The sequence below is a fragment of the Flavobacterium sp. Root901 genome (assembly GCF_001429765.1).
In the GTDB taxonomy this organism is placed as follows: domain Bacteria; phylum Bacteroidota; class Bacteroidia; order Flavobacteriales; family Flavobacteriaceae; genus Flavobacterium.
Window position 1 is genome coordinate 57,672 of sequence record NZ_LMJB01000008.1, and the last position, 57,671, is coordinate 115,342.

Annotated in this window: 56 protein-coding genes and 2 tRNA genes (2 of these 58 cut by a window edge); 28 read left to right on the forward strand and 30 right to left on the reverse strand. The window is 33.9% G+C overall.

Translation table 11 applies throughout. The annotated features are described in order from the left end of the window. Both ASE21_RS15745 and ASE21_RS15750 read right to left on the reverse strand, forming a co-directional pair. Positions 1–77, reverse strand: the 5' end (the start) of a protein-coding gene (locus ASE21_RS15745) for an NAD kinase (RefSeq protein ID WP_057123653.1). Its footprint begins 808 nt before the window's first position; 77 of the gene's 885 nt are visible here — the first part of the coding sequence; it begins with the start codon at positions 75–77; the stop codon falls past the left edge of the window. Positions 78–174: 97 nt separating this feature from the next. After that, a complete protein-coding gene (locus ASE21_RS15750; protein WP_057123654.1) occupies positions 175–834 on the reverse strand; it encodes a CBS domain-containing protein in 660 nt (219 codons plus the stop codon). Positions 835–950: 116 nt separating this feature from the next. Between ASE21_RS15750 and ASE21_RS15755 the strand changes: the two genes are divergently transcribed. The 6 genes from ASE21_RS15755 to clpX all read left to right on the forward strand — a co-directional run bounded on the left by ASE21_RS15755 (position 951) and on the right by clpX (position 6,588). Next, entirely contained in the window at positions 951–1,664 is a 714-nt protein-coding gene (locus ASE21_RS15755) for a pyridoxine 5'-phosphate synthase (RefSeq protein ID WP_057123655.1), read from the forward strand. Between the two features lie 24 nt (positions 1,665–1,688). Beyond that, positions 1,689–2,453 (forward strand): alpha/beta fold hydrolase, encoded by a 765-nt coding sequence (locus ASE21_RS15760; RefSeq protein ID WP_057123656.1) that lies wholly within the window; start codon positions 1,689–1,691, stop codon positions 2,451–2,453. Positions 2,454–2,506: 53 nt separating this feature from the next. Next, a complete protein-coding gene (locus tag ASE21_RS15765; protein WP_057123657.1) occupies positions 2,507–2,851 on the forward strand; it encodes a phage holin family protein in 345 nt (114 codons plus the stop codon). A gap of 114 nt (positions 2,852–2,965) precedes the next feature. Further along, positions 2,966–4,288: a trigger factor gene (locus ASE21_RS15770; RefSeq protein WP_057123658.1), complete on the forward strand. Its 1,323-nt coding sequence runs from the start codon at positions 2,966–2,968 to the stop codon at positions 4,286–4,288. A 217-nt stretch (positions 4,289–4,505) separates the two neighbouring features. Beyond that, positions 4,506–5,180 carry an ATP-dependent Clp endopeptidase proteolytic subunit ClpP gene (gene clpP / locus ASE21_RS15775; RefSeq protein WP_057123659.1) on the forward strand — a complete coding sequence of 225 codons (675 nt, stop codon included), beginning with the start codon at positions 4,506–4,508 and terminating at the stop codon, positions 5,178–5,180. A 175-nt stretch (positions 5,181–5,355) separates the two neighbouring features. Further along, positions 5,356–6,588 carry an ATP-dependent Clp protease ATP-binding subunit ClpX gene (gene clpX / locus ASE21_RS15780; RefSeq protein WP_057123660.1) on the forward strand — a complete coding sequence of 411 codons (1,233 nt, stop codon included), beginning with the start codon at positions 5,356–5,358 and terminating at the stop codon, positions 6,586–6,588. 202 nt (positions 6,589–6,790) lie between these two features. On the opposite strand, the gene ASE21_RS15785 is transcribed toward clpX, so the two are convergent. Next, the gene (locus ASE21_RS15785) at positions 6,791–7,756 is read right to left on the reverse strand and encodes a GlxA family transcriptional regulator (RefSeq protein WP_057123661.1); all 966 of its coding nucleotides are present in this window, start codon (positions 7,754–7,756) and stop codon (positions 6,791–6,793) included. Positions 7,757–7,897: 141 nt separating this feature from the next. Between ASE21_RS15785 and ASE21_RS15790 the strand changes: the two genes are divergently transcribed. From ASE21_RS15790 to serB, 7 genes are all read left to right on the forward strand, one after another. Further along, positions 7,898–8,308 (forward strand): VOC family protein, encoded by a 411-nt coding sequence (locus ASE21_RS15790; protein WP_057123663.1) that lies wholly within the window; start codon positions 7,898–7,900, stop codon positions 8,306–8,308. A gap of 20 nt (positions 8,309–8,328) precedes the next feature. Beyond that, positions 8,329–8,736, forward strand: coding sequence for an SRPBCC domain-containing protein (locus ASE21_RS15795; protein WP_057123976.1), 408 nt, complete (start codon positions 8,329–8,331; stop codon positions 8,734–8,736). A gap of 25 nt (positions 8,737–8,761) precedes the next feature. Further along, entirely contained in the window at positions 8,762–9,166 is a 405-nt protein-coding gene (locus tag ASE21_RS15800; protein WP_057123664.1) for an SRPBCC family protein, read from the forward strand. 91 nt (positions 9,167–9,257) lie between these two features. Continuing rightward, on the forward strand, positions 9,258–9,665 hold the full coding sequence (locus tag ASE21_RS15805) for a VOC family protein (protein WP_057123665.1): 408 nt from the start codon (positions 9,258–9,260) through the stop codon (positions 9,663–9,665). 2 nt (positions 9,666–9,667) lie between these two features. Then, on the forward strand, positions 9,668–10,108 hold the full coding sequence (locus ASE21_RS15810) for an ATPase (RefSeq protein WP_057123666.1): 441 nt from the start codon (positions 9,668–9,670) through the stop codon (positions 10,106–10,108). A 35-nt stretch (positions 10,109–10,143) separates the two neighbouring features. Next, positions 10,144–10,578: a VOC family protein gene (locus ASE21_RS15815; protein WP_057123668.1), complete on the forward strand. Its 435-nt coding sequence runs from the start codon at positions 10,144–10,146 to the stop codon at positions 10,576–10,578. A 157-nt stretch (positions 10,579–10,735) separates the two neighbouring features. Then, entirely contained in the window at positions 10,736–11,968 is a 1,233-nt protein-coding gene (gene serB, locus ASE21_RS15820) for a phosphoserine phosphatase SerB (protein ID WP_057123670.1), read from the forward strand. Between the two features lie 464 nt (positions 11,969–12,432). Here the strand turns inward: serB and ASE21_RS15825 are convergent, their stop codons facing one another. Continuing rightward, positions 12,433–13,956, reverse strand: a complete 1,524-nt coding sequence (locus ASE21_RS15825; protein WP_057123671.1) for a GH3 auxin-responsive promoter family protein — start codon at positions 13,954–13,956, stop codon at positions 12,433–12,435. 225 nt (positions 13,957–14,181) lie between these two features. On the opposite strand from ASE21_RS15825, the gene ASE21_RS15830 reads away from it, so the two are divergent. Continuing rightward, positions 14,182–14,976 carry a DUF2797 domain-containing protein gene (locus ASE21_RS15830; protein WP_057123672.1) on the forward strand — a complete coding sequence of 265 codons (795 nt, stop codon included), beginning with the start codon at positions 14,182–14,184 and terminating at the stop codon, positions 14,974–14,976. Between the two features lie 267 nt (positions 14,977–15,243). Continuing rightward, a complete protein-coding gene (locus ASE21_RS15835) occupies positions 15,244–16,296 on the forward strand; it encodes a glycosyltransferase family 9 protein (protein WP_057123673.1) in 1,053 nt (350 codons plus the stop codon). A 70-nt stretch (positions 16,297–16,366) separates the two neighbouring features. Here the strand turns inward: ASE21_RS15835 and ASE21_RS15840 are convergent, their stop codons facing one another. The 3 genes from ASE21_RS15840 to sppA all read right to left on the reverse strand — a co-directional run bounded on the left by ASE21_RS15840 (position 16,367) and on the right by sppA (position 21,857). Next, positions 16,367–18,970: an AsmA-like C-terminal region-containing protein gene (locus ASE21_RS15840; protein ID WP_057123977.1), complete on the reverse strand. Its 2,604-nt coding sequence runs from the start codon at positions 18,968–18,970 to the stop codon at positions 16,367–16,369. Between the two features lie 169 nt (positions 18,971–19,139). Next, positions 19,140–20,087, reverse strand: a complete 948-nt coding sequence (locus ASE21_RS15845; protein WP_057123674.1) for an alpha/beta hydrolase — start codon at positions 20,085–20,087, stop codon at positions 19,140–19,142. Positions 20,088–20,099: 12 nt separating this feature from the next. Then, positions 20,100–21,857 carry a signal peptide peptidase SppA gene (gene sppA / locus ASE21_RS15850; RefSeq protein ID WP_057123675.1) on the reverse strand — a complete coding sequence of 586 codons (1,758 nt, stop codon included), beginning with the start codon at positions 21,855–21,857 and terminating at the stop codon, positions 20,100–20,102. 135 nt (positions 21,858–21,992) lie between these two features. On the opposite strand from sppA, the gene folK reads away from it, so the two are divergent. After that, complete coding sequence (gene folK, locus ASE21_RS15855; RefSeq protein ID WP_057123676.1) at positions 21,993–23,126, forward strand: 2-amino-4-hydroxy-6-hydroxymethyldihydropteridine diphosphokinase; 1,134 nt, start codon at positions 21,993–21,995, stop codon at positions 23,124–23,126. Positions 23,127–23,216: 90 nt separating this feature from the next. Here folK and ASE21_RS15860 read toward each other — a convergent pair whose 3' ends face one another. The 3 genes from ASE21_RS15860 to ASE21_RS15870 all read right to left on the reverse strand — a co-directional run bounded on the left by ASE21_RS15860 (position 23,217) and on the right by ASE21_RS15870 (position 26,540). Beyond that, positions 23,217–25,379, reverse strand: a complete 2,163-nt coding sequence (locus tag ASE21_RS15860) for a T9SS type B sorting domain-containing protein (protein ID WP_057123677.1) — start codon at positions 25,377–25,379, stop codon at positions 23,217–23,219. 106 nt (positions 25,380–25,485) lie between these two features. Continuing rightward, positions 25,486–26,028 (reverse strand): RNA methyltransferase, encoded by a 543-nt coding sequence (locus tag ASE21_RS15865; RefSeq protein WP_057123678.1) that lies wholly within the window; start codon positions 26,026–26,028, stop codon positions 25,486–25,488. A 74-nt stretch (positions 26,029–26,102) separates the two neighbouring features. Beyond that, on the reverse strand, positions 26,103–26,540 hold the full coding sequence (locus ASE21_RS15870) for a DUF1573 domain-containing protein (protein WP_057123679.1): 438 nt from the start codon (positions 26,538–26,540) through the stop codon (positions 26,103–26,105). Between the two features lie 156 nt (positions 26,541–26,696). Here ASE21_RS15870 and mutS point away from each other — a divergent pair, with 156 nt between their 5' ends. The 4 genes from mutS to ASE21_RS15890 all read left to right on the forward strand — a co-directional run bounded on the left by mutS (position 26,697) and on the right by ASE21_RS15890 (position 30,226). Beyond that, positions 26,697–29,303: a DNA mismatch repair protein MutS gene (mutS, locus tag ASE21_RS15875; RefSeq protein ID WP_057123680.1), complete on the forward strand. Its 2,607-nt coding sequence runs from the start codon at positions 26,697–26,699 to the stop codon at positions 29,301–29,303. 163 nt (positions 29,304–29,466) lie between these two features. After that, positions 29,467–29,539 (forward strand) — tRNA-Gly (locus ASE21_RS15880). 80 nt (positions 29,540–29,619) lie between these two features. Beyond that, a tRNA-Leu gene (locus ASE21_RS15885) sits at positions 29,620–29,705 on the forward strand. 143 nt (positions 29,706–29,848) lie between these two features. Beyond that, positions 29,849–30,226 carry a hypothetical protein gene (locus ASE21_RS15890; protein WP_057123681.1) on the forward strand — a complete coding sequence of 126 codons (378 nt, stop codon included), beginning with the start codon at positions 29,849–29,851 and terminating at the stop codon, positions 30,224–30,226. A 121-nt stretch (positions 30,227–30,347) separates the two neighbouring features. Here ASE21_RS15890 and ASE21_RS15895 read toward each other — a convergent pair whose 3' ends face one another. Next, entirely contained in the window at positions 30,348–30,572 is a 225-nt protein-coding gene (locus tag ASE21_RS15895; RefSeq protein WP_057123682.1) for a hypothetical protein, read from the reverse strand. A gap of 343 nt (positions 30,573–30,915) precedes the next feature. Further along, on the reverse strand, positions 30,916–32,145 hold the full coding sequence (locus tag ASE21_RS15900) for a 3-deoxy-D-manno-octulosonic acid transferase (RefSeq protein WP_057123683.1): 1,230 nt from the start codon (positions 32,143–32,145) through the stop codon (positions 30,916–30,918). Positions 32,146–32,276: 131 nt separating this feature from the next. On the opposite strand from ASE21_RS15900, the gene ASE21_RS15905 reads away from it, so the two are divergent. The 3 genes from ASE21_RS15905 to ASE21_RS15915 all read left to right on the forward strand — a co-directional run bounded on the left by ASE21_RS15905 (position 32,277) and on the right by ASE21_RS15915 (position 35,450). Continuing rightward, positions 32,277–33,410 carry a DegT/DnrJ/EryC1/StrS family aminotransferase gene (locus tag ASE21_RS15905; RefSeq protein WP_057123684.1) on the forward strand — a complete coding sequence of 378 codons (1,134 nt, stop codon included), beginning with the start codon at positions 32,277–32,279 and terminating at the stop codon, positions 33,408–33,410. A 36-nt stretch (positions 33,411–33,446) separates the two neighbouring features. After that, positions 33,447–34,463 (forward strand): UDP-glucose 4-epimerase GalE, encoded by a 1,017-nt coding sequence (gene galE, locus ASE21_RS15910; RefSeq protein ID WP_057123685.1) that lies wholly within the window; start codon positions 33,447–33,449, stop codon positions 34,461–34,463. 81 nt (positions 34,464–34,544) lie between these two features. Next, entirely contained in the window at positions 34,545–35,450 is a 906-nt protein-coding gene (locus ASE21_RS15915; RefSeq protein ID WP_057123686.1) for a DMT family transporter, read from the forward strand. Between the two features lie 347 nt (positions 35,451–35,797). Here ASE21_RS15915 and fabD read toward each other — a convergent pair whose 3' ends face one another. Continuing rightward, positions 35,798–36,670 (reverse strand): ACP S-malonyltransferase, encoded by an 873-nt coding sequence (fabD, locus tag ASE21_RS15920; RefSeq protein ID WP_057123687.1) that lies wholly within the window; start codon positions 36,668–36,670, stop codon positions 35,798–35,800. 73 nt (positions 36,671–36,743) lie between these two features. After that, positions 36,744–37,106 (reverse strand): DUF983 domain-containing protein, encoded by a 363-nt coding sequence (locus ASE21_RS15925; RefSeq protein WP_057123688.1) that lies wholly within the window; start codon positions 37,104–37,106, stop codon positions 36,744–36,746. A 96-nt stretch (positions 37,107–37,202) separates the two neighbouring features. Here ASE21_RS15925 and ASE21_RS15930 point away from each other — a divergent pair, with 96 nt between their 5' ends. Beyond that, the gene (locus tag ASE21_RS15930) at positions 37,203–38,066 is read left to right on the forward strand and encodes a helix-turn-helix domain-containing protein (protein WP_057123689.1); all 864 of its coding nucleotides are present in this window, start codon (positions 37,203–37,205) and stop codon (positions 38,064–38,066) included. A gap of 230 nt (positions 38,067–38,296) precedes the next feature. Here ASE21_RS15930 and ASE21_RS15935 read toward each other — a convergent pair whose 3' ends face one another. The 5 genes from ASE21_RS15935 to ASE21_RS15955 all read right to left on the reverse strand — a co-directional run bounded on the left by ASE21_RS15935 (position 38,297) and on the right by ASE21_RS15955 (position 42,178). Beyond that, positions 38,297–38,830, reverse strand: a complete 534-nt coding sequence (locus ASE21_RS15935) for a YceI family protein (RefSeq protein ID WP_057123690.1) — start codon at positions 38,828–38,830, stop codon at positions 38,297–38,299. A gap of 168 nt (positions 38,831–38,998) precedes the next feature. After that, positions 38,999–39,229, reverse strand: a complete 231-nt coding sequence (locus tag ASE21_RS15940) for a (4Fe-4S)-binding protein (RefSeq protein ID WP_057123691.1) — start codon at positions 39,227–39,229, stop codon at positions 38,999–39,001. Positions 39,230–39,396: 167 nt separating this feature from the next. Further along, complete coding sequence (locus ASE21_RS15945; protein WP_057123692.1) at positions 39,397–40,113, reverse strand: pirin family protein; 717 nt, start codon at positions 40,111–40,113, stop codon at positions 39,397–39,399. A 211-nt stretch (positions 40,114–40,324) separates the two neighbouring features. Further along, the gene (locus ASE21_RS15950; protein WP_057123693.1) at positions 40,325–40,690 is read right to left on the reverse strand and encodes a hypothetical protein; all 366 of its coding nucleotides are present in this window, start codon (positions 40,688–40,690) and stop codon (positions 40,325–40,327) included. A gap of 6 nt (positions 40,691–40,696) precedes the next feature. Further along, positions 40,697–42,178: a helix-turn-helix domain-containing protein gene (locus ASE21_RS15955; RefSeq protein ID WP_057123694.1), complete on the reverse strand. Its 1,482-nt coding sequence runs from the start codon at positions 42,176–42,178 to the stop codon at positions 40,697–40,699. Positions 42,179–42,296: 118 nt separating this feature from the next. Here ASE21_RS15955 and aceB point away from each other — a divergent pair, with 118 nt between their 5' ends. Beyond that, on the forward strand, positions 42,297–43,898 hold the full coding sequence (gene aceB, locus ASE21_RS15960) for a malate synthase A (RefSeq protein ID WP_057123695.1): 1,602 nt from the start codon (positions 42,297–42,299) through the stop codon (positions 43,896–43,898). Positions 43,899–44,031: 133 nt separating this feature from the next. Continuing rightward, the gene (aceA, locus tag ASE21_RS15965; protein WP_057123696.1) at positions 44,032–45,312 is read left to right on the forward strand and encodes an isocitrate lyase; all 1,281 of its coding nucleotides are present in this window, start codon (positions 44,032–44,034) and stop codon (positions 45,310–45,312) included. A gap of 211 nt (positions 45,313–45,523) precedes the next feature. Here the strand turns inward: aceA and ASE21_RS15970 are convergent, their stop codons facing one another. The 9 genes from ASE21_RS15970 to ASE21_RS16010 form a co-directional block, all read right to left on the reverse strand. Then, the gene (locus ASE21_RS15970; RefSeq protein WP_057123697.1) at positions 45,524–46,099 is read right to left on the reverse strand and encodes a Crp/Fnr family transcriptional regulator; all 576 of its coding nucleotides are present in this window, start codon (positions 46,097–46,099) and stop codon (positions 45,524–45,526) included. A 1-nt stretch (position 46,100) separates the two neighbouring features. Next, a complete protein-coding gene (locus tag ASE21_RS15975) occupies positions 46,101–46,421 on the reverse strand; it encodes a DUF6370 family protein (protein ID WP_057123698.1) in 321 nt (106 codons plus the stop codon). A 2-nt stretch (positions 46,422–46,423) separates the two neighbouring features. Next, positions 46,424–47,584: a formate-dependent phosphoribosylglycinamide formyltransferase gene (gene purT, locus ASE21_RS15980; protein ID WP_057123699.1), complete on the reverse strand. Its 1,161-nt coding sequence runs from the start codon at positions 47,582–47,584 to the stop codon at positions 46,424–46,426. A gap of 529 nt (positions 47,585–48,113) precedes the next feature. Beyond that, positions 48,114–49,982, reverse strand: a complete 1,869-nt coding sequence (locus tag ASE21_RS15985) for a peptidase U32 family protein (protein WP_057123700.1) — start codon at positions 49,980–49,982, stop codon at positions 48,114–48,116. 138 nt (positions 49,983–50,120) lie between these two features. Then, positions 50,121–50,579, reverse strand: coding sequence for a hypothetical protein (locus tag ASE21_RS15990; RefSeq protein WP_057123701.1), 459 nt, complete (start codon positions 50,577–50,579; stop codon positions 50,121–50,123). A gap of 29 nt (positions 50,580–50,608) precedes the next feature. Then, positions 50,609–51,199 (reverse strand): hypothetical protein, encoded by a 591-nt coding sequence (locus tag ASE21_RS15995; RefSeq protein WP_057123702.1) that lies wholly within the window; start codon positions 51,197–51,199, stop codon positions 50,609–50,611. Positions 51,200–51,326: 127 nt separating this feature from the next. Continuing rightward, positions 51,327–51,782, reverse strand: coding sequence for a ferritin-like domain-containing protein (locus tag ASE21_RS16000; RefSeq protein ID WP_057123703.1), 456 nt, complete (start codon positions 51,780–51,782; stop codon positions 51,327–51,329). A 566-nt stretch (positions 51,783–52,348) separates the two neighbouring features. Then, positions 52,349–53,539, reverse strand: a complete 1,191-nt coding sequence (locus ASE21_RS16005) for a pyridoxal phosphate-dependent aminotransferase (RefSeq protein ID WP_057123704.1) — start codon at positions 53,537–53,539, stop codon at positions 52,349–52,351. Positions 53,540–53,610: 71 nt separating this feature from the next. Next, the gene (locus ASE21_RS16010) at positions 53,611–54,708 is read right to left on the reverse strand and encodes a fatty acid desaturase family protein (RefSeq protein ID WP_057123705.1); all 1,098 of its coding nucleotides are present in this window, start codon (positions 54,706–54,708) and stop codon (positions 53,611–53,613) included. A gap of 107 nt (positions 54,709–54,815) precedes the next feature. Here ASE21_RS16010 and rsmG point away from each other — a divergent pair, with 107 nt between their 5' ends. Next, positions 54,816–55,445: a 16S rRNA (guanine(527)-N(7))-methyltransferase RsmG gene (rsmG, locus tag ASE21_RS16015; protein ID WP_057123706.1), complete on the forward strand. Its 630-nt coding sequence runs from the start codon at positions 54,816–54,818 to the stop codon at positions 55,443–55,445. Between the two features lie 88 nt (positions 55,446–55,533). Here rsmG and ASE21_RS16020 read toward each other — a convergent pair whose 3' ends face one another. Together ASE21_RS16020 and ASE21_RS16025 are read right to left on the reverse strand one after the other, a co-directional pair. Next, positions 55,534–55,842 carry a hypothetical protein gene (locus tag ASE21_RS16020; protein ID WP_057123707.1) on the reverse strand — a complete coding sequence of 103 codons (309 nt, stop codon included), beginning with the start codon at positions 55,840–55,842 and terminating at the stop codon, positions 55,534–55,536. A gap of 90 nt (positions 55,843–55,932) precedes the next feature. Continuing rightward, entirely contained in the window at positions 55,933–56,664 is a 732-nt protein-coding gene (locus ASE21_RS16025) for a hypothetical protein (RefSeq protein ID WP_057123708.1), read from the reverse strand. A 278-nt stretch (positions 56,665–56,942) separates the two neighbouring features. Here ASE21_RS16025 and ASE21_RS16030 point away from each other — a divergent pair, with 278 nt between their 5' ends. After that, positions 56,943–57,671: the 5' portion of a carbonic anhydrase family protein gene (locus tag ASE21_RS16030; protein ID WP_057123709.1), read on the forward strand. It continues 36 nt past the right edge of the window; the window shows 729 of its 765 coding nt (coding positions 1–729); its start codon is at positions 56,943–56,945; the stop codon falls past the right edge of the window.

Below are 57,671 nucleotides of genomic sequence, written 5' to 3' on the forward strand. Positions count from 1 at the left end.
TTGAAAAATGAGAAAATGTCTTTTATAATAGGTTCGGTACTGTTTTGATAATACTGTCCGTAAATGGCTATTTTCATTCTTTTTAAATTAAATAATTTGTCAATGTGTCAATTAGATAATTGGGAAATGCGAAAATATCTAATTAACTAATTTCCTCACTGGCACATTCATAATTTATATATTAAGGTATTTATCTAAATAATCCGATCGTTCTTTCAGGCTGTTAATATAGGTGTCTTCCTGATGTTCCGAAATAATTTCATAACCATATCTTCTATAAGTCTGAATAATTTCATTCATTGCTCCTAAACCTATTTTTATAGTGATCTGAACATTCTCTACATCGGCTTCAGAAATAAAACAACCTAAAACTTTGCCATTGTTGCTTTCAACAATCTGCGTTACCTCGCTCATCGAATAATCCAAAAGACCTTTTTGAACAATAATAATTCCGCCTTGCTCTTTTAAAAATGGAGTTTCCTGAAAAAACTTCATAATGTCTTCTATTTCATAATATCCTATATAGATATTATTTTCATCAAGCACCGGAATAATATTGGTGTGGTTTTTAGCAAATACTTCAAGAACATCCAGCCAAATCATAGATTTTCGGGCAAAAAAACGTTCTAAAGTATATTTGTAGTCAATTGCTTTTTTATCTGTGTCAAACGTTTCAACATCATCAGAAGAAATACTTCCGATGAAAATCCCGTCTTCTAAAATTGGGAAATGAGAAAAATTTACATCAATAAAAAAGTCCTGAATTGATGCTATCGTTTCCTGACTATCAATGGCTCTGAAATCATTTGTGATATAGTTTGTAATTTCTGTCATAAATCAATAGAAGATATTTGATGCAAAATAATCAAAAAATACCAAAAACAGCTGCGTTTTACTTTGTATTTTTGTCGTAACAAATATAGTGTTACTTGAATTAATTATCTATTTATATGACAAAGTTAAGTGTTAATATCAATAAAATCGCAACGCTGAGAAATGCACGAGGCGGAAATGTTCCTGATTTATTAAAAGTTGCTGTAGATATTCAGCGTTTTGGAGGGCAGGGAATCACGATTCATCCACGTCCGGATGAGCGTCATATTCGTTATCAGGATGCGCGCGACTTAAAAACAATTGTTACTACAGAATATAATATTGAAGGAAATCCACAGCATAATTTTATTGATTTGGTTTTAGAATGCAAACCAGATCAGGTTACTTTGGTGCCGGATGCCATTGGGGCAATTACATCTTCTGCCGGATGGGACACGATTAATAATCAGGCTTATTTAACGGAAGTTATTCAGGAATTTCAAAGAAACGGAATCAGGACTTCAATTTTTGTTGATCCGGTTTTGGAAATTATTGAAGGAGCAAAAAAAACAGGAACAGACAGAATTGAATTGTATACAGAAGCTTTTGCACACCAATATGATTTAGGAAATAAAAACGGAATCGATCCGTATGTTAAAGCTGCCGAATTAGCAAACGAATTAGGATTGGGAATTAATGCGGGACACGATTTAAGTTTGGATAATATCCAGTTCTTTAAGCAAAATATTCCGGGACTATTGGAAGTTTCCATTGGTCACGCTTTAATTTCAGAAGCACTTTATCTTGGTTTAGATAATGTGGTAAATATGTATTTGAATAAATTGAAGTAATTCTTCAGAATAAAAATAAAAATTATGCTTTACTCAAAAATAGAAGGAGAAGGAAAGCCCTTTATCATAATGCACGGATTTCTTGGAATGTCTGATAATTGGAAAACATTAGCCGGACAATATGTAGAGGCGGGATTTCAGGTTCACATTTTAGATTTGCGTAATCATGGAAGAAGTTTCCATTCTGACGAGTGGAGCTACGAAGCCATGGTTCAGGATGTTTACGAATACTGTCAGGGTAATGGTTTAACAAAGATTGATATTCTTGGGCATTCAATGGGAGGAAAGGTAGCAATGCTTTTTGCCACAACACATCCCGAAATAGTTGATAAACTGATTGTGGCAGATATTGGGCCGAAATTTTACAAACAACACCATCAGGATATTCTGGCGGGATTAAATGCGGTTGACTTTTCTGTAAAACCTAGTCGGAATGATGTGGAAGAAATTGTAGCGCAATACGTTTCAGATTTTGGAACAAGACAATTTTTACTCAAAAATCTATATTGGAAAGAGCCGGGACAACTGGCATTCCGATTCAATTTGCAAGTTTTTAATAATAATCTCGATGCTATTGGAAAACCTTTGGCAGAAAACTTAACTTTTGATAAGCCAACATTATTTATCAGAGGCGGAAATTCGGGTTATATTCAGGATGCTGATCTGGATGAAATACGTAAACATTTCCCTAATTTTAAATTAGAAACTATTCCAAATGCAGGACACTGGCTGCATGCAGAAAACCCAAAAATGTTTTTTGAACTGACAACAGAGTTTTTAAAAGAGTAGTGAGTTTCATAAAAATTTTAGTATTTTTAAATAAATTTTAAATCATAAAAACGATGAAATTATTACTTAGACTTCTTGTAACTGCTGCCCTGGTTTTGTTGTTATCTAACCTTTTGTCAGGTGTTCATGTCGCCAGTTTTGGCACAGCTGTAATTGTTGCGGTAGTTTTAGGATTGCTGAATATTTTTATAAAACCAATTTTAGTGCTTTTAACACTGCCGGTAACGGTTGTAACACTTGGCTTATTTTTATTGGTTATTAACGCTGTAATTATTTTATTATGTACAAATATAGTAGGAGGTTTTGCAGTCGATTCGTTTTGGACAGCATTAATTTTCAGTATTATTTTGTCTGTTCTGCAGTCTGTCACCTATAAAATACTGGGCGACGATAAATAAAACTAATTGGAGCAGATTAAAACTGCTTCAAATACAATAGATTAAAAACTTGGCTGGGTTGCAAAAATTTTATAATTTTGCAACCCAATTTTATTATGTAAATTAAAGAAGAAGATGGATATTAAAAGAGTAGCAATAGACGCTGTTAACGAGACAATTGTAATGAACGTTGTTCATATGGATTATAAAGGTCAAGTGGCAAAAAGAATCAACGAAAAAATGCCTTTGGCGCAAGTAAAAGGATTTAGAAAAGGACAAGTTCCTAAAGATCTTGTTGAAAAACAATACGGAAAAAGTGTCAAACAAGAAGAAGTTAAAAAAGTAGTTGATTTGGCTTTGGAGCGTTATATTCAGTCTGAAAGATTAAATCTTTTAGGTACTCCGCTTCCAAAAGAAAATCCAAACTTCAATTGGGATGCTGAAGAATTAACTTTTGAATTCGAAATTGGTTTAGTACCAAACTTCGAAATTGATTTAGAAGCTAAAAACAATATCGTAAAATACATCGTTACTGCTGACGATAAATTAATCGACGGACAAGTAGAGCGTATCCAGAAACAGTTTGGAAAACCAATTCCTCAGGATAAAGTTGAAGCTGATTCAGATTTAACCGGAACTTTCACAAACGAAGAAAAAGGTATCAGCAATACAACGACAATTTCTGTTTCTACTTTCAACAAAAAAGCCGGAGATAAATTCATCGGCAAAAAAGTTGGAGATGTTGTTACAGTAAGCACAAAAGGTTTATTTGAAGACGATCACCAATTAATGGATTACTTAAAAGTATCTCATGATGATGTTCACGGTTTAGATATCGAAGTAAACTTTACAATCGAAGCTATCAACGGTGCTGAATTAGCAGAATTGAACCAGGAATTATTTGACAGACTTTTTGGTGAAGGAAAAGTAGCTTCTTTAGACGAATTAAAAGCTAAAATTAAAGAAGATGCTGAAGCTCAGTTCGCGCAGCAGGCAGACCAAAAATTATTATTAGATGTTCAGGATTTCCTGATCGAAAATACAAAATTCGATTTACCGGCTGAATTCCTTAAAAAATGGCTTCAGACTGTTGGAGAGAAAAAACTTTCTGCAGAAGAAGCTGAAGTAGAATACGCAAGATCTGAAAAAGGATTGCGTTTCCAGTTAATCGAAGGAAAAGCAATGGCTCAAAGCAATATCCAGATTACATTTGAAGATTTGAAAGAGTTTACATCAAACGCAATCAGACAACAAATGGCTCAATTTGGACAGACAAACCCAACTGAAGAAGAAGTTCAGGGAATTGTAGCAAGAGTTTTATCTAACCAGGAAGAAGTAAAAAGACTTTCTGAGCAGGTTGTAGCAGCTAAATTGTTAGATTTATTCAAAGAGAAAGCAAATCCAACAACTAAAGAAGTAACATACGAAGAATTTATTGCAGCTTCTTACGGAGAATAATTTCTGAAAAATAATTATATTTGAGCGTCAGCAGAAAATCTGCTGGCGCTTTTTTTATTTCACGTTTTGAGTGGTAAGCTAAAAATAGATATTTAATATCTCAAAACTGCAGAAACTTAAAAAGAAGACATATTGACATTCTTTATAAAAAGGTATGACCTTTGCAGAGAATAAAAAAGTATACACCATATAAACGTAAAACTTAGAACAAATACATATGAACTACGGTAAAGAATTCAAAAATTTTGCTACAAAGCACCACGGAGTAAATGCCATGTATTATGACAAAATCATCAGCGCAATGACGCCGACGAATTTAACTCCAAATATTATTGAAGAGCGTCAATTAAATGTTTCTATACTAGACGTATTTTCAAGATTAATGATGGACAGAATCATCTTTTTAGGAACAGGGATCGACGACCAGATTGCAAATGTGGTACAAGCGCAGTTGTTATTTTTAGAAAGTGCTGATGCATCAAAAGATATCCAGATTTATTTAAATTCTCCGGGAGGAAGCGTTTACGCAGGATTGGGAATTTACGATACAATGCAGTTTATCAAACCAGACGTTGCCACAATTTGTACAGGAATGGCAGCTTCTATGGGAGCAGTTTTATTGTGTGCAGGAGCAGCAGGAAAACGTTCGGCTCTTCCGCATTCAAGAGTAATGATTCACCAGCCGTCTGGAGGAGCACAAGGTGTTGCAACAGATATGGAAATCAACTTACGTGAAATGTTGAAATTAAAAGATGAATTGTATCACATCATTTCACAACATTCAGGTCAGTCTTTCGAGAGAGTTCACAAAGACAGTGAGCGTGACTACTGGATGATTGCTGACGAAGCAAAAGAATACGGAATGATTGATGAAGTATTAAGAAGAGGATAATTTTAAAAAGATTATAAGTTACTAAGGAGCTGAGGTTTTAAGCATCTTACTAATTTAAAATCAATAAAAAATAAAAAATAAAAAATATTAAGCTGTAAGGGGTTAAGTTTTAAAGTTTTAGTTTAAAAAAGCTTAGAAACTTAGTATCTTTGCAGCTTAGTAACTTAAATAAAGAATGGCAAAAGTAGTATTAGAATGTTCGTTTTGTGGAAGAAAAAAGCCAGAAACTAATTTATTAATTGCCGGTATCAACGCGCATATCTGTGATAAGTGTATTGAGCAGGCGCACGGAATTGTTTTAGAAGAACTAAAGTCAAGCGGAAGCGCAAAACTTGTTGGGGACTTAATTTTAAAGAAACCAAAAGAAATCAGGGCTTTCCTTGATCAATATGTTATTGGTCAGGACCAGACAAAAAAAGTAATGTCGGTTGCAGTTTACAATCACTATAAACGTTTAATGCAGCAGCAATTAGACGATGAAGTAGAAATTGAAAAAAGCAACATCATTATGGTAGGACAAACCGGAACAGGAAAAACATTGGTTGCTAAAACAATCGCAAAAATGTTAGACGTTCCTTTGGCTATTGTAGATGCAACTGTATTAACAGAAGCCGGTTATGTTGGAGAAGATGTTGAAAGTATTTTAACCCGTCTTCTGCAGGCTGCCGATTATGATGTAACTAAAGCAGAAAGAGGAATTGTATTTATTGATGAAATTGATAAAATTGCCCGCAAGAGCGATAATCCATCGATAACTCGCGACGTTTCTGGTGAAGGTGTACAACAGGCTTTATTGAAATTATTAGAAGGAACAGTTGTAAACGTACCGCCAAAAGGAGGTCGTAAACATCCGGATCAAAAATTTGTTGAAGTAAATACCCAAAATATCCTGTTTATTGCAGGAGGTGCTTTTGATGGAGTTGAACGTATTATTTCTAAACGTTTAAACCGTCAGGCAGTTGGATATTCAACTTCCAAAAATGTAGATAATATCGATAAAAACAATTTACTTCAATATATTATTCCAAAAGACATTAAAGATTTTGGACTGATTCCTGAAATAATTGGTCGTTTACCAGTTTTAACGCACATGGATCCTTTAGATAAAGAAACACTTCGTGCAATTTTAACGCAGCCTAAAAATGCTTTGGTAAAACAATATCAGAAGTTATTTTTAATGGATGAAGTTGAATTTAGCATTACCGATGAAGCTTTGGATTTTATTGTAGATAAAGCTTTAGAATATAAATTAGGAGCTCGCGGACTTCGTTCGCTTTGTGAAGCAATCCTGACAGATGCGATGTACGAACTGCCAAGTTCTGATGATAAAATCCTGTCAATTGATAAAGATTATGCAGAACATACTTTGAGTAAAAATTTACTTAAAAGAATGGAGATTGCATCTTAAATCTTAAAACAACTTTGACAAAGTTAACTTGTAAACCTGCTCATTTATTGGGCAGGTTTTTTTGTTTTATGTAAATTTTGAAAACAAAAAGTACTCGTCAGCCCTGATCGAAGCGGCATCCTTTTGCTCTGTGGTTCAGAGCAAAAGATATAGCGTAGAGCAGGACTAAAGTTTTTTTGAAAATAATTTTTCTGCTGCCATATTATTGAACCCTAAACTTTTCCCGATATTCAATAGGTTTCATTCCTACCATTTTATAAAAAACTTTTCTAAAAGCTTTTGGGTCATTATAACCTGTTTTTTCAATAATTTCTGAAATCGAAAGCTGCGTTTGTTCTAAATATTTTTTTGAGCTTTCAACCCTGATATTCTGAAGATATTCAATTGGCGGAATTCCGGTAACCTGTTTAAAACGGCGTGTCATGTTTCGGGCACTTGTTGGAATATCTTTGGTTATTTCTTCCAGTTTTTCGATGCTGTGATACTGACTTTCAATTTTTTGCTGCAGCATTGCTACCAAAGTGTCGTTATGAAGATGATTTGGCCTGAAAGTGCTGAAATAGCTTTGTTTGTAACGATTTAAATCTATCGAGAAGATCTTCGCAATCTGAACAGCAATTTCATTTCCGCAATATTTTTGAACTAAAAGAATTAACAAATGAAATGTTGAGGTCGATCCGCCGCTGGTATACAAACTGCCATCTGCGGTTAAGGTTTCTTCCGGTTTTAATTTCACCATTGGAAAAGCTTTTGTAAAAGCACTGCAGGCATCTACATGGGTTGTAGCCAATTTTTCGTTTAATAATCCTGAAGCAGCAAATAAAAATGCACCGGTACAAAAACTTGCCAATTCAGATCCGGATTGATGCTGCTTTTGTAACCACGGAATAAATTTTTTATTCTTGGCAATCATTTCACTCATATTATCAGTGGTAAAAGCCGGAATCAAAATCAAATCTAAAATCGCATCAGAGTCTTCAACAGAATTAATTTCATATCCAAACAATCGTTGCTGATTGATTTGTTCTGACAGTTGAAAAATTTTAATTTCAAATGGTTTTTCAGCAGCATTACTCAATTTATTTGCTGTTTCAAACACTTCTAAAATAGCAGCTATGCTCAATAATTTATAGTCGTGAGGAACGATCAAACCTACTTTCTTACTCATGATTTGTGGTTTTTAGAAAAATTAACTGACAGACAAATGTAAGTATTTTGTCTTAAATGCCCCTAAAGTTGACTTTTATTGTATCCTAAAGGCTGTTTTAAAATTCTAAATTTGTTTTAAATAATTGTAACTTTATATATTATGGAGACAAAAATTTTTTTAAATCTGGCGGTAAAAGACTTAAATAGAGCAGTTAAATTTTTTAATGCTTTAGGATTTTCAACCAATCTGCAATTTACAAATGACAAAGGAGCTTGCATTGTTATTAGCAAGACTATCAATATTATGCTTTTGGTAGAAGAGTTTTATCAAACATTTACTGATAAGCAGATTTGTGATTCTGCTAAAGTGAGCGAAACCCTTATTTCAATTTCTTTAGGAACACGTACAGAAGTTGATGAGATGATTGAAAAAGCAGTTAAAGCAGGCGGAACTGATTATAGAAAAGCACAAGATTACGGCTGGATGTATCAAAGAACTTTTCTGGATCCTGATGGACATCATTGGGAAGTTTTTTATATGGATGAAAACCAGATTCCGAGTCAAGTGTAATGAATTCAAAATTGAAAAAAATGATTACAGTTCAAACTACCATTAATGCTTCCATAGATAAAATTTGGGATTTATGGACTTTTCCGGAACATATACAAAACTGGAATTATGCTTTTGAGGAATGGTACACGCCGCATGCCGAAAATGATTTAAAGGTAAATGGTAAATTTAAATATGAAATGGCCGCCAAAGATAAAAGCGCGGGTTTTAATTTTGAAGGAAAATACACTAAAATAGAAAAACATCAGTTAATAGAATATAAACTTTTGGATAACAGAACCGGAAGTATTCATTTTGAAGATCAGGGCGATAAGGTAAAGATCATAGAAGTTTTTGAGCCTGCAAAACAGGATTCTGAGAGTATGCAGAAAGAATGGTGTCAGAACGTAATTGACAATTTTAAAAAATATGTAGAAAATTTTAAATAAGTGTAATTTTTAAATATATAGCTAAATGATAACAGTACAGAATACAATTAACGCGTCGATAAACAAAGTTTGGGAATTTTGGACTTTACCTGAACATATTACAAAATGGAGCTTTGCCTCTCCGGACTGGCACACACCGTATGCCGAAAATGATATTAAACAAGGCGGAAAATTCAAATCGACTATGGCAGCTAAGGACGGCAGTATGAGTTTTGATTTTGAAGGAGAATATACTTTCGTGGAACCCAATAAAACAATAAAATATGTTATGGCCGACGGAAGAAAGGTTGAAATTATTTTTAAAGAAACTTTAGAAGGAGTAGAAATAACAGAAAGTTTTGAGCCCGAAACTCAAAATCCCGAAGAAATGCAGCGTGGAGGCTGGCAGGCAATTCTGGATAACTTTAAAAGTTACGTTGAGTCAAATTAAGTTTTTAAGGTTTAAGCTGTAAAGATTGGAAGTGGAATTTAAAATGGAAAATCTTTGCAGTGAAAAAAATGTTTAACGAAAATTTCAAAAAATGACAAAGCAAATATGGTTAAATCTGCCTGTGAAAAATGTGGCAAAAGCAAAAGATTTTTTCTGGAAAATAGGTTTCTCTTTTAATGAACAGCATGATACACCAAGTTCAACCTGCATGGTTGTGGGTGAAGGGCATTTTGTAATAATGTTATTTGAAGAATCACTTTTTGAAGGTTTTTCGCAAAACAAAATTACCGATACTCAATCAAGCTCTGAAATTCTGATTTCAATTGATGCCGAAAGCAAAGAAGAAGTTGACGAACTGGCTCAGAAAGTAAAAGATGCCGGAGGAGTTGTTTTTGCTGATCCCGCAGAAAGCCAGGGCTGGATGTACGGCTGTGGTTTTGCAGATTTAGACGGCCATCGCTGGAATGTTCTTTTTATGGATTTTGCAAAATTATCTTAATTATGGAAACATTAGAATTTAAAATAAGAATAAAAGCTTCTCCGGAAAAAATCTGGAATGTTTTATGGAATGATGAAACGTATAAAAAATGGACAAGTGTTTTTTGTGAAGGTTCTTATACCATAAGCGACTGGAATGAAGGAGATAAAATACATTTTATGTCGCCAAACGGAGAAGGAATGTATAGTATTATCGATAAAAAAACTCCTAATGAATATATGGCTTTTAAGCATATAGGCGAGATAAAAGATTTTAAAGAACAGCATTTGGACGAAGAAACAAAAAAGTGGAGCGGGGCAATGGAAACGTACAGGTTAATTCCGGATGAGGAATTTACAGATTTGATTGCTAGTAACGATTCGAACGAAAAATATGTCGATTATTTTAAAGATGTTTTTCCAAAAGGTCTGGAAGTAGTAAAACAATTAGCAGAAGAATCATAATACAATAAAATAAAAAGAAACAAAAAACAAAAATCATGGCAACAGTAAACCCGTATTTAATGTTTAACGGAACATGCGAAGAAGCATTCCTGTTTTACAAATCAGTTTTTGGAGGAGAATTTCCGTATATAGGGAAATATAAAGATGCACCGGCAGAAGAAGGAGAAGTACTTTCTGAGGAAGCCTTAAATCGAATTATGCACGTTTCACTGCCAATTGGAAATACAATTTTAATGGGTAGTGACAGCCATCCAAGATATGGAGATGTTGTTTTTGGCAGCAATTTTCAAATTTCGATAAACGTAGACAGCACCGAAGAAGCAGATCGAATTTACAACGGTTTATCAGCAGGCGGAAAAGAATATATGCCTATGAATAAAACATTTTGGGGTGCATACTTTGGGATGTTTCAGGATAAATACGGCATTAGCTGGATGGTAAACTTTGACGAAAACCAGCCTAACAACTAATTCAAAAGTTATGTTATTTTAATAACTGGACATTATTGTTAAATTACTTAAAAAAGCGCATGAATATGCGCTTTTTCTTTGCAAAAAAAACAAGGATTATTCTTTTTTATCACCTAGAGATTGCCGATTTTTGTCGCTTCAAAATCAATAAAATAAAATGGCAGTAGAGGATAATAAAGAAATTATTTTATTAAAAGTTTCAGGACACGATAAAATAGGGGTTACAGCGGGTTTAACAGCGGTGTTGGCAGCTTACGATGCTAATATTTTAGATATTGGCCAGGCTGATATTCACGATACACTTTCTCTGGGAATTTTATTCGAAATTGCTGCCGGTTCTTCATCTGCACCTGTTCTAAAAGACTTATTATTCAAAGCTTACGAATTGGAAATTAAAGTAAAATTCATCCCAATCTCTATCGAAGATTACGAAAAATGGGTAAAATCTCAATCTAAGCAGCGATATATTATCAATATTTTAGGCGAAAAACTAGCCGCTTCTCAATTGGCAGCAGTTACTAAAATAATGTCAGATCAAAATTTAAATATCGATTCGATTATACGATTAACAGGAAGAACTTCAATTGTAGAAAAAGAAGAATATCCACGTTCTTGCATTCAATTATCTGTAACAGGCGAAATTGTAAATAAAATTGTCATGACGGCAAGTTTTATGGAGATTTCAAGAACTTTAAATGTTGATATTTCTTTCCAGGAAGATAATATTTACAGAAGAAACCGTCGTTTGGTTTGTTTTGATATGGATTCAACATTAATCCAAACCGAAGTTATCGATGAACTGGCAGAGCTCAACGGAGTAGGGCCGCAGGTTAGGGCAATTACAGAATCAGCGATGAACGGTGAAATTGATTTTAACGAAAGTTTCAAACAGCGTATGGCCTTGCTGGAAGGTTTGAGCGAAGAAGTATTACGATCTGTTGCCGAAAAATTACCAATAACACAAGGTGCGCACCGTTTAATGAAAGCCTTAAAATATTACGGATATAAAACAGCTATTCTGTCGGGAGGATTTACCTATTTTGGAGAATATCTGCAAAAAGAATTAGGAATCGATTATGTTCATGCCAATCAACTGGAAATCAAAGACGGTAAATTAACCGGAAAGTATATTGGTGACATCGTAGACGGACAAAAAAAAGCAGAACACTTAAAAGCAATTGCTGAAAAAGAAGGAATCCACATCAACCAGACAATCGCAGTTGGTGATGGTGCAAACGATTTGCCAATGCTAAACTTAGCCGGTCTCGGAATCGCTTTTCACGCAAAACCAAAAGTAAAAGAAAGTGCCTCAACCTCAATTTCAAGTTTAGGCCTTGACGGAGTTCTATACCTTTTAGGATATCATGACAGATATATCGATATGATGTAATATTGAGAAAACCTGAGCAGCTTAGAATCTTAATAATGGCATGTCCCTCTGGGTCGGGCTATCTGTTACAATCTTTTGTGCCGAACCCCGGCACAAAAGGATTTCCACTTCTATCCCTCATGCTGCTTTAGCGAAATTATATTTTCAAATAAAACTTATTATGATATTCTTATGGCTTTTGGTTAAAAAGGATAAATTAATTGAAAAAGAAATTCAGGAAATTATTGGCATCTTAAGAAATGCTTAATTAAAAGCTTTTAATAATAAATCACAAAACAGATTTGTAATCAATAGCCTCCTGCTTTAGCTAGAGGGAAAATAATTGAAAAAGGCTTTACCTACAATTACGCATGAATATAAAATTAGACTAAAGTCTTAGGTAGATATATTAAGAAACCCCTGGCTGAAGCTAGGTGCTATGGAAAATCTTTAATAAAATTCGTGTCAATTAATGGAATTCTCGGCTAACTTTTAACAACAGACATCTCCTTCAACTGCTCCAGATAATCTCTTTGGTTTGAAAGTCTCGGAATTTTATGTTGTCCGCCTAATTTGTCTCTTTCTTTAAGCCAGTCGTAAAATAAGTTTTCACGGGCTACATTAATTACTAAAGGATTTAAAGTCATGTTATTATAACGTTTCGCTTCGTAATCAGAATTTAAAGTCTGTAGTGTTTCATCCAGCACTTTTTGAAAAAGACCAACGTCGGCAGGTTTTTGTTTGAATTCAATCATCCATTCGTGGGCACCTTTTTCTTTGTCCTGCATAAAAATAGGGGCAACCGTATAATCAATCACTTCAGTTTGAGTGATCTGACAAGCTTTGGCAATTGCCTGATCCGTGTTTTCCACCATTAATTCTTCCCCAAAAACATTAATATGATGTTTGGTTCTTCCGGTAACTCTGATTCTGTATGGATTTAATGAAGTAAAACGAACTGTATCGCCAATTAAATAACGCCATAAACCTGAATTTGTAGTAATAACGATCGCATAATTTTTATTCAATTCAACATCGGCCAGACGAATAACTTTTTGGTTTGGAGTTCCAAAAGTTTCCATTGGAATAAATTCATAGAAAATTCCGTAATCCAGCATCAGCAATAAATCATTTGAATTATTCAAATCCTGGATCGCAAAAAATCCTTCTGATGCATTATAAATTTCGTAATATTTAAAATCTTTGCTTGGTAAAATCTTCTTGTACTGTTCTTTATAAGGAGAAAAACTTACGCCTCCGTGAAAGTAAACTTCAAGATTCGGCCAAAGTTCCAGCAGGCTTTGTTTTCCGGTATTTTCCAGTACTTTATTCATTAAAACAAGCATCCATGAAGGAACCCCGGCAAAACTGGTTACGTTTTCATTTTTAGTTTCATTGATAATGGCAGCAATTTTAGTTTCCCATTCGCTCATCAACGAAGTTTTGCTGCTTGGTGTACTGCTGAATTCGGCCCATATTGGCATGTTTTCAATCAAAATTGCTGATAAATCTCCAAAAAAAGTATTGTTGTTTTCATATATCTGAGAGCTTCCGCCAAGGCGTAAACTCTTCCCAAGAAACAATTCAGAATCTTCATTATTATTCAAATACAAACAAAGTAAATCCTTGCTTCCTTTATAATGACAATCTTCAAGTGCTTCATTACTTACGGGAATAAATTTGCTTTTTGCATTTGTAGTTCCGCTTGATTTTGCAAACCATTTAATAGGAGTTTCCCAAAAAACGCCTTGTTCTCCCTGACGCGTACGTTCAATTAAAGGCTGTAATTCTTCATAAGAAGCAATAGGAACTCTTTCTGCAAAAGTCTGATAGGATTTTATGGATTCAAATTCATATTTTTTTCCGATAACAGTATTCTCTGAAGCCAATAATAAATTATGTAATAGTTCTTCCTGAACTTCATTTGGGTATTTTAAAAAAAGTTCTATTTGATGTATCCTTTGTTTCAGGACCCAGGAAGCGAAAGAATTTATTATTGATAGAGGCATGGGTAAATTTAGATTTTAGATTGCTGATTTAGATTCATGTAAAATTTGAATATCAGGCTGCAAATATTAACTTTGTCATTATATCAAAAATAGTGTTTTTTTGTAATAAAAACCACTAATTATATACTAAAGATTAACTCAAAAAGTGATTTTGAAAACAATTGGCAAATTAAAAATCAGGAGCAATCTAAAATCTATAAATCTAATTTCTACAATTTAAATATAATGACATATCAAGGCGTACTTACAAAAATGCAGACTGAACTTGGAAACCCAATTCAATATTATCTAGTTTTTGAAGATAGTTTTTTAAATGTAAATCAATTATTGGGCAAAGAAATTGAAATCAGTTTTGCAGGTTTTGAATGTTTAAATTGTAATAAAAAGAAAAAAATATTCAGACAGGGATTTTGTTACGATTGTTTTTATTCAAGTCCTGCTGTAGGAGATTGGATCATGAGGCCTGAATTGAGTACTGCCCATTTAGGAATTGCAGATCGTGATTTAGAATATGAACAAAAAGCTCAGTTACAGCCGCATGTAGTTTATTTGGCCTTATCAAGTGAAATAAAAGTTGGGGTAACACGCAAAAGTCAGGTTCCGACACGCTGGATTGATCAGGGTGCAACTCAGGCAATTGCAATTGTAGAAGTGCCAAATCGTTATCTTGCAGGAATTACAGAGGTAGCCCTGAAAAATTATTATGCAGACAAAACAAACTGGAGAAAAATGCTGCAGTGTACAACAGAATCCTGCGATCTTATTTTTGAAAAATCGAAAGTTGAAAATTTAATTCCTGCTGAGGTAAAAGACTATTTTTACAGCCAAAAGAATGATGTTTACGAGTTAAATTATCCTGTTTTAAATTATCCTGCAAAAATAGCAAGTTTAAATTTAGATAAGACTCCGTCATTTCAGGGCAGGCTGGTTGGAATAAAGGGACAATATTTGATTTTTGAAAACGGAACAGTTTTTAACATCCGTGGTTCAGAAGGTTATGTGGTACATATAAACGTCTAGTCTTTTTGACTGATTGTCGATTTTTAATCACTGCCGGTCTATGTTTTGTATATTATTATGTTAATTGTTGTACTTTTATTTCGTGCGGGAGCACAAAAATGAGAATATTGATAAATTTGATTACAATTTTGTAATAATCCCTTATTGATAGCTTTTACTTTTGCAAAAAAAAAGAGCATACATTTGAAACGATTGAAATGTCTCTGGTTTTTGGAAATTAAAACATTTTTGTTGCTTCAAATAACCCCCCGAAAAAAAGAATACCACATGAGTAACGTAAAAAAGATTAGCGTTAATAAAGTCAGGCGAGGATTAATGCGCCTTTTAACTAAAAATATTGGTAATACAAACGTTAGCAAAAGCGGAACGGTTGACAGAAGCAAAATTAAAAAAGTACTGATCTGCAGACCCAACGGCAGACTTGGAAACCTGCTTTTAGTTACACCGCTTATTCAGGAAGTTACTCACACATTTCCAGGCTGTAAAGTCGATTTGTTCGTAAAAGGAACTCTTGCTCCCATTGTTCTGGAAAAATACGATTGTGTCGATAAAATAATAGATCTTCCCAAAAAACCTTTTAAGGAATTAGTAAAATACTTTAAAGTCTGGACTTTAATTAAAAAACAGAATTACGATCTCGTAATTAATGTTGATCAAAACTCTTCTTCCGGCAGATTAGCTGTTCAATTTTCAAATGCTAAATATAAATTCTTTGGAGACCTCCCTGAGAACGTTCAGTTAGATTATACAGATCACGAACATATTGCAAAATATCCGGTTTATAATTTAAGATATTTTTTAAGTCAGTTTGGAATAGAAGACAAAAAAGAATCAGTTCCTCTTTTGGATTTAAAATTATCTGAGGAAGAAATTTCAAAAGGAAAAGAACTGCTAAACACTATTGTTGAACAGCAAAAGAAAACAATTGCAATTTTTACTTTTGCCACAGGAGATAAATGCTATTCCGTTTCATGGTGGGAAGAGTTTTATGCGGCTTTAAAAAACGAATATCCGGAACATAATATTTTTGAAGTACTGCCTGTTGAAAATGTTTCTCAAATTAATTTTCAGGCGCCTTCTTTTTACAGCAAAGATATCCGTGAAATTGGTTCTGTATTAGCAAATGTTGATGTGTTTATAGGCGCAGACAGTGGAATTATGCATTTATCAAGTGCTTCAAAAGCTCCAACTGCAGGTTTATTTTCGGTTTCAAGTCTTAAAAAATACCAGCCATATGGCAACAACAGCGTCGGAATTGATACCAATACATTAAGCATTCCCGATTATATAAATGCTGTCAATAAAATTTTGAACAAATAATTCGAATCAAGTATAAAAAAAACTGCTCCGTAAAGTAATTTACGGAGCAGTTTTTTTTATTGGTTGAAACTTATTTTTTCTTTTTGAAAAGCCCGTTAATTAAGTCGGTTGCTTTTTTAGTAGTTTCCTGGGTTTTTTGTTCTTTCTCTGTTTTTGCAGCCTGAGTTGTATCTTTAGCTTTTGTATTTTTATTGATTAAATCTGTCAAAGCTGCTGCACCTTTTTGAGTCAGTTTCTCTTTTTGCTGATTGGCAACCTGCGATGCTAAACTCGAAACTGCACTTTTCATATCTGTTGTAACTTTCGGGTTTGAAAAGTTTCCGCCAACAACTGCATTAATCGGAATGTTTTGCAGTTTCGCTGCATCTGCAGGAGACATTTTTGCAATAAAAGCATTTGCTTCGCTTCCTAAATATTTAGCAGGAACATCAAATTTTAAATTGTAATTCATTGTCTGGTCAAAACCATGCGTTCCGCCAACAGTTACTTTAATGTCCTGATATTTAATATCAAAAGGTTTTATATTTACTTTTCCGTCATCAAAACTTAGTGCCATTTTTAAATCGTTTAAATTCAGTTTGTTTAAATCCAAAAATTTAATATTTGAAGATAACGAATTTAAAACAGTAGAATTTTTAGCATTTACTGTTGTTGAAAGCAATTGTCCCAGTAAATCTCCGGAAATTGATTTTAAATCCGGCGTTAATTCTTTTTCATCTAAATTTCCGTTTAATTTAATAGTCGAATTTAATTTCCCGTTAATAATTCCGGCAATTGGCGCGATCTTTTTCATCATGTCCAACTGAGTAAAAGTCTGTGCAATATCAACCTGATTGAAACCTAGATTCATATCAAATGTAGGCACTTTTGTTTTAGTCGAAACTGCTCCCGTTAAGCCAATTGTTCCTCCAAAAATTGATGTTTTGAAGTTTTCTAAAAGTGCTTTTTCATCTTTAATAATCAGTTTTCCCGAAACATCTTTTAGTTTTAAATTATCATATAAAACTGTTGTCGCTTTTGCATTTAAGGTACAGTTTAAAAATGCCGGGATTTTCATTGCTTCCGCTGGTTTGGCAGGTGTTTTTGTTTCTGTTTTTGCCGGTTCTCCGGAAGTCATAAAGTCATCAACAGCCAATTGGTTTGAACTCATGTTGAAGTTTCCTTTAAGTTCTTGTTTCTTGAACATAAAACCGTAGAAATTTTCCAGAACTCCGTTAATGGCAATATCACTTTTTCCGGTTGTAGCATTGAACTGTTTCAGGTTGATCGTGCTTGGATTGAATTCAACCAAAGCCGTGCTGATATTCATAGATTTATTGTTTTCATCAGTATATTTAAATCCTGATAAACTCATAGTACCGGCATTTTTGATGTTTTGGTATTGGCTTTTCTCAACAGAAGCCATATCAAAATTAGTAGTAACATCAGCTTTTAAAATTCCGGCCAAAGGTTTATCCATTTTAATTGGATATGCTTTTGAAAGATTCGCTAAATTGATTGTTCCTTTCAGGGCCGCATTTACAAGTGGGTTTACCGTAATGTTTCTCACATTTGCTTTAGCACTGAAAACATCCTGATCGATTCTGAAAGACAATTTATCAAGATTTACATAAGTGTCGTTTAGAATTCCGGTTTCATTGATGATTTTAGTATCAATTACAATATTTTGAACTGATTTTGGTAAGTTCGGGTATTGAAATGAAGCATTGTTTGACGCAATGGCAATATTAAATGCCGGAACTGTCGTATCTGTTAGCTTTCCTTTTGCAAAACCAACAACAGTAAATTCTCCGGTTGTTTTTACGCCATCAAGACTTGAAGCATAAGCAGATGGAATTAATCCTAAGAAATTGGTAAATGACGAAGTTGGTGTTTTAAATTTCAGGTCATAAATCTGACCTTCTTTAACCATTTGGATAAATCCGTCAAACTCTAAAGGCAGCTGGTTAATTAAAGCTTTGTTTTCTTTAAAAGTATATTTGCTTTGGTCTAAATCAATTCCTAAAACAGCATCTAAAGTCAATTTTATATTTTTCATATAATTAACTTTATCCATATCTAAAGATACTTTAGCGGTAGTTTTGGTGTTTAAATCCAGTTTTGAATTGGTAAAATCTCCGGTTCCTTCGTGATTTAAACTGTCGATTACCATTTTAATTTTAGAACCCTGATCAATGTATCTAAAAGTGAAATTCTCAATTTTATAGTTTTGGATTTTTAAAGCAAGAGGACTGCTTTTGTCATCTTTTTTATCATCTTCTTTTTTGTCTTTTAAAGCAATGTCAAAGTTTCCAACGCCATCTTTATTAAAAATAATGTTGATTAATCCATTCTCAGAAGTAATTCCCTGAATGTTCAACGGTTCATCTTTTCCTTTAAAAAGTTCTTTAATACTCATTTTAAGGTTTAATTCTCCTAATGAAACCAAAGTGTCTCCTTCAAAAGGTGCTTTGTTTATGATAACTAGTTTTTCAATTCCAACCGCTGCATTTGGAAAGTTTTTAAACAAGCTTAAATCAGCGTCGGCAAAACTAACTTTGGCATCAACACTTTCGTTGATTGCTTCTGCAATTTTGGCTTTAATCTGGTCTTTAAAAAAGTACGGAATGGCAAATAATGCGGCGACAAAGACCACTAGCACAATGGCAGTTATTTTTAAAATTTTCTTTAACATATATTTATTGATTTGAGGTTTATTTTTTGAGTTTAACTCTTGCAAAAATAGTTTTTTTATTGAAGTACGGCGATAAAATTTTCTTAATTATGTAGGAAAAATATGCTGATATTTAATAAAAAAATCCGCTTGATATTTTTCAAACGGATTTAGTTTTTTATTGTTGTGATTATTTTTTGATAAAGGAAACAATTTTATCTATCATGGTTTCAGACACAGGAAGGTTTTCATTATTATAACTTTCCATATTTGCCTGTTTATCGCCATCAATTATTTTCATAATATGATTCATCTTATCTACGATGACTAATTCTGAATTTATTTTAGCTTTCGATAAGTTTTCAGCATCCTTAACAGAAACCTGAAAATCATTATTCCCCTGAATAATTAAAACAGGAACCGTTAACTTTTTAATTTCTGCCTGCGGATCATATTTAAACCAGGAAATTAAATACGGCTGAATGCTGGCCCTGAAAAGGGAATTTAAAAGCGGATCAACTTTATTTACCTTATTTCCGTTTTTCAAACTGTCAATAATTGGAAATGTCATATCTTCTAATTGTTTGTTTCCTTTAGAAGAAATTTGGGATTTTATAAGTTTATCTGCAGATTCTCCGGCTCCGGCAATCGAAATAAATTTATTGGCTTTTGCTCCGGCAATCATACCAATCAAAGAGCCTTCGCTGTGGCCAATAACGGTTAATTGTGTAAAACGTTTATCTTGTTTCAAAAAGTTAATCCAGCTTTTGACATCTTCAGTGTAATTTTCAAAAACCAAACTAGATTCTGTTACTGCAGACGCTTTACTTTCTCCGATACCTCTTTTGTCAAATCTTAAAGATGCGATTCCGTTTTTTGCCAGTGCTTCGGCCAGCATTTTTAAGGAATTGTTTTTCATCATCGGATTATTTCCGTTTCTGTCCGTTGGCCCTGAGCCTGCAATAATTAATGCAGCCGGGCATTTCTTTACATTATCAGGAATGGTAAGTGTACCATAAAGCTGGTCAATATTGATTTTTAAAGTAACATTAGTTTCTTTAAATGTATCTTGTTTTGGATTTTGAGCATTTATGTTTGTCAAAAACAAAACGGTCAAAATCAGCAATATATTTTTCATTTTTAAGTGGAATTATTTAATGTCTATTCCGAAAGGCATCATTGCCTGAACACCTTTTTGTCTCTGAAGTCTTTTAACCTGCTCAATCAGTAAATAATTTTCTTCACCAATTTCTTCTTTAATAAAAGCTTCCTTAGATTGTGCAAATGGAAGACTGCCCATTAAATCGCCAAATGTTTTTTCGTATTCAGGGTAATTCTGAGTGGTAAAATCTTTGATTTTTGCGATTTTTGCAGCCTCAGCAATGGCATCATTCAAACCGCCAATTTTATCTACCAGTCCAATTTTTACTGCCTCAGATCCAGACCATACTCTTCCTTGTGCAATAGCATCAACCTGATCAAAACTCATTTTGCGCCCTTCGGCAACATGCGTAACAAAAGTTTTGTAAATCTGTTCGACGCTTTCAAGTGTAAAAGCTTTGAATTTTTCATCAACTGGAACAAACGGACTGTAATTTGCTGAGTTTTCGTGCGTTTTTACCTGTTCTGTATTAATTCCTAATTTGTTTGCAAGCGGACTGAAATTAGGCAATACACCAAAAACTCCAATCGAACCTGTAATTGTATTGCTTTCTGCATAAATTTTATTAGCGTTGCAGGCAATATAATAACCTCCTGATGCGGCATAATTTCCCATTGAAACAATAACCGGTTTTACCTTTTTGGTAATCTCAATTTCTCTCCAGATTAAATCAGAAGTCAGGGCGCTTCCTCCCGGACTGTCAATTCTTAAAACGATAGCTTTTACATCTTCATTTTTTCTGGCTTCCTGAAGAGAACGGCGCATTGAACCTTCACCAATAACATTTACGTCGCCTTCGCCGCTAGCAATTTCGCCTTGAGCGTAAATAATAGCGATTTGATTGTCAGCAATATTGGTTAAAGCAGTTGTTACATGATTTTGAGTGTAGTCTAAAATCGAAATTTTATTATAATCTTCATCATCATTAACTTTCAAAGCTTTTCTAATCGCTTGGTGATAAACATCTTCATAAGCTACAATGTCAACTAAATGCTGTGCTTTTGCCATTTCCGGAGTTCTGGCCAGTAAACCGTTTGCGATTTGGTTTAATTTATCAACCGGAATATTTCTGCTTTTTGAAATATCGCTGCAAATTGTTGACCAAATTGAATTTAAAAGTGCTGTAACCTGTTCTCGGTTGGCATCACTCATTTTATTTTCTAAGAATGGCTCAACGGCACTTTTGTATTTTCCGTGACGAATCACTTCCATGTGAATTCCTGATTTTTCCTGAAAATCTTTAAAGAACATCACTTCAGATGAAAGGCCTTTAAAATCTAAATCTCCTGCCGGATTCAAATAAATTTTATTTGCAACAGAATTTAGATAATATTCTTTTTGTGAATATGTATTGGCATAAGCCAAAACAAATTTTCCTGATTTTTTAAAGTTTTCCAGAGCATTTCTTAAATCTTTATATTGCGCAAGCCCTAAAGAAGACTGATCATTTAAGATAGAAATTCCTTTAATGTTGTCATCTTTTTCTGCTGCTTCAATCGCATTAATAACATCAGTTAATCCAACTCTTTGTTTATCTGAAAAAACGGTTACCCAGGGATCTTTATATTTTCCTGCGTAATCATTATCAATTTGTTTTAAATCTAATTCTATAACGGAATCATTTTTAACAGAAACTTTGTCGTCTCCTCCAAAAATGGTTCCAATTAGGATTGCTCCAAAAAAGAAAAGCATGATAAATACAAAAATACCAATAACAGTGGCAATTACATTTCCTAAAAACTTCATAATTATATTTTTTTAATAAGTAGCGTTAATGGGCTATTTGTTACAAATTTCGCACATAAATTTTAATTCATTGAATGTGCCGTTCACAAATATATTGGTTAATTCTAAAATAGTTTTAGTTAATTTGCATTAATTATGAAATCACAGCATCAAGTCGTTTTATCTATAGGCAGCAACCAGGGAAACAGGTTAGAAAACATTAAAAGTTGTATCGATCTGATACATCAGGAAGTGGGAACTGTAATCAGGGTTTCTAAGCTTTATGAAACGCCTGCGTGGGGTTTTGAGAGTGATGCATTTTATAATTGCGCTTTGCTTTTGCATACTGCTTCATCTGCACAAAAAATATTAAATCAGGTTTTAAAGGTCGAAAAACAATTAGGAAGGATCAGGTCAAATCAGGAAGGTTACCAATCGCGCATTATTGATGTTGATGTAATTGTTTTTGATGATGAAATTATTGATACCGAAAAACTTCATATTCCGCATCCCTTAATGCAAAATCGAAATTTTGTTTTACTGCCCTTACAGGATTTAAAATTAGACTGGAAACATCCGGTTTTCCACAAATCTGTTTCGGAACTAATAGCCATTTCGCCAGACGACAGCGTTTGTACCGTTGTTCAGGATTTGAAATGTCCTTTGAGTGAAATTCCGTTAGAAAAGTTTAATTACATAGCTTTTGAAGGAAATATTGGTGCCGGAAAAACAACTTTGGTGAATAAAATTGCGGATGATTTTAATGCAAAAACTGTTTTGGAACGTTTTGCAGACAATCCGTTTCTGCCTAAATTTTATAAGGATCAAAACCGATATGCATTTCCGCTTGAAATGTCTTTTCTGGCTGATCGTTACCAGCAATTATCAGATGATTTGGCACAATTTGATTTATTTAAAGATTTTATTGTAGCCGATTATCATATTTTTAAATCGTTGATTTTTGCTAAAATAACTTTGCAGGAAGACGAATATCGTTTGTACCGAAACTTATTCGATATTATTTATAAAGAAATGCCAAAGCCTGATTTGTATATTTATTTGTATCAGAATACAGATCGTTTGCTTCAAAATATTAAAAAAAGGGGCCGAAATTATGAGCAAAATATTGAAGCCGAATATTTGGATAAAATTAATAATGGATATTTGGAATACATTAAATCCCAAGCCGATTTGAATGTTTTGATTATTGATGTTTCTGACCGTGACTTTGTAAAAAAGCAGGAAGATTATATTTTTGTATTGAATGAAATCCAGAAGAAATTGAGCTAATCAGATAATTGGAGAATGTGTCAATTAGATACTTCTTTGAAATATAGTTTAATTATCTCATTTTCTAATTGACACATTATCTGATTAAATTTATCTCTTTAGAGTAAAATGTCCTCTTAGAATTGGTTTTGTATTGTCTATTTTTAAAGCGTACCAATAATCTGAAGCCGGAAGCGGCGCTCTTTCAAAAGTCCCGTCCCAACTCATTTTTGAAGCATTTAATTGTGCTACAAGTTTACCGTAACGGTCAAAAATAGTTACTTCTGCCTGTGGATAATTTTCCATTCCTGTTACTTCCCATAAATCATTGTAAGAATCATTATTCGGAGTAAAAAATGGCGGGAAAACCAGAACAACAAAATTTTGTGTATCACCTCCGCAGCCGCTTTTCTCGCGGGCATAAGCCGTTCTGAGTCCGCCTGGAACATCATAAAAAACATTTGAATCCTGAAAATTAACTCCGTCTACAGAAAATTCAAAATAAGGATTTTGTTTTTTAAGATAAATTACAACACGGGTTCCGCTTACGTCAACTTTATCTATTTCCGGAACCTGATGCTCCTCCACAGTTACCTTTTTCGTACTTGAACAATTTTCCGGTGCCGGACTTGTTACCACTACAGTATAAGTTCCGCCTTGAGAGACAACGATTGTTTGTGTTGCAGCACCATTTGACCATAGATAATTCATTCCTGAAATTCCCGCATCCAGCGTTACAGTTTGAAATTGGCATAAAGCCACCGTTACATCAGAAACAACTGGCGGAGTGTAAATTTCAATATTTACCGCAGTACGGTTTGTATTAACACAGCCAGAGTTAGAAGCTTCGGCATAATATGTTGTATTTGAAGAAATAGTTGGTGTTGTAAAACTCGTTCCTGTAAAAACACTTGTTCCGCCAGAAGCCGTTGTAAACCAATTTATAATTCCGATATCAGAAGAAGCTGTAATAGTTACAGATCCGGGTCCGCAGCTTGAATAAACAGACTGGCCCGCAACAGGCGTTGATGGGGTTTTGTTTACCGTTGCCGTAACAGATTTTCTGTTGGATGCGCAGCCAGCATCAACATAATAAGTTGTTGTTGTATTTATTACCGGAGTTGTATAAGTATTTCCTGTTCCTAATAAATTTCCTCCAACAGCTGCATCATACCAGCTTATGGTTGCGCCGAGAGTTGCATTAGCAGTAAAGGTAAAAATTCCTGAATCGCATACAGGAGCAGGGTTTGCCGCCTGTGTTACAACCGGAATTGTGATTTTTGTACTCGCTGCAATTTCTAACGGAGCTTCTCCGGGCATTCCGCCATATTCTACAACATATCCTTTTGGCTGATAAGGATCACCGGAGGTTAATGAACCAGTATTGGAAAGGTCATTCCATGAACCTCTTATTCCAATTCCGGGTTGTGTAATATGTGCATAATCTTCGTCGCCCTGATTGTTTGGTTCTCCGCTATTCCAGAAAGTATAACTCATTACAGTTCCTGCTTCCGGACCTGTAACCCATTTCCAAACGCCTTCGGTTTCTGCATCGCTTCCTCCAATCCATCCGGTTCCCGAAGCCTGCTCGCCAATTAATTGCGCTTCATCCTGAGATAAAATGGTAGCTAAATATCCTTTTAAACCATAATAAGTACTAGCTTCTGCTGCAGATTTGGCACTTGTCCATGTAATTCCAATACTTGGAACGAATAAATAAAAATGTTGTGTTGAAGGCAGATAGTTTGCCTGGCCTATTGTTATAGAAAAAGTTTTGGTTCCCGAAGCCGTCGCTGAGGAATTAGTATAAACGACATCTTTAATAGCGGCAACAAATTCAGTATATAAAACATCAACTCCTATTGGGCTTGACAATTTTAATTTTCCCGCCACAGCGTCCCAGTTTGTTGTAATTGAAGGGTGAGCGGCTGGATTTGAAAGTTCAAGAAGATCAAAGCCGCTGGAATAACCAGATGAAATCTGAATATAAACGGCCTGAGTAGCCGGTTCAGTTGGATCGTGCGTAATAGTTACATCAGTAACAATTTTTAAAGTCGTTTGAGGGCAGTATAACTGATCGCCAGCTGCTTTAATAACGGGCGGTGTAACAGCAAAATTTAGCTTTGTACCTTGTTTTTTATTTGACTTAAGAGTATCGTTAGGGTTTACAACTATATTTTTATTTTTAATTGTGTTTTTTTCAACTGCATAAGTCTGGTTAAGGCTTAAAGCAAGTAATATTGTGGTTATTTTTATAAGATTGATAGTTTTCATTTTATAAAAGTATCAATTTTATAATAATAAAAAAATATATTTATATTTCTAACATTTAAAGACTGGTACTAATTCAAAAATCACATTTTTTTGTGAAAATTATTCTCTAACTGTTATTTGGCCAGTTTAATTTTTGAAATAAATCCCAAACGACAATTCCGGCGCTTACAGAAATATTTAAAGAATGTTTTGTTCCCAACTGTGGAATTTCGATACAGCCATCACAAATTGCAACTGCTTCCTGGGCTACGCCATACACTTCGTTTCCAAAAACAAGAGCGTATTTTTGGTTTTTCTCTACTTTAAAATCCTGAAGAAAAATGGCGCTTTCCACTTGTTCAATAGCAAGTGTCAAAACGTTTTCTTTTTTAAGATTTTCAATCACTTCCAAAACATTTTCATGATGTTCCCATGCGACAGTTTCAGTTGCGCCAAGGGCAGTTTTGTGAATTTCCTTATTAGGAGGTACAGCTGTAATACCGCAAAGGATTATTTTTTCGATCAAAAAAGCATCTGCGGTTCTAAATACAGAACCAATATTGTGTAAACTGCGAATATCATCCAAAACCAATATTAAAGGTGTTTTGTCTGAGTTTTTAAAATCTTCAATTGATTTTCGTTCTAGTTCACTATTTTCAAGTTTTCTCATTGGAGTAAATTCAGGTCATAAAAAAAGCTTCCAAAGGTAAGGAAGCTTTTTTGATATTTTAAATGTTTTTCAGATTAGCTTTTTACTGGATCTGGTAAAACTGTACCTTTAATTGTAAGTACTTTTGTAGGTTGTCCTTCAGCGTTAGAAGTAACAGTTACAGTTTTTGTAAATGCACCAACTCTGTCAGTAGCATATTTAACACCAATAATACCTTTAGCTCCCGGAGCAATTGGCTCTTTTGGTGTAGTAGGAACTGTACAACCGCAAGATCCTTGAGTATTAGTAATGATCAAAGGTTTTGTTCCGTTGTTTACAAAAACAAATTCTCTCTTACCGTCAGCGTTATGAGCGATAGTTCCGTAATCGATAGTTTCTGTTTCGAAAAGCATTCCTGCACCTTCAACTTTAGCAACTTTTGCTGCTTTATTACTACTTTTTTTAGTAGTTTGTGCGTTAGTAGCTGTGATACCAGCTACAGCTAACATAGCGAATAAGATTATTTTTTTCATCTTTAAGGGTCTTTTTTAATGATGAACAAAGCTATATAAAATTCTTATATCTGAACATAAAAAAATCTTAAAATATTTTAATTTTTGAAGCCTTCGATATGCCGTTAAAAAATTATAAATTCGCTGTCTTAATTTTCATTTAAAAATATATCAATTTTGGCAGCTAAAGAAAAAGTGGTGAAAGAAACACCTTTAATGAAACAGTACAATGAAATCAAGAGAAAATATCCTGATGCATGTCTGCTTTTCAGAGTAGGGGATTTTTATGAAACCTTTGGGGAAGACGCCATTAGAGCTTCTAAAATTCTTGGAATTACATTAACTAAAAGAGGTGCAGGGTCTGATACAGAAACCGCTCTTGCCGGTTTTCCGCATCATTCCGTAAATACATATTTGCCAAAATTGGTTAAGGCCGGACTTCGTGTTGCAATCTGCGATCAGCTTGAAGATCCTAAAATGACAAAAACTATCGTTAAAAGAGGTGTTACAGAACTTGTTACGCCTGGAGTTTCTCTAAACGATGAAGTACTGCATTCTAAAACAAATAACTTTCTGGCATCAATTTGTTTTGCCGGCAAAAATATTGGAGTTTCATTTTTAGATGTTTCTACAGGAGAATTTTTGACAGCACAGGGAAATGCAGAGTATATTGACAAATTACTTCAGAACTTTAGCCCAAGTGAAGTTTTGGTTCCAAAAAACTGTAAAAGCGAATTTAAAGCTGCTTTTGGAGAAGACTTTCACAGTTTTTATCTCGAGGACTGGATCTATAAAGAAGATTATGCGCTGGAAATCCTGACGAAACATTTTCAGACCAACTCTTTAAAAGGTTTTGGAGTAGAAGAATTAAAAGAAGGAATTATTTCTGCGGGTGCAATTTTGTACTATTTGTCAGAAACACAACATAACAAAATACAGCATATTACAGCTATTCAGCGAATTGCAGAAGATGCCTATGTCTGGATGGACCGTTTTACGATTAGAAATTTAGAATTGTATCACAGTTATAATCCAAATGCGGTAACACTTTTAGATGTAATTGACAGAACGCTTTCGCCAATGGGCGGACGTTTACTAAAACGCTGGCTGGCACTTCCGCTTAAAGATGCTAATAAAATAAAAGGACGTCATGATGTGGTTTCATATCTGAAATCAAATCAGGAAATTTTACAGAACATTCAATATCAGATCAAGCAGGTTTCCGATTTAGAGCGTTTGATTTCTAAAATTGCAGCGGGAAAAGTTTCTCCTCGTGAAATTGTTTATCTAAAAGAATCGCTGGATGCAATTATTCCAATTAAAAAATTAGCACTCGAAAGTCCGCAGGAAGCAGTTAAAGTTATTGGAGACAGCCTGCATTCGTGTGATTTGCTTCGCGAAAAAATTAAAAACACTTTAAATCAGGATGCGCCGGTGGCTATTTCAAAAGGAAATGCCATTGCATCTGGTGTGAATGAAGAATTAGATGAATTAAGAGCAATTTCAACATCCGGAAAAGAGTTTTTAGAAGGAATAGAAAAGAGAGAATCAGAGAGAACAGGGATTTCTTCTTTAAAAATATCATTTAATAATGTTTTTGGATATTATATTGAAGTTCGAAATACACATAAAGATAAAGTTCCGGAAGAGTGGATTCGTAAACAGACCTTAGTAAATGCAGAACGTTACATTACAGAGGAATTAAAAGAATATGAAACGAAAATTTTAGGTGCCGAGGAAAAAATTTATAAAATCGAATCGGAACTTTTTGAGCAGTTAGTTGCCTGGATTGCGACCTATATTAAACCTGTTCAAATGAACGCTTACTTAGTTGCGCAATTAGACTGTTTGTGTTCTTTTACACAAATGGCTGTTGAAAATCAATATGTTTGTCCGGAAATTGATGATACTTTTGAATTAGATATAAAAAACGGCAGGCATCCTGTAATAGAAAAACAATTACCGGTTGGAACTCCGTACATTGCAAACGATGTTTTTCTGGACAGGGAAACACAGCAGATAATTATGATTACCGGACCCAATATGTCTGGTAAATCGGCAATTTTAAGGCAGACAGCTTTAATTGTATTATTGGCCCAAATGGGAAGTTTTGTTCCGGCAGACAGCGTACGAATGGGAATTGTAGATAAAATATTTACAAGAGTAGGGGCTTCTGATAATATTTCGATGGGAGAATCGACTTTTATGGTAGAAATGAATGAAACAGCTTCGATTTTGAATAATATTTCAGATCGCAGTCTGGTGCTTTTAGATGAGATTGGAAGAGGAACCAGTACCTATGACGGAATTTCGATCGCATGGGCAATTGCTGAGTTTTTGCATGAACATCCGTCAAAATCTAAAACATTATTTGCAACGCATTATCACGAATTAAATGAAATGACAGAACTGCTGCCAAGGATTCAAAATTATAACGTTGCGGTAAAGGAATTAAAAGATACGGTTCTTTTTGTTAGAAAGCTTCTAAAAGGCGGAAGTGCCCATAGTTTTGGAATTCACGTAGCAAAAATGGCCGGAATGCCGCAGCTGGTTATTTCAAAAGCACAGAAACTTTTAAAAAAATTAGAAAAAGATCATTCCAGTGATGCTTTAAATGGAATAAAATCTTCAAGCGATGAAATTCAAATGAGTTTCTTTAATCTCGATGATCCTTTGCTGGAAGAAATAAAAGAAGAGATTTTAAGTCTCGATATTAATGCCATTACTCCGGTCGAAGCCCTGATGAAGCTTAACGAGATCAAGAGAATGCTGACTAAGAAATAAATTTCAAAAAACTTTTAAGTTTAAAGTTTAGGTTATCAGAATGTTATAAAATAAGTGAATTTTTTTTTGAAAAAAGGCTTGTTTAATTGAATAAATGTCCTAAATTTGCACTCGCAATACGAAACAAATATAGTGTTGCGGTTCTTAAACAGAATTTGAAAACGCGAAAATAGCTCAGTTGGTAGAGCGCGACCTTGCCAAGGTCGAGGTCGCGGGTTCGAGCCCCGTTTTTCGCTCAAAACCATATACGCTTGAATGGTGTTGTGTTTAGTTAATTTTTTTTAAAATCAGCTAAAGAAACATTTAAAAGTTTAATGCTCGGATGGTGAAATTGGTAGACACGCTGGACTTAAAATCCAGTGAACAGCAATGTTCGTGCGGGTTCAAGTCCCGCTCTGAGTACTAAAGCCTCTTCTTTTGAAGAGGCTTTTTTTATTGATAAAACTTGTAACTAATAAATTTACGCAGTAAATTTATTAAAGATTCTAAGATTCTAAGATTCTAAGATTCAATCAAAATCAACAATCTAAAATATAAATTCAAATATGGGTGCTTTTGTAATTAGCAGGCGGTTTAATGATGAATATAAGTTTGTTTTTACTTCAAGAAAAGGGAAGGTTATTTTTACCAGTTTGAGTTATGAATTAAGGTTTGAATGTGAAGAAGATATTGAAAGGTTTAAAAAGACAATTGAGTTTTCTAAATTTTTAAAATTTAAGGGCTCTGGAGGTAAATATTTTTTTAAATTAATGCTGAATGATGTTCACTTTGCAACCAGTCGAAAATACACCACAGAATTGCTTTTGCAGAAAGGAATAAAAGAAATCATGACATATGCCTCTAAAGCGGAGATTTTAGATTTTTCTTCGAATGAATCCATTTTTGAGGATGAAGAAATTTTTGAAGAAGAGGAAGTAGAATAAAAAAAAGCGTTCATTTTGGTGAACGCTTTTTTTTATTTGTAAAATAACCAAATGTTGAGTTTTGGTCAAAAAAAAACCATCGATTTCGATGGTTTTAAAATCTTTAGAATTTAAGTTCTAATTATTTTTTTGCTTCTTTAGCAGCATCTTCTACTTTTGTAGCAGCAGAGTCAACTTTAGCAGCAGCAGAATCAACAGTTGCAGCAGCAGAATCAACTACAGCAGCAGCAGAATCAACAGCAACAGCTGTAGAATCAGCAGCTGGCTCAGCAGCAGCATCAGCTTTTTTACAAGATACAACAGTTAAAACAGCAACAACAGCTAAACTTAAAAATACTTTTTTCATCTTACTTTATTATAAAAGGTTAATTATTAATTCGTGGCAAAGATATAAATTTTTTAATATGTAAAATATTTTTTCACTTTTTTTTTAAAATATTTTCCTTGTTCACGTTTATCTTATTTATCAAAGAATATGCCAAAATTATAAAATTTTCTTAAATTATTTAATATTTTGTGTAAATAATTTTTTGTTGAATATTCTGTAGTTGAATTGGCTGTTTTATTTATCTTAATTGCAGTTTATTTTGCTTTTTAAGTATAATTGCTTAAAATCCATATATTGAAAACATTCAATTTCTGCGTTTTTAATTAGAAAATCGTCTGGAAAAATAGTGAGATTAATTCTGTTAAGAGACAATTTTCATGATCGTATCTGTGGCTCCTTTATTGTCCTGAATAAAAGAACGGCTGATATTGCTTTTTTGAGCCAAAAGATTTTTGTCGTTCAATAAACGATCTAAAATTTCCTTTAATTCAGAAAAAGTAGAAATTGCCATACATCCTTGCAGCCCGACCAGAGAAACGGCTTCTGCAAAATTAGAATAATTAGGGCCAATTATAATTGGCATTCCAAATGCTGCCGGTTCCAAAATATTATGAATTCCCGGATTTCCAAATCCGCCGCCAACATAAGCTATCGTTCCGTAACTATATATTTTTGTCAGAATGCCGATTGTGTCAATTATAAAGACATTATATTGCGATAAATCTTTGTTATCTTTTTCTGAAAACAAAACTGTTGGTTTTGTAATTTTCGATTTCAGGTTTGCAATTTGATCTGCTTTTATATTATGTGGGGCAATAATAAATTTTACATTATCCGGTGCCTGGTTAATGTATTCAGATATTAAAATCTCATCTTTTGGCCAGGAACTTCCAATAACAATGGTTTGCTGGTTATTTTTGAAATTCTCAATAAAATCAAGAGTATTGTCTCTTTCCAAAATAGCAGCAACTCTGTCAAATCGCGTGTCTCCGGAAACAATTACATTTTTAAACCCAATTGCTTCAATTTTTTGTTTTGAACTTTCATTCTGCACAAAAAAATATGTAAAAGCTTTCAGTGCTTTTCTGTAAAAACCTCCGTACCATTTAAAAAACATTTGACTGTCTCTAAAAATTCCTGAAATCAGATAAGTCGGGGTTTTACTTTTTTCCAGCTCATGTAAATAGTTAAGCCAAAATTCATATTTAATGAAAAAAGCAAATTCAGGATGAACTATTTTTAAAAATTTTTTAGCATTGCTCTTTGTGTCCAAAGGCAGATAAATTGTAATGTCTGCAATGTTATTGTTTTTCCTTACTTCATATCCTGAAGGCGAAAAGAAAGTAACAATAATTTTATGTGAAGGATATTTTTCTTTAATTTTTTCAATAATCGGAAGCCCTTGTTCGTATTCGCCAAGAGAAGCAGAGTGAAACCAAATTGTTTTATCTCCGGGTTTTATTTTTTCTTCTAAAATAGAAAATACATTTTTCCGGCCTTCCACAAAAAGCTTAATTTTCGGACTAAAAAACGCGACTATTTTAAGAAAAAACGCTGCTAAAGAAACAGCTAAATTGTATAAAAAAAGCATCTGGTAATTTTTGCGGCTAAATTACATTTCTTTCGTTTATTTTCATTGGTTTGAAGGTATTAATAACTATTTTTGTTCCTTCTTTCTGACATTCTGGTTTAACAGAAAGGCTTTTTTAAATAATATCGAAAATGAAAAAAATACAAATGGTTGACTTAAAAAGTCAATATGAAAAGATAAAATCTACAGTAGATGCTTCAATTCAGGAAGTTTTAGATACAAATACTTATATAAACGGACCTTTGGTTCATCAGTTTCAAAAAAATCTTGAAGATTATTTGGGAGCAAAACATGTAATTCCTTGTGCAAACGGAACTGATGCCCTTCAAATCGCGATGATGGGATTAGATCTAAAACCCGGAGACGAGGTAATTACTGCTGATTTTACATTTGCGGCTACTGTTGAGGTTATTGCATTATTACAGTTAACTCCGGTTTTGGTTGATGTTGATCTGCATAATATGAATATTGATATTGAGGCAGTAAAAAAAGCAATTACACCAAAAACCAAGGCAATTGTTCCGGTTCATTTATTTGGCCGTGCTGCTAATATGGATGCGATCATGGAAATCGCAAAAGAGCATAATTTATATGTAATTGAAGATAATGCCCAGGCTATCGGGGCAGATTATGTTTCTAAATCTGGGCAAAAAACCAAAGTTGGAACAATTGGTCATGTTGCGGCAACTTCATTTTTTCCTTCTAAAAATTTAGGTTGTTATGGAGATGGAGGAGCAATTTTTACCAATGATGATAAATTAGCACACATTATTCGCGGAATCGTAAATCACGGTATGTATGAGCGTTATCATCATGATGTGGTAGGGGTAAATTCTCGTTTAGACAGTATTCAGGCAGGAGTTTTAAATGCAAAACTGCCATTGTTAGATGAATATAATAAAGCACGCCGTTTAGCAGCAGCAAAATACAATGCCGCTTTTGCAGGAAATGAACATATTGTTACGCCGGATTTTGATTCAAATGAAAATGACCACGTTTTTCATCAATATGTATTACGAATTAAAGATGCAGACAGAAATGCTTTAATGCAGCATTTATTAGATAAGGGAATTCCGTGTGCAATATATTATCCGATTCCGCTGCACTCTCAAAAAGCATATTTGGATCCGCGTTATAAAGAAGAACAATTTCCTGTTACAAATCAATTAGTACAAGAAGTAATTGCTCTGCCAATGCACACTGAACTTGACGATGAACAAATTAAATTTATTACAGATTCTGTTTTAGAATTTTTAAATAAATAATTAACAGCCAGAATAACCACAAAAACAACCAAATAAATGAAAGTATTAGTAACCGGAGGATTAGGATTTATTGGTTCTCACACTGTAGTCGAATTGCAAAATGAAGGCTTTGAAGTTGTGATAATTGATAATCTTTCTAATTCTTCAGAAGATGTTTTAAAAGGAATTACAGCCATAACGGGAAAAACACCTTTATTCGAAAAAATTGATTTAAGAGAAAAAAGTGCCGTTCGGGATTTCTTCAAAAAACATAATGATGTTACTGGGGTAATTCATTTTGCAGCTTCAAAAGCGGTTGGAGAAAGTGTTGAGCAGCCTTTGTTGTATTATGAAAACAACATTAGCAGTTTGGTTTATCTGTTGCAGGAATTACAGCAAAAAGCTGAGGCAAGTTTTATTTTTAGTTCGTCTTGTACAGTTTACGGTCAGGCCGAAAAAATGCCAATTACAGAAGATGCACCGGTTCAGGCTGCAATGTCTCCTTACGGAAATACAAAACAGATTGGCGAAGAAATCATTACCGATACGGCTAAAGTTACTAATATCAGTGCCATATTATTGCGTTATTTTAATCCTGTAGGAGCGCATGAAACGGCAGAAATTGGTGAGCTGCCTTTAGGAGTTCCTCAAAATTTAGTTCCATTTATTACACAGACCGGAGTAGGACTGCGTCAGGAATTGTCTGTTTTTGGAAACGATTATCCAACGCCGGACGGAACAGCAGTGCGTGATTATATTCATGTTGTCGATTTGGCAAAAGCGCACGTTATTGCTTTACAGCGTTTGTTAAATAAGAAGAATTTAGCTAAAGTGGAAACTTTTAATTTAGGTACCGGTAAAGGAAGTTCTGTTCTGGAGGTCATTCATAGTTTTGAAAAAGTAAGCGATAAAAAGCTTCCGTATAAGATTATGCCGAGACGCGAAGGTGATATTACAGAAGCATACGCAAATACAGATAAAGCAAATAATGTTTTAGGATGGAAGGCAGAATTGAGCTTAGACGAAGCAATGGCGAGCGCCTGGAAATGGGAACAAAAAGTAAGGAGTAAATAATTTCTTATATTAAAATTATAAATTTTAAGGTCCCAAATTATAGCAATATATTTTGGGACTTTTTTTTAAGGATACTTTATTATGAAACAAAGTTTAGATTATAAATTAATATTTGCCCTATCGGCAGTTGGAATTATTTGGGGAACTACATTTTTGGGAATCAGAGTTGCTGTAGAAACAATTCCGCCCTGGTTTGTAACTTCAATTCGTCAGGGTTTGGCAGGGTTAATAATGATGATAATTTTATTATTCCGAAAAGAATTGAAATGGATTGGATGGGAAAATTTCAAACTTCAGCTTGTTACATCGGTTTTAATGCTTGTAATTGCAAATGGTTTTACAACAATTGCAGAGCAGACTTTACCAAGCGGATTAGCATCTGTAATTAGCGCCTTATCTCCCATACTTATTTTTCTGGGCAGTATTTTGTTTGGATTACAAAAGATGAGTCTTAGGGGATTTATGGGTGTAATCATAGGTTTCTTCGGAGTTGTCTTAATATTTAAGGACGGACTCGGGTCATTTTTTGATGCAGATTATAGAAACGGAATGACTTTTATGGCCTTTGCAATTTCAGCCTGGGCAGCAGGTACAATTTACACTAAACTTCACGGAAATAAATCGAAAAATATAGTATTGAATCTATTCTATCAGTTTTCAATTGCTTCTTGTATCCAATTGGTTTTAGCTTGTATTTTTTCTCCAAATCCAGATGTAAGTTCGTGGAGTTTAACCAGTATAGGTGCTGCCTTGTATTTGTCGATTTTCGGATCGGTGATTGCATTTTTTAGTTATAACTATGCGCTGAAACATGTTACGGCGGTTCAGGTTTCTATTTTATCATACATTAATACCATAATAGCGGTATTTTTAGGCTGGCTTCTTTTGAATGAGAAAATAACCGTTGAGTTTGTAATTGCCACAATCTTGATTATTTTGGGAGTTTTTATTATCAATTACAAAAAGAAAGAAAAATCTGTAGATTGAGTTTTTGTTCAGCCAGTTTATTGTAAACTTGATTTATAAAGAAGGTGATTATTATGAATGCAAATAAAGAAAACGAGAAAAGCAATAAAGTTGACAAAACCCAAAGGGATAGATTTTAAAACTTTTGATTTTGATGTTGAATTCGAAAAAGGTTTAACATCTGATGAATTTAAAAATAAAATGCACAAAAGAATAGAGTTTTATCCTTGGAAAAATAATATTAAGTATTCGTAGAGATGTACTGCAGCGCATCTAACAGTAAAAATCCCTAATTCATAAATAAATGAATTAGGGATTTTTTAATTTATACTTAAGCTAAAAACTTAAAACTGCGACTGCAAACTAAATTAAGCATTAGCAGTAACAGCTTCTTTATCAATTTTATTAATCAAACCAGCTAATACTTTTCCAGGACCAACTTCAGTAAATAAAGTAGCACCATCAGCAATCATTTGCTGTACAGATTGTGTCCATTTTACAGGAGCAGTCAGCTGAATAATTAAATTCTTTTTAATTTCGTTTGCATCAGAAACCGCATTTGCAGTAACATTTTGATACACTGGGCAGATTGGAGTTGAGAAAGTTGTTGCTTCAATCGCAGCAGCCAATTCTTCTCTTGCAGGTTCCATCATTGGCGAGTGAAATGCTCCTCCTACTGGTAAAATTAAAGCACGTTTTGCTCCCGCAGCTTTCATTGCTTCGCAGGCTTTTTCAACAGCAGTAGTTTCTCCGGAAATTACTAATTGTCCCGGGCAGTTGTAGTTTGCAGCTACCACAACTCCATCAATAGAAGCGCAGACTTCTTCGACAATATTATCTGCTAAACCTAAAACTGCAGCCATTGTTGATGGAGTGATTTCGCAGGCTTTCTGCATTGCCAAAGCACGCTGAGAAACCAATTTAAGACCATCTTCAAAAGATAAAGTTCCGTTAGCAACCAAAGCAGAGAATTCTCCTAATGAGTGTCCCGCAACCATTTCAGGTTTAAAATCTTCTATGGTTTTAGCTAAAATAACAGAGTGTAAAAATACTGCTGGCTGTGTTACTTTAGTTTCTTTTAGTTCTTCGGCAGTACCTTCAAACATGATATCAGTAATTCTGAAACCTAAAATTTCATTCGCTTTTTCGAATAATTCTTTGGCTAAAGCCGAGTTTTCATATAAGTCTTTGCCCATTCCTGTAAACTGTGCGCCCTGACCCGGAAATACGTATGCTTTCATTTGTCTAATTTAATTTTTATTTTTTTTTAAAATTGAAAATTAGTTTCAATTGGAAGGCAAAAGTACTATTTTTTTATTTCGTATAATCCTTAAACATATAAATCCACGCTAATCTCGAAAATCGGAGGTTAAAAGAAGTAAGTAAAGTAATAACTACGGCAATTATAGGAATGATTCTTAAATCAAAATTTTTCTCAAAGAAAAACTGCGCAATACAATAAGTAGCGATTCCTTGTGCGACTGTTAATCCGTAATTAACATACATAGCGCCAAAGAAATAACCAGGTTCTTTTTGGAATTTATAGTGACAGTGACTGCAGTACTCATTCATTTTTGGTAAACTGAAATTCAGAAAAATATTCTTGTCTTTAAAAACTTTTCCTTTATGACAAACAGGACATTCGTTGCTTAAAATATGAGTTAATGAATTTGACATGACTTTGATGTTTTTTATTTATACAAAGGTAATTATGAGCAAGATAAAAGTCTTTTTTATATCTTCGCTTATTATAGCACAATAAAGACATTTGTTATGAAAAAATACCCAATTTACAGTGTTCAGAATTTTAGCTGCAACGATATTCATCGCGATTTTTATGTGAATACGTTTAAAGAGCATCTGAAAAATCACAGTTTTGTAGAAGAACCGCATCGGCATGATTCGTATTTGATGGTATTTTTTACAAATGGTTCCGGATTTCACGAGGTCGATTTTGATCAGTTTGAAATAAAAAGAGGAAGTTTATTTGTGCTGCAGCCCGGACAAATGCATCATTGGAAATTGTCTGAAGATATAGAAGGATTTGTGGTTATATTTTCTCAGGAGCTTTATAATTTATATTTCGGACAAAAGAATATCAACGACTATAATTTTTATCATTCTATTCATAACAGGCCAGAAATGGTTTTTGAGGAAAAAGAAATTCAGAAAATCCAGCCCTATTTTGATTTATTAATTCAGGAAAACAATCAAAACAATAAATATCAGTTAGATAAAATGCTCAATTTGTTAGATTCTATTCATATTGAAGTAGCCAGAAAATATATCGAAACGTATTCACATCAAACGCATTCGTACAACATTAAGATCAATAAATTTGAATCACTTTTGGAAGAGTATTTCAGGACGGAGAAATTACCATCATTTTATGCGGAAAAATTAAATATAACATTAAAACACTTAAACAGAATCTGCAATGAAATTCTGCAAAAAACGGCTACTGAAGTTATTACAGACCGTGTAATCCTTGAAATTAAAAGAATGCTGATTGATAAACAATTAGCAATAAACGAAGTTGCTTTAAAAGTCGGCTATGAAGATTATTCGTATTTCTCCAGATTTTTTAAAAAACAAACCGGCTTGTCGCCAACAGAGTTTAGAAATACTGTGCGATAGTTTGCCACGAATTACACGAATTGCACGAATTATTTTTTTATTGCCACAGATTAAAAGGATTAAAAAGATTTTTAATCTGTGGAAATCTTTTAATCTGTGGCTAAAATATTCAAGTTCCGGTGAGAAAAAATTAGTGCAATTCGTGTAATTCGCGGCAAACAAAAAAAAAGCCCTGAACTTTTTTAGTACAGGGCTTTTAACCAACCAATTTTTAATCTAAAACCAAAAGATTAAGCTTGTTTTACGAATTGTAATTCGATATTTAATTTTACTTCTTCACCAACTAAAACTCCTCCAGTTTCAAGAGCAGAGTTCCAGTTTAATCCCCAATCTTTACGATTAATTTTTCCTTCAATGCTTAAACCTACTTTTGTATTTCCCCAAGGATCAGTTAGGATTCCACTGTATTCTACAGGGAAAGTTACAGTTTTTGAAACACCTTTAATATCCAGATCTCCAGTGATTTCATAACTTCCTTCATTGATTTTTTTGAATGAAGAAGATTTGAAAGTTAATTTTGGGTGATTTTCTGCATCAAAGAAATCTCCGCTTCTTAAATGCCCGTCACGATCTGCATTTGCTGTATCAATTGACGCGATATCTGCAGAAAAACTGAAATCTGCATTTTCAAAATTATCACCTTCTGTAATCGCAGAAGCGTCGTAAGTTCCAAATTTTCCTGAAACATTAGTAAACATCATGTGTTTAACTTTAAAACCAATTTCTGAATGTGTTGGGTCAATTGACCATTTTGTAGTTGCCATAATTTTATTTTTTTAAATAATTAATTTCATTTTGATAGGACAAAGTTACAATGACAGTTGTCCTGAAGCACTTAACCTAGATTAAGAAATGAAAAATGTGATAACTTTTTGATTATCACATTTATGCTGATATTGTTGGATTTTGTCACTTTGAGCAAAGCTGTACGGTTATTTACTATTATTCATGTAATAAGTCAAAGCTCCCGACGGACATTTATCAATAGTATTAATGATTTTTTCAGTTGTAGATTTTTCCGGAAGAATCCAGGGTTTTTCTTTTGGATGAAATACATCCGGATTATTTTTTACGCAATTGGCAGAATGTATGCATTTTCCGGATTGCCAAACTATAGTTACTTCTCCGTTTGTGTATTCCTTAGTTAAGTCGTTTGGATTCATGATTGAAAATTTTAAATGGTTAGTGGGAGTAAATAAAACCTATTTTCACTTATAAAAATACGTTTTCTTTTTGAGTTCTGATAAAATTTGGGTAAAAAAATAAACGATAATAAGCTGAAAGTCAGCTTATGTATCGTTTAGAAAAAAATATTAATTGTAATCTTGAATTAATAATTCATCGGAATGTCCATCAATAAAAATTCAGCGTCTGTGTTTGCTTTAATATTTAAAGTATCAGTTCCTGAAATTCCAACGGCGTCACGAGAGTTTAATTCCTGACCGTTGATGGTCACATTTCCTTTTAAAACGAAAGCGTAAACTCCGTTTCCATCTTTTTTGATTTTATATTCCGTAGTTAAACCTGAATCAAAATTTCCCATTTGAAACCAGGCATCCTGATGAATCCAAACTCCTTCGTCATCTGCATTTGGTGATAAAACCTGTGCTAATTTATTATGTCTGTCGTAAACATTTAAAGTAATCTGCTGATAACGTGGTGTAACATTTCTTTTATTTGGAAACAGCCAAATCTGTAATAATTTAGTCTGCTGATCTGCATTTGGGTTAAACTCGCTATGCTGAATTCCTGTTCCGGCACTCATTACCTGAATATCTCCGTTTTTGATCACTTCAGTATTTCCCATGCTGTCTTTGTGGGCCAAATCACCTTCTAACGGAATTGTAATAATTTCCATGTTATCGTGTGGATGTGTTCCAAATCCCATTCCGGCAGCAATCGTGTCATCGTTTAAAACTCGAAGCGCTCCAAACTGAATTCTGTCCGGATTGTACCAGCTTGCAAAACTAAAACTGTGATAAGCATTTAACCATCCGTGATTTGCATTTCCTCTTGTTTCTGCTTTATGTAATACTATATTTTCCATGATTTCGTGTGTTTTAATTTTATAGTACAAAGATAATATCAAGGTCAATGAAAAGCACTTAATGTAGATTAAGAAAAAAGATACTCAGGTTCTAAGTTGTTGGCATTCTGAGAAAAAGACTCAAAGTTTGAAGACTTATTTTCACTTAAAGACGAAGCGAGCCACCCGGTTTGTCATCACTCCTTCGCCGAGATAACAAGATTGTGATGAATTATTGGATTTTGATTAATTTTCCTTTCCCAGTGACTTCATCAAGGTAATTTGCAGAAGAACTGTTCTTATCGTGCATGTAAAATTCAATAGTGTCTTTTAAGACTTGATCTTTTTGAATACTTAAAATTAAATCAGTATTTATGAAATTCTCCAATAGGATTAAACTTTTCCCATAAGAAATTTTTCCCTTTGGCATATATTTATTGTCAAAAACAAAAACACTATCCTTAAAAGTAATTTTATCTTTTAGAATATAGGAATTGTTGTCTTCAATTAAATAATTATAACGGTCTTTAAGTTTGTAATTTTCCTGATTATTAAAATTAATAAAAAACAACGGGATGATTAAAGCTATATATTTCATAATATTCTAACTATACTGATTAATAAACTGCTGCACTACATCATCTGTATTTTTATGCCTTTTTTCTTTTTCTAAAACAACAGGCGGCGCAGCTCTTTCCAGGCAGTCTAATATACCGCAGGTTTCGCAGGTAACACCGACTAATCTTTTAGTAATCGGTTTTCCATCGATGAATTTGAATTTCTTTTTCATCGTGGAATTAATCAAAATTCCAACTGAAATACTGCGGATACAATCTTCAGCAAAAGGATCTTTTGTAGCCGATGAAAAAACTAAATATTCGTTTCCGCTATTTACGTAACTCGATATTTGTGCATCAAAAAAATGTGGTTTATTTTGTCTGATTGATTCTTCTATCGTTTTTACCGAAACCCATCTTCTGCAATAATGTTCATTGGTTTCGTTGGCGTGCGGCTCCTGCTGATTGGTAATATGTAATTCTTTTTTTATCTGATAAATATCTGTACCGATTTTGTGTGATAATCTTAAAAAGAATAAGTTTTTCAGCTGAAAATCTTTCGGCAGTAAATTGGTTAATCTTTGATAAAAAGATTCGGGCGAAACTTCAAAGCTTTCAATTAAAGCAACAAATTCTTCAGGTTTTGGATTTTCATTTTCAAGGAAAAGATTGATTTTATCTACAATTAATTTTCTCGGCAGCAATAAAGCGCCTGCAAAATAAGAAGCGTAAAAATTATTTAAAACCTGATCAAAATTTTCAAACTTAATCCAGCTGAAAGTCAATAACCGATCTGAAATTTTTAAGTAATTATAAGCAATTTCTTTGGCTAAAATAAAAGCCTTTTGCGGATTATCAATTTCGGTAGAAAGTAATAAAGTTTTGCTTTTTGGAACATATATAGAGCGTAAATCTTCTAAAGCTTCCTGATCTTTAAAAGCAATTTCTTCAATTTTATATTCGTATTCTTCTTTTAAAATAGCTTCTAATTCTTCAATGCTGATTTTCGAATCTAAATTAATTTGAAATGACTTCGAAAATGCAATTACTTTTTCTTCTAAATCTTCAAAATAATTACTGTGCGCTTCCTGATAGGATCGTAAAGCAGCCAAAAAGAAACTTTCCCGGCTTAAATTATAATGCTGTGCAATTTCGATAATAGTACTGATAAAGGCATTGACTTTTGCAGGAGCATTTGCAATAATGTCAATTAGATCTGCTTCCTGAATTCCGAAAAGTTCCAGCGGAATCTCTTTTAAAATTCCTGATTTTAGGATTTCGCCAATAGGAGCGAGATTATTATCAAGTTTTAAAGATATCATTTGGTCATATGTCACATCCAAATGCTTGCATAAAAGTAAGATTTTGTCTGTTTTTGGGTATTTTTTTCCTTTTTCAATCTCGTTTAAATACGATTTTGAAAGATTTGTGAGTTTAGCCAGACCAAAAAGCGACAGATTTTTTTGAATCCTGACCTGTTTCAGTTTTAGCCCAAATATCAGCTTTATATAGTCTTTTTCGATATCCATAATATCAAATGTAATCGATTTAAAAATAATCGCCAAAAAAATATTTTATAATTTTAGCGAACGTTCGCTAATTTTGTAAAAAACTTTTTGTAACATTGTAGTGTAAAACTTATTAGCTATGAAAAACCAATTAGAAATTACCGACACGGCAATAGAATTTTTAGCCGAAAAAAAACTTCGTTATCCTAAAATCTGGACAGAAGAAGCGATTGTTTTTATCACAGAATTGCATAGAAAATTCGAATCACAGCGAAAACTATTGCTTTTACAGCGCGAACAAAAACAAGTCACTTTTGATCAGGGAATTATGCCGGTCTTTATTCCGGAAACTAAAAACGTTAGGGAAAGCAATTGGAAGGCTGGTGAAATTCCTAAAGATTTATTAGACCGAAGAGTTGAAATTACGGGGCCTGTTGACCGCAAAATGATTATAAACGCTTTGAATTCGGGAGCTAAAACTTTTATGGCTGATTTTGAAGACAGCACTTCACCAACCTGGCAAAATTTAATGGATGGGCAATTGAATTTAATCGATGCTGTTAACAAAACCATTACTTATACTGACTTGGTTAAGCAAAAATCATATCATTTAAATGAAAAAACAGCAACGCTTATTGTGCGCCCAAGAGGTTTACATCTGCCGGAAAAACATCTTTTAATTGAAGGAAATGAAGTTTCTGGTTCGTTGGTAGATTTTGGTTTATATGTTTTTCATAATCACAAAAGGCTTTTAGAAAATAACTCTGGACCATATTTCTACATTCCGAAATTAGAACATTATCTGGAAGCACGCTGGTGGAATAATGTAATTGATTTTACAGAAGATTATTTGAAACTGAAAAGGGGAACCATAAAAGTGACGGTTTTGATCGAAACCATAACGGCAAGTTTTCAGCTGGATGAAATCATTTATGAATTGAAAGAACATATCGTTGGACTGAATTGCGGGCGCTGGGATTATATTTTTTCTTACATCAAGAAATTCCGTAAAAATCCAAAGTTTATTCTTCCGGATCGCGATCAGGTTACGATGACTTCACCTTTTATGAATTCGTATTCAAATTTGGTAATCCAGAGATGCCACAAAAGAGGAATTCACGCGATTGGTGGAATGGCAGCGCAGATTCCGATTAAAAATAATGAAGAAGCCAATGCTGTTGCTTTCGCTAAAGTGAAAACCGATAAAGAACGTGAAGTTCGAAACGGTCATGACGGAACCTGGGTAGCACACCCGGATTTAGTTTCGCTTGCAAAAGAAATTTTTGATAAAGGAATGCCAACTCCAAATCAGATTCATATAAAAAGAGAACATCGAAAAATTACAGAAGCCGATCTGATTGAGCCGCCAATTGGAATCATCACAGAAAATGGTGTTCGAAAAAATATCAATGTAGCTGTTTTGTATTTGGCTTCATGGCTGAACGGACAAGGCGCAGCAGCACTTCATAATTTAATGGAGGACGCAGCAACTGCCGAAATTTCGAGATCGCAATTGTGGCAATGGCTTCAGAATAAAGTGATTTTAGATAATGGCAGAAAATTAGATCTGGCTTATTATCATGAATTGGCTTTAGACGAATGTCAAAAAATAAAAACAGAATTGGGTGAGGAAAATTATGAAAACCGACAATTTCCTTTGGCCGAAAAAGTACTCGAAAGATTGGTTGTAAACCCAGATTTCGTTGACTTTTTAACGATTCCGTGTTACAAATACCTATAACAATTAAAAATTGAGAATTAAAAATTAAAAATATTTCTACGCAGATTAACATACAAAGCAGGTTTTAATTTTTAATTCTCAATTTTTATTTTTTTTAAAAGAATACTTACTAACCACTTTAACTATACTATTTATGAAAACAACAGAAGACAGAATTCAGGAATTGATTAACGATTGGATTACGAACCCGAGATGGAAAGGTGTTGAACGTCCTTATACTGCCAGCGAAGTAGTAACGCTTCAGGGTTCTTATCATATAGAACATTCTATTGCGAAAATGGGAGCGCAGAAATTATGGAAAAAGTTAAAAAGCCAGGATTATGTTGCCGGGTTGGGAGCATTGACCGGAAATCAGGCGATTCAGGAAGTTGATGCCGGTTTAGAAGCGATTTATTTAAGCGGATGGCAGGTAGCTGCTGATGCAAATCTGGCGGGAGAAATGTATCCGGACCAATCCTTATACCCGGTAAACAGTGTTCCAATGGTGGTAAAAAAGATCAACAACGCTTTATTGCGGGCAGATCAGATTCAGACTGTAAATGAAATTGAAGAAAAAAAAGACTATCTAGTTCCGATTGTGGCTGACGCCGAAGCAGGTTTTGGCGGTAACCTGAATGCTTTTGAATTGATGAAATCAATGATCGAAGCCGGAGCATCTGGTGTTCATTTTGAAGATCAGCTGAGTTCTGCTAAAAAGTGCGGACACTTAGGAGGAAAAGTTCTGGTTCCCACACAGGAAGCGATCAATAAATTAATTGCTGCGCGTCTGGCATCTGATGTAATGGGAGTTTCGACCTTAATTGTTGCGAGAACAGATGCCGATGCTGCTAATTTATTAACAAGCGATGCCGACCCCAGAGATCGTAAATTTTTAACCGGAGAAAAAACAGCTGAAGGCTTTTTCTACGTAAAAAACGGAATTGATCAGGGAATTGCAAGAGGATTAAGTTATGCGCCTTACGCCGATTTAATTTGGATGGAAACCAGTAATCCGGATTTAGAATATGCAAGAAAATTTGCGGCAGCTATGAAAAAAGAATTTCCGGATAAAATGCTGGCTTATAATTGTTCTCCGTCTTTTAATTGGGCCGCAAAATTATCAGTTGCCGAAATGGAAACATTTAGAGAAGATCTGGCAGCAATGGGCTATAAATTTCAATTCATTACTCTCGCAGGATTCCATGCTTTGAACACGAGTATGTTCGAATTGTCTAAAGCGTATAAAGAACGTGGTATGGCGGGTTATTCTGAATTGCAGGAAAGGGAATTTGCTTTGCAGAAAAACGGATTCAGAGCTGTAAAACATCAGGCTTTTGTGGGAACTTCTTATTTCGACGCCGTTCAAAATACGGTTATGATTGGAAAATCAACAATCACAGCAATGAAACATTCTACAGAGGTTGAGCAATTTTAATTCACAAAAAAAAAACACGGTTCTTAGCTGAGCCGTGTTATTTTTTTGCCACAGATTTCACAGATTAAAAAAAGATTTTTTTTTCGCCACGAATTACACCAATTACGCTAATTTTTATTTCAATTTTTGAGTAAAACTAATTCGTGCAATTAGTGAAATTCGTGGCAACTTTTTTTAAAATCATTTTAATCCTTTTAATCTGTGGCAAAAACTATTTTTTTAATAATCTTGCTTTCATTTTGCTAAAAAATTCAGGTGTTACGCCAATAAAAGAAGCGATTTGTTTTTGTGGAACCTTATGAATTAATGTTCCGTATTTTTTACTGAATTTTTCGAAACGTTCTTCAGCAGGTAAACTTAAGTTGTCCATTAATCTTTGCTGATTCGCAACTAATGAATTTTCTATCAAAATCCTGAAAAAACGTTCCAGTTTCGGAATTTCTAAATACAATTGTTCCTGATTTTCTTTGGATAAAGAAACAACTTCTGCTTCTTCCAGAACTTCAATAAAAAGCTGACCGGGTTTTTGCGAAAAAAAACTATACATATCGCTCATCCACCATCCTTCACAAGCAAATGAAAGTACATGTTCAACAATATTGTCGTTAATGTTAAAGCTCCTTAAAATACCCGAATTCACAAAATAAGAATGTTTACAAACTTCTCCTGCGCTTAGTAAAATTGTTTTGGCTTTATAAGTTGTGATTTCTGTTTTAGATAAAAAAAGCGCCTGTTCCTCTGGTGTCAGCGAAACATGTTTGGCAATGTTTTCGAGAATCAATGCCATATTATTTCTTTTCGTCGATTAATGCAAATGAAGTCGCTTTAAAACGATCTCCTTTTATTTCTCCTGTTACTAAAGCTTTGCTGATGGCATTACAAAAACCTTTTTCGGCGTGAGCATCACCATGATCATGAATAGTTGTTCCGTCAACAAAATAAGTTTTTCCGTCGATACGAACGGCCAGATCACAGCTTTTGCCTTTCATTCCAAATTGGCATTCTCCACAAGAAGCTTCAACGATTGTTGGTTTATCAAATTTCTTTTTGTCTTGTGCGGTTACAGCAATTCCGATAAATAAAAAAGTTGCTAAAAGTATATTTTTCATAATTAAGAATTTACAGTTATTAGTTTTGCCGTTTCTTTGGCGCGTTCTGTTACTTCATTAACAGGGGTAGAAAGCGTATCATAACTTAAAACAACACCCATTCTGCGGTATGGTCTTGAAGTCGGTTTTCCAAAAATCCTAAAATCGGTTTTTGGTAAGGCAGCAACTTTTTCGATTCCGTTAAAAGTTGGGTTTGCAGAATCTGCTGATGCTAAAATTACGGCACTTGCTCCGGTTTTTTCTAAAGTAATTTCGAAAATAGGAAGGCTTAAAATAGCTCTTAAATGCAGTTCAAATTCGTTGAAATTCTGCGTTCCCGCTAAAGTTACCATTCCGGTATCGTGAGGACGGGGAGAAAGTTCTGAAAAGTAAACGCCTTCATTGGTCAGGAAAAACTCCACACCAAAAAGTCCGGCACCGCCAAGAGCTTCGGTTATTTTTTCAGCCATATCCTGCGCTTCGTACAAATCTTTTTCTGAAACCAAAGCCGGCTGCCAGCTTTCCTGATAATCGCCTCTTTCTTGTCGGTGGCCAATTGGTGCACAAAATAAAGTTGGATTGTTATTTTGAGTAATCGTTAAAAGTGTAATTTCTGAATGAAAATCGACAAAAGCTTCTACAATAACTTCGATAACATCGCCACGCGAACCCGCAACGGCATATTCCCATGCTTTTAAAATATCTTCTTTATTTTTGATTGTCGATTGTCCTTTTCCTGAAGACGACATTAAAGGTTTTACCACACACGGAATTCCAACTTCCTGAACGGCTTTTTGCAGCTCTTCAGCAGAAGTGGCATATTCGTATTTTGCAGTTTTTAATCCTAATTCTTTTGCAGCTAAATCACGAATGGCTTTACGATTCATAGTAAAGTTTGCCGCTTTCGCTGAAGGAACAACGGTGATTCCTTGCTTTTCGTAATCGTAAAAACGTTCGGTGCGAATGGCTTCTATTTCGGGAACAATAAAATCGGGTTGGTGTTTGGCTACGATTCGGTCTAGAGCTTCACCGTCGAGCATATTGATAACTTCAAAACCGTGTGCGACCTGCATTGCCGGAGCATTTTCGTAACTGTCAACTGCGATTATGGTTTGTCCAATTCGTTGTGCGGCGATGGTGAATTCTTTTCCTAATTCGCCTGAACCCAGGAGTAGTATTTTCATTTTGGAGTGTTGTAATATTCAGTAGTAAAAGTAGGGAAAAATGTTTTTAACCGCAATGTTCTATTTAGATGTGTGAATGTAGAGACGCACTGCTGTGCGTCTACGCAGTGTATATTTTACTGCAAAGTTCGCAAAGATTTTTGCAAAGTTCTCTAAGTTTTTGTCTTTAAGTTAAAAGGAATAACGCAAAGAGTTCTCTCGCAGATTTTGCAGATTTTTTTGAGATGAATTGCCTCCAGCTTTAGCTGGAGGAGAAGATGGAAGGTTGCAGGGCTTTAGCCAAACTTGGATATGTTTGGCTAAAGCCCCTATGATAGAATCTTATAAACCTCCAGCTAAAGCTGTAGGCAATTGATGTTTTTTATTTTGAAAATAACATTTTCTCGTTAACCCTTTTGCGTGAGGGATAGAAGTGGAAAGCCCGGAGCCTGACGAAGGAAGTGCGAGGACTTGCAGCGGATAGCCCGACCCGGAGGGGCACGCCCAAAATAAAAAACCGATACTTCTTTTAAAAGCATCGGTTTGTATATTAATGAAAATGATCTTCTTCAATCTCAAATTCGGCATCTTTTTCCCAGATTTCCATTTCGCAGGGTTTGCAGTTGAATTTTAGTTTGTATTCTAATTCGCCCTGTTTCAATACTAATGGCTCTTTTACTTTAACGCCAACAATATCTTTTTGGTGAATCGGGCATTTTTTTAATTCGTATTTGATGCAGTATTTTGTTGTCATTACACGAGATTTTCCCGGATCCCATTGTAATTCAAATGCTTTTTCGATTTCGGTAACACCGTGGCGTTCGTAGAATTTACGAGCTGTTTTATTGGAAACGTTGTACATAAAATCCAGTTTGGTTTCCGGATAAGGATGTGATGTTTTTACCAATTGGTGTTCTTCGCGTTTATAGTTTGCCAGACGAATTTCTGATAATTGTTCGAAAACATTTCTTCGCATTTCGTTGATTTTCGAAATAGGAAGGAACCAGTTTTGAGAAAATACAACATCAATTTCATCGGCGCTGTAAGGTGTGAAACCTGTTTTTGCCAATTGCACTTTGAAGTTTTCTGCAATTGATTCACCGTTTTTCGTTTGTTCTTTTGGATGTTCTAATTTTACGGTGCTTACGTTTCCGTCTTCATCGGTTGCGATTAATTCGAAACCATTTTCATTTTCGGTAAGCAGTAAAGTTGTTCCGATTTTACGGATCGCACTGTCTTCTCTTTCAACAATTTTGATGAAAGCGGTATCGTTGTTACGGTAAATAAAAGTTCCGTCTTTGATTTCTTTTAAAACGTTTGGGTACACTTTTCCGTTTTCGGCTTTGTTTACATAAATTCCGTCTGCTTCGTTTTGTTCGTTGATGAAACAAAGTCCGTCACCGTTGTTTAGCAATTCGCCATTTTCGATTTCGTAAGCACCTCCGATAGTTCGGATTAGTTTACCAATATATTGACCTTTAGATTTTGGGCTTTCCCAGGAACCAATACTAGCGTGTCGTTCGTTTACGAAATAATCAGTATAACCACGGTTGAAAGTTCTGTTTAGAGAGGAATCGAAAGTATACGTGCATTTTCCGGAAGAAGCTTTAGTGTATTTATCGCTTCCTTCTAAATAACTGTCCAGTTTCTGGCGAAGATAAGACACGTTGTTTTTTACGTAAGCCACATCTTTAAGACGTCCTTCGATTTTAAAAGAAACAATTCCGGCTTCAATTAAATTCGGAATCTGGTCTGAAACATCTAAATCTTTTATAGAAAGTAAGTGACTATTTTTGATTAAAGTTTCTCCGTTTCCGTCGATTAAGTTATACGGTAAACGGCAGTTTTGAGCACAAGAACCACGATTGGCGCTGCGTTCTCCGTTGGCCACACTCATATAACAGTTTCCACTGAAAGAAACACAAAGTGCTCCGGTTACGAAAAATTCTAACTCTACATCGGCATGATCGTAGATTTGTTTTATTTGATGAAGATTCAATTCACGCGCTAAAACTACACGTTTGATTCCGGCATCTTTAAGGAATTTAATTTTATCGGCATCACGGTTGTTGGCTTGTGTACTCGCATGAAGCACGATAGGAGGCAGGTCCATTTCCATAATGGCCATGTCCTGAATAATCAGGGCATCAACACCAATGTCGTATAATTCCCAGATCATTGAACGACATGTTTCTAATTCATTGTCGTACAAAATGGTATTCATTACCACAAAAACCTGAGCGTTAAATAAATGCGCATATTTTACCAATGCCGCAACATCTTCGATAGAATTATTGGCATTAGAACGTGCTCCAAATTGCGGTGCACCAATATAAACTGCATCGGCACCGCTGTTTATAGCTGCCATTCCGCCAATTAAATCTCTCGCTGGAGCTAATATTTCGATTTTCTTCTTCATTTCTAAAACTTTAGACTTTTGTGGTATTCCCGAAAAAAAGTGTGCAAAGGTCTAATAAATTATTTGAGTTTGCTAGTCTTGAAGCGATTTTTTTGAAATTGTTAACTTAATATGGAATGATGATGAGTAAGGTTTTGTTTATTGATGTAACTTGTTGTATATTTCTCTTTCTTCTTCAGAGGAATAAAATTTAAATCCGGTTTGTTTTACTTCAATACCAAAATCCCGCTTTATTGAAAAACTGGTTTCAAAAATGGTTGCAAAGAATACTTCAATTCCAAATAATATTGTTGCAATTATGTAGATAATTATAAGTGCTTTTCTACTTAATTTGATTTTGAAAATAAATCTATTTGTCAAAAATAATAGTGAAAAGATCAGTGAAAAATAGACAAGAATATCAATAATGAGCTCCATTATAAAATATTGCTGAGCCAATGAAGTATGGAAAGCAGGACATTTGTAAATTAATGGAAATCCATACATGATATAATCAGATGCATCAATTACATCAGCGATCCACCATTTTGTAAAAAGTATGAAAATGATTATCGTTAACGGAAGTGCTAAACTTAGTAATCTATTTTTGTTTATCATATTAAACAAATATGTTGTTTTGAAAGTAATTAATCTAAAGGAAAAGTATATCCTAAAGCAAATACCGCAGTTGATTGTTTTGCGGCAGGGTGAAAGTAGCCGGAAATACCAATTTCAAAACTATTATGTCTGCCCACGGCCAATCCGATGCTAAATGGAATATGCAGTAAAACATCACTTTTATTAAAATTAACGTTTGGGGTAAAAGTTTCGAACTTTCCTATTGAAGTTCCAATACCACCTTCAATAAATGGTGCAACCCATGGTATTGGTGCGCAAATTCGAACTTTTCCTCCCATTAAAAAGGCATTAGTTGTTACTTTATACTGAGGTTGATTTTGCACATTTTGATTTTTATCAACAGATTCAAAAATAGCACCTGCATATGGTCTTACACTAAACCATGATTTTAAACCTATAATATATTCACCCTGAAGATAAAGTCCGCCTCCCATAACGTCTACTTCTTCCTGACTGCCATAATTTTCAATATAATAAGAACTGCTGGATCCAAAACCTATGGAAGCTTTTATGGATCTGTCGGTGGTTTGGGCTTTTATTTCATTCGAGGACAATACTATAAAGGCAATAGTGATAAAATAGCGTAAAGTTAAATTCATAAAAAAAGGTCTTTTGATTTATTAAATAGTGAGGCGAAAGTAAGATTTATTTTTCAATTTTGACAAAACAAAAAAACCGCTAGATCCGAAGACCTAAGCGGTTTCAAAAAAAGCATGAACTAATCGATTAATTAGCTTTCATTTTAATTTGTGATAAAGCATTTTGAATACTGTTTAATTGTTTAGAAACAATAAAAACCTGACTGTGTTCTAAATGATTATTATCGAGTGCGCTTTTGTATTTTTCAATTGCGGCTTCTTCACCGGTTACACAGGCATTGATAATGGCTTCAGTATCTCCGCCGGTAAAAGATGATTTGATATCGATCCATGTACGGTGTAATGCTCCAAGTGGTCCTCCGCCAGATGTATCTGTTGATTTTCCTAGTTTGTTAATCTCATCTTGCAGCTCTACAATAAATAATGCTCTTTCTCTGGCATATTCAAGAAAATCTGTTTTCATTGCTGGATTTTCTACATGTTCTGCAGCATTTGTATATCCTAGTTTTCCATCTTCAAGAATTGAAATTAATCCTTCTAAAGTTTTTACTGCTTCCTGTGTGGTTTCATCTGTATGTATCATGACTAATAGTTTTTAAATTAATACATTACAAAGTTGGCGATTTCATAAGTAGTATGTTTTACAGGATTATAGGTAATGTTTTACAATATTGTAGAATGGAAATTTTGAAAGTTTAATGCTGGTTTTATAAATATTAACTATTTGTAACCTTTTATTGATTGCAGGCGTTAAAGCTTATTCTTTTCCGTATGCTTCGGGTTCAATAATCTCTACAGCAAATGCTTTGTTGAAATAGCAAAATGCATTGCAAAACAATACATTATTAACTCTTGTTTATTTGGAAAAAGCTTTTACAAATTATTGGCTCAATAATGGAGAAAAAATTGATTATGGACCGCTGGCATTTACAAAAGATAAAAAATAAAATAGTGCAGGAACATGGAGTAAGCATTTCTGGTTTAAATCTATAGGAGTTTATGAACCAACTGAACAAATTTATGTGGTAGGTTTGAGTAATTGCGAATGTATTCTCCAACTGCAATTACAAAAGAGATTGCTTCTCTTTTAATTGACTAAACAAAAAAAGGGTGTCTTTAAAACACCCTTTTCATATATAATTTGAAATATTAAGCAGTCAAAGCTTCTTTGATTCTTCTTAATGCTTCTTTTAAAATATCGTTGCTTGTTGCATAAGAGAAACGAATACAGTTTGGATTTCCGAATGCATCACCTGTTACTGTTGCTACATTTGCTTCTGCTAAAAGATACATGGAAACATCATTAGCATCTTTAATTTCGTGTCCTTTTAAGGTTTTTCCGAAGAAAGAAGAAACGTCTGGGAATACATAAAACGCACCTTCAGGAACGTTGATTTTTACACCCGGAATTTCTTTTAATAATCCAACTACTAAATCTCTGCGACCGTGGAAAGCCTGAACCATTTCGTTTAAAACGCTTGGATCTGCATCTACTGCAGTAATTGTAGCGCGTTGTGCTACAGAATTTGCTCCAGATGTAACTTGTCCCTGAATTTTTGTACACGCTTTTGCGATAAATTCAGGAGCTCCGATGTATCCAATTCTGTATCCTGTCATAGCAAATGCTTTTGCAACTCCGTTTACAGTAATTGTTTTTTCTAACATTCCCGGAATAGATCCAATACTGCAAAAAGTTCCTGAGAAATTGATGTGCTCATAAATTTCGTCAGCAACTACGTAAATATTTGGATGTTTTTCTAAAACTTTTGCAAGAGCTGTTAACTCTTCTCTGCTGTAAACAGACCCTGAAGGGTTACATGGAGAAGAGAACCACATCATTTTTGTTTTTGGTGTGATTGCAGCTTCTAATTGTTCTGGTGTAATTTTGAAATCTGTTTCTACAGATGTTGGAACTTCAACAGGAACTCCCCCGGAAAGTTTCACGATTTCGAAATAAGAAACCCAGTATGGTGCCGGAAGAATCACTTCGTCCCCATCATTTAACATTACTTGTGCAATGTTGTATAAAGATTGTTTTGCTCCTGTAGAAACTACAATTTGAGATGGTTTATAATCTAAATCATTATCTCTTTTGAATTTTCTGCAGATCGCTTCTTTTAAATCCTGATATCCATCAACTGGAGAATATGTACTGTAGTTATCATCGATTGCTTTTTTTGCAGCTTCTTTGATAAAGTCTGGGGTATTAAAATCCGGTTCACCCAAACTTAAACTGATAATGTCTTTTCCTTGTGCTTTTAATTCTCTTGCCAAAGCGGCCATTGCTAATGTCTGCGAAGTTGCAAGATTGTTGATTCTGTCCGAAAGAATATGGTTCATTATAAAAATTTTGATTGTCCTTAAATTACTACGCTGTTAAGGAAGGTTAATTATTAATAGATTTTTTTAGTTTAAACAGATAATTCAGGTTTCATTCCTAAGTCGCGCAAATGCTTAAAGTGAGCTGCAATGGCACTTCGCATTGTTTTGTACTCATAATAAGGCAGGTTGCATTCTTTTGCAGTTTCTTTTACGATTTTTGCAATTTTACCATAATGAATGTGACTGATATTAGGAAAGATATGATGCTCAATCTGATGGTTTAATCCTCCGGTATACCAATTTACAATTGCATTTTGTGGTGCAAAATTAGTTGTTGTATACAATTGATGAACCGCCCAAGTATTATCCATTTCTCCTAATTCATTTGGAGATGGATTTATAGTATGATCTACAACGTGTGCCAGCTGGAAAACAATACTTAAAATTAATCCTGCTGTATAATGCATTGCAAAAAATCCAACCAGTACTTTCCACCAGGTAATTCCAATTACAATTGGCAATACAATCCAGATTGACACATAAATCATTTTTGTGATAATTAATGTTGTCCAAAGAATTTTAGGATTTTTTGGTTCACCATATGATAATTTTCTTTTTAAGTAATTGCGCATTTGCTTAAAGTCAGTCGTTAATGCCCAATTAAAAGTTAGGAGTCCGTATAAGAAAACAGAATAATAATGTTGAAAACGATGAAAACGATGCCATTCTGCATGTTCTGTAAAACGAATAATTCTTCCGGCATCTAAATCTTCGTCATGTCCGGGAATATTAGTATAAGTATGATGAAGTACGTTGTGCTGTACCTGCCAGTTATAAACATTTCCTGCCAAAACATAAATCGTTCCGCCCATAAATTTATTAATCCAGCTTTTGTTTGAGTAGGAACCATGATTTCCGTCATGCATTACATTCATTCCAACTCCGGCCATTCCCACACCCATCACTACAGAAAGTAACAGCATTAACCAAAAAGGCATATTTAAAGTCAGAATTAAAAAATATGGGGTCAGGAAAACAGCAAATAAAATAACAGCTTTTAAATGTAACTTCCAGTTTCCGGTTTTTTGGATGTTATTCTCCTTGAAGTAATTGTTTACCCGAGAATTAAGTGTTCTGAAAAACTTCAGATTGTCTTGCCTTGCAAAAGTTGGAGCGGTGTTATTCATAATTGTTTTAAATAGATTTCAAAGGTAATTATTATAAATTCTCAATTTGCAAAATTGAGTTAAATATTTCAATCGTAAAGTAGTACTTTTGTTAAAAATTTACAGCAATGGATGAGATATTGAAATATTTTCCCAATTTGACCGATCTTCAAATCGAACAATTTCAAAAATTAGACTTTTTATACCACGATTGGAATGAAAAAATTAATGTGATTTCGCGCAAAGACATTGATTCATTATATACAAAACACATTTTACATTCATTAGGGATTGCTAAAGTTATGAAATTTGAACCCGGAGCAACAGTTTTGGATGTTGGAACGGGAGGTGGTTTCCCAGGAATTCCGCTGGCGATTCTTTTTCCGGAAACCCGTTTTTATTTGATTGATGTTATTGCCAAAAAAATAAAAGTAGTTCAGGGTGTTGTGGATGCATTAGAGTTAAAAAACGTAAAAGCAGAACAAAAACGTGCCGAATTAGTAAAAGGTGATTTCGATTTTATTGTAAGCCGTGCCGTAACCAATATGCCCGACTTTGTATCTTGGATAAAAGATAAAATCAAAAAGCAGCATAAACATACTCTGAAAAATGGAATTCTTTATTTAAAAGGAGGAGATTTGGCCGAAGAATTAAAAGATTTTCCAAATGCGACTCTATATGATTTAGCTGCAATATTTGAAGATGAATTTTTTGAAACTAAAAAAGTGGTGCATCTTCCTTTGAAATTTAAACCTTAAAACAGCATAAACAAATAACCCGAAAAGAATTCTTTTCGGGTTATTTTTGAATAGTTTTTTTCAATTTAGACGGATTTTGTATGAAAAACTAACCTCGAATAAAGCTTTTACTTTTATCAAATGGTTCTGATTCAACTAAAATTTCATAGTTTTTATCTTCATTTTCAAATAGCGCTGGAAGCCATTTCTCTCCAATTTCTTCATAGCATTTTGTTCGATATTCGTATAAAGAAATAATTTGTGTTATTTCTTTCTGAAAGTTTTTTTCTTCATACCATATACTTCCGCATTCACCACACCCAAAAAAACTTGAATTATCATCGTCAATTAAATCTACCCAGCCAATGCAATGACTAACAGGACAACGATATATATCAAATTCTTTCAAATTTTTCATAATTTAAAAAATTTGGTCGAGTATTGATTGAAGAATACTCGACCATTTATAACAAAGTTTTATTGTTTTCAGGATATCTTTAAGTCAGATTTATGATGCCTTTCTCGAAAAATCTAGAAACGGATTTGCCTTTACATCCAGATTATCAATAAAGTTATGAAGTGCAGTTTCACACGCTTCTTTACTATATTTAAATTCAGCATCAAAGAAAAACTCTCTGCAAATCATTGATTCATTTGATGAATCATAAACAGCCTCATCATCTTCATCAATATCATCATAGTTGTATTGACAAGGATATAAACGAATTAAATCTGCTATAATAGAGTCAAACCATTTGTCGAATGTTTTCTTTTTTGGAGTAATATGGCGTGCCAGAACAGCTAATCCAATAATTTCACTCTGCAGTAAATAAGAACCTTTTCTATATCTCACATCAATCATTCTGACATCCATAAGTGCAATCCATAATGCGCCGTTTACAGAGCCGTTAGCCGGTACATCAAAGTCACAGTCAAATAATAAAGGGTTTGTTTGTTCGCGATTGTTAATAGAACACCAGATTGCTTCGATTCGTTTTTGAGTATCAGTTGTAAATTGTGTGTATCCGGTAAAACGCCAGTAAATCCATTCCAGTAATGCAGCAGTTAAACCCATTGATGCTTTGTGGTTTATTTGCATTAATAAGCTTTCTATAACATCATTTCCTTCAAGTGGGTCTAATAATTCATCTATTTTCTTTTTTGTCCATTTAAAGTCGATAACATGTCCAATACTTTTTGAATCCATAATTACCTTTGGTACATTGTTTAAATTTCTCATATTTTTAATTTTTATTAATCGTATTTGATGAGACAAATGTACAGGCATGCTGTTTTTTAAAGAGGAAGTAGAAGTTTTAAAAGTATTAAATTAAGCCATTTCGTTATCGTATAGTATTGATAACTAATTACATAAGAAAATTACTACAATTTTATTTTATTTCAATTTGTAAGATAATCTGGCTTTTTTTACTAACTTTATTTGATTAAACAGATAAGATGTTGGTTTTGATTTGTTTATAATCCATTTGAAATTATTCGACTTAAATAGTATATGAGATGAATAAAACACTTTATACAATTGCAATACTGTTTTTTTTCCTAATGTCCTGCGACAGGAAAAAGACAAAAGAAGTAGAAGAACGTCAGGAATTACATGAAAATGTAATGATTGAAACTGCATCTAAATTAATTCCTTTAAAAGAAAAAGTATTAACTGCAGAACAGCAAAAGGCCCTTACGCCAGATTTAGTAATTAAGAGTTTAAAGGAGGGTAACAAACGTTATATGAATAACGATCTGACTTTAAGAGATCACTCGGCATTAGTGCGTGATGCTACAGAAGGACAATATCCAAAAGCAGTGGTTCTTTCCTGCCTTGACAGCCGAATTCCTGTAGAAGATGTTTTTGATAAAGGAATTGGCGATTTGTTTGTTGGAAGAGTGGCTGGGAATTTTGTCAACGAAGATTTACTTGGAAGTATGGAATTTGGATGTAAAGTTTCAGGAGCAAAACTTATTTTAGTTTTAGGACATGAATCCTGCGGCGCCATTAAATCAGCAATTGACAATGTAGAGCTGGGAAACATAACAGCAATGCTTTCTAAAATAAAACCTGCAATAGAAAAATCTAAAGATTTTACTGGAGACAAAACATCTAAAAATGATGAATTTGTAGAATATGTGGCAAAAAACAATGTTTTGGAAACCATAGAGAATATTAAAAAGAACAGTCCGATTTTAAAAGAAATGGAAGACAAAGGCGAAATTAAAATAATAGGTGCTTAC

Excerpts from the sequence above, each read along its gene's own strand:
- ASE21_RS15995 (WP_057123702.1), bottom strand. The coding sequence starts at position 51,199 with ATGAATTTAACTTTACGCTATTTTATCACTATTGCCTTTATAGTATTG.
- ASE21_RS15905 (WP_057123684.1), top strand. The coding sequence starts at position 32,277 with ATGAAAAAAATACAAATGGTTGACTTAAAAAGTCAATATGAAAAGATA.
- ASE21_RS15865 (WP_057123678.1), bottom strand. The coding sequence starts at position 26,028 with ATGAGAAAACTTGAAAATAGTGAACTAGAACGAAAATCAATTGAAGAT.
- ASE21_RS15770 (WP_057123658.1), top strand. The coding sequence starts at position 2,966 with ATGGATATTAAAAGAGTAGCAATAGACGCTGTTAACGAGACAATTGTA.
- purT (WP_057123699.1), bottom strand. The coding sequence starts at position 47,584 with ATGAAAATACTACTCCTGGGTTCAGGCGAATTAGGAAAAGAATTCACC.
- ASE21_RS15790 (WP_057123663.1), top strand. The coding sequence starts at position 7,898 with ATGGAGACAAAAATTTTTTTAAATCTGGCGGTAAAAGACTTAAATAGA.
- clpP (WP_057123659.1), top strand. The coding sequence starts at position 4,506 with ATGAACTACGGTAAAGAATTCAAAAATTTTGCTACAAAGCACCACGGA.
- ASE21_RS15830 (WP_057123672.1), top strand. The coding sequence starts at position 14,182 with ATGACATATCAAGGCGTACTTACAAAAATGCAGACTGAACTTGGAAAC.
- ASE21_RS15810 (WP_057123666.1), top strand. The coding sequence starts at position 9,668 with ATGGAAACATTAGAATTTAAAATAAGAATAAAAGCTTCTCCGGAAAAA.
- ASE21_RS15860 (WP_057123677.1), bottom strand. The coding sequence starts at position 25,379 with ATGAAAACTATCAATCTTATAAAAATAACCACAATATTACTTGCTTTA.
- ASE21_RS15900 (WP_057123683.1), bottom strand. The coding sequence starts at position 32,145 with ATGCTTTTTTTATACAATTTAGCTGTTTCTTTAGCAGCGTTTTTTCTT.
- aceB (WP_057123695.1), top strand. The coding sequence starts at position 42,297 with ATGAAAAACCAATTAGAAATTACCGACACGGCAATAGAATTTTTAGCC.
- ASE21_RS15935 (WP_057123690.1), bottom strand. The coding sequence starts at position 38,830 with ATGGCAACTACAAAATGGTCAATTGACCCAACACATTCAGAAATTGGT.
- ASE21_RS15765 (WP_057123657.1), top strand. The coding sequence starts at position 2,507 with ATGAAATTATTACTTAGACTTCTTGTAACTGCTGCCCTGGTTTTGTTG.
- ASE21_RS15940 (WP_057123691.1), bottom strand. The coding sequence starts at position 39,229 with ATGAATCCAAACGACTTAACTAAGGAATACACAAACGGAGAAGTAACT.
- ASE21_RS16000 (WP_057123703.1), bottom strand. The coding sequence starts at position 51,782 with ATGATACATACAGATGAAACCACACAGGAAGCAGTAAAAACTTTAGAA.
- ASE21_RS16010 (WP_057123705.1), bottom strand. The coding sequence starts at position 54,708 with ATGAATAACACCGCTCCAACTTTTGCAAGGCAAGACAATCTGAAGTTT.
- ASE21_RS15915 (WP_057123686.1), top strand. The coding sequence starts at position 34,545 with ATGAAACAAAGTTTAGATTATAAATTAATATTTGCCCTATCGGCAGTT.
- ASE21_RS15950 (WP_057123693.1), bottom strand. The coding sequence starts at position 40,690 with ATGAAATATATAGCTTTAATCATCCCGTTGTTTTTTATTAATTTTAAT.
- rsmG (WP_057123706.1), top strand. The coding sequence starts at position 54,816 with ATGGATGAGATATTGAAATATTTTCCCAATTTGACCGATCTTCAAATC.
- sppA (WP_057123675.1), bottom strand. The coding sequence starts at position 21,857 with ATGAAGTTTTTAGGAAATGTAATTGCCACTGTTATTGGTATTTTTGTA.
- ASE21_RS15840 (WP_057123977.1), bottom strand. The coding sequence starts at position 18,970 with ATGTTAAAGAAAATTTTAAAAATAACTGCCATTGTGCTAGTGGTCTTT.
- ASE21_RS15925 (WP_057123688.1), bottom strand. The coding sequence starts at position 37,106 with ATGTCAAATTCATTAACTCATATTTTAAGCAACGAATGTCCTGTTTGT.
- ASE21_RS15785 (WP_057123661.1), bottom strand. The coding sequence starts at position 7,756 with ATGAGTAAGAAAGTAGGTTTGATCGTTCCTCACGACTATAAATTATTG.
- ASE21_RS15835 (WP_057123673.1), top strand. The coding sequence starts at position 15,244 with ATGAGTAACGTAAAAAAGATTAGCGTTAATAAAGTCAGGCGAGGATTA.
- ASE21_RS15805 (WP_057123665.1), top strand. The coding sequence starts at position 9,258 with ATGACAAAGCAAATATGGTTAAATCTGCCTGTGAAAAATGTGGCAAAA.
- ASE21_RS15955 (WP_057123694.1), bottom strand. The coding sequence starts at position 42,178 with ATGGATATCGAAAAAGACTATATAAAGCTGATATTTGGGCTAAAACTG.
- ASE21_RS15945 (WP_057123692.1), bottom strand. The coding sequence starts at position 40,113 with ATGGAAAATATAGTATTACATAAAGCAGAAACAAGAGGAAATGCAAAT.
- ASE21_RS16025 (WP_057123708.1), bottom strand. The coding sequence starts at position 56,664 with ATGAGAAATTTAAACAATGTACCAAAGGTAATTATGGATTCAAAAAGT.
- folK (WP_057123676.1), top strand. The coding sequence starts at position 21,993 with ATGAAATCACAGCATCAAGTCGTTTTATCTATAGGCAGCAACCAGGGA.
- ASE21_RS15815 (WP_057123668.1), top strand. The coding sequence starts at position 10,144 with ATGGCAACAGTAAACCCGTATTTAATGTTTAACGGAACATGCGAAGAA.
- ASE21_RS15755 (WP_057123655.1), top strand. The coding sequence starts at position 951 with ATGACAAAGTTAAGTGTTAATATCAATAAAATCGCAACGCTGAGAAAT.
- ASE21_RS15800 (WP_057123664.1), top strand. The coding sequence starts at position 8,762 with ATGATAACAGTACAGAATACAATTAACGCGTCGATAAACAAAGTTTGG.
- ASE21_RS16020 (WP_057123707.1), bottom strand. The coding sequence starts at position 55,842 with ATGAAAAATTTGAAAGAATTTGATATATATCGTTGTCCTGTTAGTCAT.
- ASE21_RS15750 (WP_057123654.1), bottom strand. The coding sequence starts at position 834 with ATGACAGAAATTACAAACTATATCACAAATGATTTCAGAGCCATTGAT.
- ASE21_RS15895 (WP_057123682.1), bottom strand. The coding sequence starts at position 30,572 with ATGAAAAAAGTATTTTTAAGTTTAGCTGTTGTTGCTGTTTTAACTGTT.
- ASE21_RS16005 (WP_057123704.1), bottom strand. The coding sequence starts at position 53,539 with ATGAACCATATTCTTTCGGACAGAATCAACAATCTTGCAACTTCGCAG.
- ASE21_RS15825 (WP_057123671.1), bottom strand. The coding sequence starts at position 13,956 with ATGCCTCTATCAATAATAAATTCTTTCGCTTCCTGGGTCCTGAAACAA.
- ASE21_RS15890 (WP_057123681.1), top strand. The coding sequence starts at position 29,849 with ATGGGTGCTTTTGTAATTAGCAGGCGGTTTAATGATGAATATAAGTTT.
- ASE21_RS15985 (WP_057123700.1), bottom strand. The coding sequence starts at position 49,982 with ATGAAGAAGAAAATCGAAATATTAGCTCCAGCGAGAGATTTAATTGGC.
- aceA (WP_057123696.1), top strand. The coding sequence starts at position 44,032 with ATGAAAACAACAGAAGACAGAATTCAGGAATTGATTAACGATTGGATT.
- ASE21_RS15970 (WP_057123697.1), bottom strand. The coding sequence starts at position 46,099 with ATGGCATTGATTCTCGAAAACATTGCCAAACATGTTTCGCTGACACCA.
- ASE21_RS15760 (WP_057123656.1), top strand. The coding sequence starts at position 1,689 with ATGCTTTACTCAAAAATAGAAGGAGAAGGAAAGCCCTTTATCATAATG.
- ASE21_RS15930 (WP_057123689.1), top strand. The coding sequence starts at position 37,203 with ATGAAAAAATACCCAATTTACAGTGTTCAGAATTTTAGCTGCAACGAT.
- ASE21_RS15975 (WP_057123698.1), bottom strand. The coding sequence starts at position 46,421 with ATGAAAAATATACTTTTAGCAACTTTTTTATTTATCGGAATTGCTGTA.
- ASE21_RS15990 (WP_057123701.1), bottom strand. The coding sequence starts at position 50,579 with ATGATAAACAAAAATAGATTACTAAGTTTAGCACTTCCGTTAACGATA.
- ASE21_RS15795 (WP_057123976.1), top strand. The coding sequence starts at position 8,329 with ATGATTACAGTTCAAACTACCATTAATGCTTCCATAGATAAAATTTGG.
- fabD (WP_057123687.1), bottom strand. The coding sequence starts at position 36,670 with ATGAAAGCATACGTATTTCCGGGTCAGGGCGCACAGTTTACAGGAATG.
- clpX (WP_057123660.1), top strand. The coding sequence starts at position 5,356 with ATGGCAAAAGTAGTATTAGAATGTTCGTTTTGTGGAAGAAAAAAGCCA.
- ASE21_RS15870 (WP_057123679.1), bottom strand. The coding sequence starts at position 26,540 with ATGAAAAAAATAATCTTATTCGCTATGTTAGCTGTAGCTGGTATCACA.
- serB (WP_057123670.1), top strand. The coding sequence starts at position 10,736 with ATGGCAGTAGAGGATAATAAAGAAATTATTTTATTAAAAGTTTCAGGA.
- galE (WP_057123685.1), top strand. The coding sequence starts at position 33,447 with ATGAAAGTATTAGTAACCGGAGGATTAGGATTTATTGGTTCTCACACT.
- ASE21_RS15845 (WP_057123674.1), bottom strand. The coding sequence starts at position 20,087 with ATGAAAAATATATTGCTGATTTTGACCGTTTTGTTTTTGACAAACATA.